We start from the raw sequence: 55,739 nt of genomic DNA, 5'->3' as shown, positions 1-55,739 counted from the left end.
GGCGGTGGTGGTCGCGGCATGGGTGAGTTGCTGGCGGCGATGCAGGCGCTTGGCCCAAGCGGGCTGTTCCTGTGTCTGCGCCGTAGCGGCGCCGGATGCGGCCTCGCCTGCGGCACCCTGACCGGATGCCGCGCCCGCGCCGCTATCGGCAGCAGCGCCATTCCAGCCAGCGCGGAAGGGAGCGGCCATGCGTTGCCCGGCAGCGGAAGCGCGGGATGCAGCGCCTCGCCCGGCTGCCTGCGCGCCGGTCTTGGCGACGTTGCCCAGGCCCGCCATTGCGCCTTTCGCACCACCACCTGCGGCGGCGGAGCCGGCCTGGAACGCCGATTTCGCACTACCAGCCGCCGACGTGGCGGCACGCGCACCAGCGCCGGCCAGCTTGGCGGCAGCCGGGGCCATGCGCGCGCCAGCGGCCACGGCACCGCCTACGCCCGTCGCAGCGGCGCCAATGGCGACGGCCGTGCCGGCAGCGCCGACAGCAGCACCGGCCATTGCGCCCGCGCCGAGTTGCGGCGCACCGGACACGAGGCCCGTGGCAATGCCGGGGCCGAAGATCCCCAGCGCCAGCAGCGTGAGTGAGGCCAGCATGATGACCAGCGCGTGGTCGATGGACGGCTCGGCGGGATGGACTTGGAACTGAGCGAACAAGCCCGAGCCGATACCGACGATCACGGCCAGCACCAGAACCTTGACGCCGGAGGCCACCACGTTGCCCAAGACCTTTTCGGCGAGGAACGCGGTCTTGTTCCAGAGCGCGAATGGCACCAGCACGAATCCGGCGAGCGTGGTCAGCTTGAACTCGATCAGCGTGATGAACAGCTGGATCGCCAGCACGAAGAAGCACAAGACCACGATCAGCCACGCGAGGAACATCACCACGATGGGGTCGAGGTTCACGAACACTTCGGGAAAGCCCGCCATCTCGCCGATCTGCTCCAGAATCGGCGCCCCGGCGTCGATGCCGGTTTTCGCCAGCCGGCCCGGCTGCAAGAAGTTCTCCATCGTGATGGCCGAGCCGGTGGCGGTGATGCCCAATCCCGCAAACGAGCGGAACACGATGCTGGCCAGCCAGTTGAAGTTATTGATGATGTAGGCGAAGGCACCGACGTAGAGCACCTTGCGCAGCAGCTTGGCGATCAAGTCCTCGCCCTGGCCGGTGGCATGGCTCATGGCCCAATACAGGCCGGCGATCGTCATGTCGATGACGATCAGCGTGGCCGTGAGGAACGCCACTTCGCCCCGCAGCAGCCCGAAACCCGAGTCGATGTAGGCGGCGAAGGTGTTGAGGAACTGGTCGATGATGGTCACGTCATTCATGGCGTGTCCTCCGGTTCGGCGGGATCGGCCGGCGCCACGCCATCGGCCGGCTCCTCGAAGCTCGGCGGGATCGGCGGCAGGTCGGCCAGCGTCTGGTACTCATCCGGCCCGGCCTGGCCGGAGAAGAAGCGCCGCCGGAAGGCTTCGGCGGCGGCACGGCAAGCGTCCTCGCCCGTGGCCTGCCGGTCGGCCGCGCATTGCGCGCGCAATGCCTTCAGCCGCACGGGATCGGCGGCCAAGGCATCGGCAAGGTGGTCAGCTGCTCGCCGCAAGCGGCCAGCAGCACGACACCAAGGGCGAGGACGCATCGCATGGCGGCCTCCCGTCAGTTGCCGTAGAAGTTCACGGACTGCGGCGTGTACGGCGTGCCGTCGCCGAGGAAGCGCCGCCGCACCTCGCGGGCGCGCTCCGTGGCTGCCGCCTGCCGCGCCAGCTCCAGCGATGCCGCCCGGTCTTGCGTGATCTGGAGCCGCTGCGACTGGATCGACTGCTTGGCCTGCAAGGCCAGCAATTGATTCATGGCCTGCATCGCCTGCAACGCACCTTCGGCCGACTGGCTCTTGACCACAAGATCGGCCAGCACGCTTTCGTCTTCGCCCAGGTTCTGCGACACCTGCGCCTGCATCTGCATGGTGGTCTGCAAGCCGTTGAGCGTGTTCCGCCAACGTTCCTGCGCGTCGCGGTACATCTGGTCGCCGCTGACGGTGGCGGCGTACTGCTCGGGATACAGGCGCGCGAACTCCCGATCCAGATTCGTCACGTCGTAGGCCAAGCCCCTGGCCTGGGCGATCAGCCGCTCGGTGGTCGCCAAATTGGCGCGCAACTGGCCGACCACGCTGGACGGCAGGCTGGCGAGGTTGCGCGCCTGGTTCATCAGCATCTGCGCTTCGTTCTGAAGCTGCTGGATCTGGTTGTTGATCTGCTCCAGCGTGCGGATCGCGGTCAGCGTGTTCTGCACGAGGTTGGTGGGATCGACCACGACCCATTGCGCATGGGCGGTGGCGGTGCAAAGCATGGCCGCGATGGCGGCCGCGACAAGGCGCTTCTTCATGGCAGGTTCTCCAGGGGTTGGTCAGCGAGCACCCGGCGCGAGGCCGGGGAACGAGGGCAGCAGGTCGGCCGCCCAATCGAGGCCGCGGTGGCGAAGCCAGGCACCCGCGAAACCGGGCACGCCGGCGTCCAGCAGCACGCGGTCAATGTCGCGCTGGTCTTGCGGCGTGGAAGCGCCCGCGAAGGCCAGCGCCGCCGGCCCCAGGTCGAGGTCGAACAGGCGGTTGCCGAGGCGGGATTGGTAGTAGTAGTCGCGCTTGGGCTGCGCGGTGGCGACGATTTCGATCTGCCGCCTGTTGAGGCCGAAGCCCTCGTAGATCGTGCGAATCTGCGGCTCGGTCGCCTGCGGGTTGGGCAAGAAAATCCGACTCGCGCAGCTTTCGATGATCGCGGGTGCGATGCTCGAATCCTTGATGTCGGCAAGGCTCTGCGTGGCGAATATGACGCTGACGTTCTTCTTGCGCAGTGTCTTGAGCCACTGGCGGATACGCGCGGCAAACACCGGGTCATCGAGGAACAGCCATGCTTCGTCGAGGATCAGCAGCGTGGGCGCCCCGTCGAAGCGTTCATCAAAACGCGCAAAGAGGTAATGCAGCACGGCCATGACGGCGGCCTTGCTGTGCATCAGCTCCTCCATCTCGAAGCACTGCACGTCGGCCGTGCCCAGCCGGTCGTGGTCGGCGTCCAGCAGCTTGCCGTGGGCACCGCCGAGCACATAAGGCGACAGCGCCTGCCGCAGCGTGTTCGATTGCAACAGCACGGAAAGCCCCGTCATCGTGCGCTGCTCCACCGGCGCCCCGGCGAGACTTCCCAGCGCCGACCAGATAGCCGCCTTCTCGTCGGGGCCGACCGCCACGCCTTCGTGCAGCAAGCGGCCTTCGATCCATTCGGCGGCCCAGGTGCGGTAGCCCTCGCGGTCGATGCGTGCCAGTGGCTGGAAGGCGATTTCGCCATCCGTGCCCAGGTCGTAGTGCTCGCCGCCCAGGCCCAGGATCGTGGCCCGCATCGAGCGGCCCATGTCGAAGGCGAAGATGCGCGAACCGCGATAGCGGCGGAATTGCATCGCCAGCGTGGCGAGCAGAACCGACTTGCCCATGCCGGTCGGGCCTGCGACCAGCGTGTGGCCCACGTCGCCGATGTGCGTCACCAGCCGGAACGGCGTCGCGCCATCGGTGCGCGTGACGATCAGCGGCGGGCCGTCGAGGTGGTCGTTCTTCTCCGGCCCCGCCCATACCGCCGACACCGGCATCATGTGGGCCAGATTCAGTGTCGAGACGATGGGCTGGCGCACGTTGGCGTAGGCGTTGCCCGGAATGGACGACAGCCACGCATCCACGGCGTTGAGCGCTTCGGGAATGGTCACGAAGCCCCGGCCCTGGATGACGCGCTCCACCATGCGCAGCTTCTCGTCCGCCACGGCGGCGTCCTCGTCCATGACGGTGACGGTCGCCGTCAGGTAGCCGAAGGCGACTTGATCGCTGCCCAACTCCTGCAAGGCAGCGTCCGCATCGGCGGCCTTGTTGTTGGCGTCGGTATCGACCAGCGGGCTTTCCTGCTGGAAGATCGCTTCGCGCAGCAGCGCGATGACGTTCTTGCGCTTGGCGAACCACTGGCGGCGCAGGCGGGAAAGTTCTTTCTCCGCCTCGGCTTTGTCGAGGCAGAGAAAGCGCGTGCTCCAGCGGTACGCAAAGCCAAGGCGGTTGAGGTCATCCAGAATCCCCGGCCAGGTCGAGGTCGGGAAACCTCGCACCGACACCACGCGCAGGTGCTGGTTGCCCAGCATGGGCGCCAGGCCACCGACCAGCGGCGAGTCGGTCAGCAGCGCGTCGATGTGGAACGGCACTTCGGGCACGCCCACGCGATAGCGCCGCGTCGAGATGGTCGCGTGCAGGTAGGTCAGCGTCTGGCTGTCATCGAGCCAGGCGATCTCCGGCATCACGCCGTCGAGCAGGTCAAAGACGCGATCCGTTTCCGCGACGAAGGCTTGCAGCCGCCCGCGCCAGTCCACGCCGGTCGTCGGCGTGTTCTCGTAGAGCATCGTGGCTGCACGGGCGCGGGATTCTTCCGGCGGCAGGTAAAGCAGCGTCAGGTGATAGCCGCTCTCGAAGTGATTGCCCGATTCCTCGAAGGCGGCCCGGCGTTCTTCCTCCACCAGCCACGAAAGCGGCTCGGGAAACTCCGAGCGCGGATAGTCGGCGGCGGCGCGGCGCTCGGCCTCGATGAACAGCGCCCAGCCCGATCCCATGCGACGCAGCGCGTTGTTCAACCGCGCCGACGTGGCGATTAGCTCGCCTTGCGTCGCGCTGTCGAGGTCAGGCCCGCGAAACCGGGCCGTGCGCTGGAAACTGCCGTCCTTGTTCAAGACGACGCCCGGTGCGACCAGCCCGGCCCAGGGCAGCCAGTCGGCAAGCAAGGCCGGGCGCTGGCGGTATTCGGCGAGGTTCAGCATCGCGGCGTCCTCCCCTCACACGTCCAGCAGCGGGCGGTGCTTGATGTGCCGGGCGAAGACCTGCATGAACTGCGGATCGACGCGCGCACCCCACACCGCCAGCGAATGGCCGACGATCCAGAGCACCACGCCGGGAATCCACAGTTGCAGGCCCAGGCCGACAGCGGCGGCCAGCGTGCCGTTGGCGATCGCCACGGTGCGCGGCGCACCGCCCAGCAGAATCGGCTCGGTCAGCGAGCGATGCAGCGGCACCTCGAAGCCGTCCGCGAAGGTGTCCGGGGCACTCATACGACGGCCCCGCCGGAGAAGCTGAAGAACGACAGGAAGAAGCTCGACGCCGCGAAGGCGATGGACAGACCGAACACGATCTGGATCAGCTTGCGGAATCCGCCGGACGTGTCACCGAACGCGAGCGCGAGGCCCGTGGCGATGATGATGATGACCGCGACGATGCGCGCCACCGGCCCCTGGATGGATTCGAGGATGGATTGCAGCGGGCCTTCCCACGGCATCGAGGAACCGGCGGCCTGCGCGGTTCCGGCCAGGAACAGCAGCAGCGCGGCCAGCAACAGCCCTTGCCCCGCAGGGCGGGCCAGGCAGCGCAGCTGCGCAAGACGCAAAGCCGGATTTGCAGAAAAACGGAAAGCAGGAATGGTCATCTGCGTCATGGCAGTTCTCCAAGTGAGTCAGGGGATGGGGATGTCGCCGCAGCGGGTGCGGCATCGGGACGTGGCGGCAGCTCGGGAAACGGCGTTTCCAGCGCATCCGCCAGTTGGTAGCCCGCGCCATCGAAGCCGACGACGCGGGCGATGCTCTCGATGCGGCGCTTGCGTCCGCGCCCGGCGATGTGGATGACCACGTTGACCGCTTCCGCGATCAGCGCACGGGGCGGGTTCTCCGCCACTTCGAGAATCAGTTGCTCCAGGCGCAGCAGCGCGCCCAGCGCGGAGCCGGCGTGGATGGTGGCGATGCCGCCGGGGTGGCCCGTGCCCCATACCTTGATGAGATCCAGCGCCTCGGCACCACGCACTTCGCCAACGATCACGCGATCCGGGCGCAGGCGCATGGAAGAGCGCACCAGCTCGGTCATCGACACCACGCCCTGGCGCGTGCGCAGCGGTACGTGATCGCGCGCCGCGCATTGCAGCTCCACCGTGTCTTCAAGCACCAGCACGCGGTCACCGGTAGCGGCAATCTCGGCGAGCAAGGCATTGGCGAGCGTGGTCTTGCCCGTGCTGGTGCCGCCTGCGATCAGGATGTTCTGGCGCTCGCGCACGGCGCGCACCAGCAGGCCCGCCTGCGCGGCGGTCATCATTCCGTCCTCGATGTAGCGCGACAGTGGGATCACGCCAAAGGCGCGCTTGCGCAAGGCGAAGGCCGGCCCCGGCGCGGCGGGCGGCAGGATGCCCTCGAAGCGTTCGCCCGTCTCGGGCAGCTCTGCCGTCAACAACGGCTGGCCCCGATGAACTTCCGTGCCAACGTGAGCTGCAACGAGGCGGATGATGCGTTCGCCATCGGCCTCGGACAGTTCCACGCCCATCGGCGCGCGGCCCGTGGACAGACGATCCACCCAGAGCGTGCGATCGGGGTTGAGCATGATTTCCACCACGTCCGGGTCTTCGAGCGCGGCAGCGATCAGCGGCCCCATGGCCGTGCGCAGCATCTGGATGCGGCGATCCAGCGAGGTGGCCGTGAAGGAGGAAGGAACGGCGCTCATAAGGCACGCTCCTGGGCATCCGCGACGGCCGCAGCGCCCTCCGGTCGCGTCGGATCGGTGTGCAGTTCCTCCACCACATCCCGCACCAGGCTGCGCCCGCGCAGCAAATGGCGACCGAGCTGCTCGACGAACTGCTCGAAGCGGGCCTTGCCCTGGGCGCGAGCGGCATCCTGATGGGCCTCGGGCACGGGTGTGCTCACCGTGAGGAAATAGCGGATGAACAGCGCCAATGTTTCGATGGCAATGTTCTGGTCGCGCTCCAGGCGCTCGGCGTGGCGCGACAGGCGGTCCAGCCGCTTGGCAATTGCCGCCTCGCGCTGGTCGGCCGCATCGGGCGACAGCCAGGAGGCCAGGGCCGCCGCGACGATGCTGGACTTGGACACGCCCTTCTTGGCGGCCAGTTCATCGAGCCGCTTGCTGTGCTCCGGCTGGATGAACACATTGAGGCGGTGTTGGGTCATAGGTCGATTCCGTCGTCAGGGTCGAGGGAAGCCAGCCGGGCCGTGCGCTGCAGGGCCGGATCGAGCTGGCGAGGAAGGGGATGCGGCATGTCGTCGTCATCGAGCAGCCCGAGGTCGGCTGCGGGCGCAACCAGGTCGGGGTCGTAGGTGACGGCTTCGGAAAGTTCGGGCTGGCGGCGTGGGCCGCTGTCGTCGGCCGAACCCAGGTTCTCCAGCCCATCGGCGGCGTCGGCCGTCGGTGCGACCGGCATGGCGGGAATCGCCAGCCCGCTCCAGTCGTCGGCGCGTTCCGGTGGCACATCGGCATAGCGCCCCTGCATGGACAGGGTTGCAAGCACCGGCGGCGGAAGCACGCGCCGCTTGAAATTGCTGTCCGCGTAGTAGCGCAGCTTCTTGGCCTTGATGGGCGCCACGCTGGACACCATCACCACGGCCTCGTCGGGCGGAAGCTGCATTACCTCGCCCGGCGTGAGCAGCGGACGTGCCGTCTCCTGGCGCGACACCATCAGATGCCCGAGCCATGGCGCGAGCCGGTGGCCGGCGTAGTTGCGCTGCGCGCGCAGCTCGGTCGCGGTGCCCAGCGTTTCGGAGATGCGCTTGGCGGTGCGCTCGTCGTTGGTGGCGAACGTCACCCGGACATGGCAGTTGTCCAGGATCGAATGGTTCTGGCCGTAGGCTTTGTCAATCTGGTTGAGCGACTGGGCGATGAGGAAGCTGCGGATACCGTAGCCGGCCATGAAGGCCAGGGCCGTCTCGAAGAAGTCGAGCCGTCCGAGCGCGGGGAACTCGTCGAGCATCAATAGCAGCTTGTGGCGGCGCGCGATGCCGTCGCTGCCGTCGAGCGATTCCGTCAGCCGTCGCCCGATCTGGTTGAGGATCAGGCGAATGAGCGGTTTCGTCCGCGAAATGTCCGAAGGCGGCACCACCAGGTACAGCGACACCGGATGCTCGGCCGCGATCAGGTCGGCAATGCGCCAGTCGCAGCGCGAGGTGACTTCGGCCACCGTGGGGTCGCGGTACAGGCCGAGGAATGACATGGCGGTGCTCAACACGCCGGAACGCTCGTTGTCCGATTTGTTCAGGACTTCGCGCGCTGCCGATGCCACCACCAGATGCGGCCCACCACCGATGTGCGGCGTGGTCATCATCCGATGCAGGGTCAGCTCGAAGGGACAGGCCGGGTCGCTGAGGAAGTTGGCGACTCCGCGCAGCGTCTTGTCTTCGCCTGCGTAGAGCACGTGCAGGATGGCCCCAACCAGCAGCGCATGCGAGGTCTTCTCCCAATGGTTGCGCCGCTCCAGTGCTCCTTCGGGATCGACCAGAATGTCTGCGATGTTCTGCACGTCGCGCACTTCGTGCGCGCCGCGCCTCACCTCCAGCAGTGGGTTGTAGGCCGACGACTTCGCATCGGTCGGGTTGAACAGCAGGCAATGCGAGAAGCGCGAGCGCCAGCCGGCGGTGATGCTCCAGTTCTCGCCCTTGATGTCGTGAATGACGGCCGATGCAGGCCAGCTCAACAAGGTGGGAACCACCAGGCCCACGCCTTTGCCCGAGCGGGTGGGCGCGAATGTCAGGACGTGTTCCGGGCCTTCATGGCGCAGGTACTGCTGGCGATGCAGGCCGAGGAACACGCCCGCAGGCTGGTCAAGGCCCGCCTTGTGGATGTCCTCCGCATTGGCCCAGCGGGCCGAGCCGTAGGTCGTGACCAGCTTGGACTGGCGCGAGCGCCAGATCGACATGCCGATGGCAACTACCATCGCGATCAGGCCGCTGCCTGCGGCAATGGCACCGCCCGCGTCGAAGATATGCGGCGCGTAGGCGTCGAAGAAGAACCACCACTCGAACAGGCCCCAGGGGTGGTAGACCGGCGTACCGAAGAAGTCGAACCACGGCGAGCCCAGGCGTAGCTGGTAGCCCAGGGCCGCTGCTGTCCATTGCGTGGCGCTCCATACGCCAGCGATCACGATGCCGAAGACGACGGCAATCTGACCGAACAGCACGTTCGTTCCTTGCATTGGTCAACCTCCCACTACGGCACAGGAACGTGCCGTAGTGCCGAGGATCAAGGCGAGCGTGCAGGCCGGTCAAAGACCGTTATGGCGGGGATTCAGGCCAAAAGAGCCAGACTTCTTGCGGTGGCGAAGACAATAAAAATGCCGCATGCGCGAGCGCGCTGCGGCGTGATGAGGTAACTGCGAGAACTTTGTCGCGGCGCCGCGACGGAAGGTTACCTTATTGGGACTTCTGCTCCGGCCGGTCACCAAAGAAGCGGCGATTCGCGGCCTCGGCGGCACGTCGGCAGAGTTCTTCGCCGGCCTTCGCGCGCTCTTCCTTGCACAGGCGCTGGACTTCCTTGAGACGCTCAGGATGGGCCACGAGGAAGTCCACGGTTTCCGTCGGTTGGGATGGCCCACAGGAGGCTGTCAGTGCAGCGGCCATCAGCAGCGACAGGAATCGGGGCATGGCTTGGGTCCTTTCAGCAGGTGGATCAGGAGTCCTCGGCGGCGCTGGAGCCATCCGCCGAATCAATGGAGTCCACTCGTGCGATGAACCGAGCCAGCATTTCGGAGGGCTCCACGTCACGGTGCAGCAGATACGTGGCCAGCATCTGCGACTTGCCCGCCAAGCGCCGGGCCACAACACCTGGCCCACGGCCGGATGCAATGTGCGCGGCGCCCGCCAAACCAAGTGCCAATCCGGCGGAGACTAAGGTCATCATCACCTCATAGGACGCCACGCGCTGGGCGATCAGTGGCTGTTGCTCGTAGCGCTGCAAAACGCGATCAACTTGGCGTGCATGGCCTTCGCATATCGCCGGATCGCATAGCGCCAGCGGATAGCGCAGCACTTCTTCCAACGGAACGTGCTTGTGGGCCAGCACAGGATGGCGAGCTGGGACCGCCACCATCAGCTCGTCTTCCCACGCAGGCCTGACCACAATGCCGTCGCCCACCTCTTCGGCCATCGAAAAGCCGACGTCATACAGGTCATCGTGCAGACCCTTGATCTGTTGGTCCAACGGCATCTCAAATAACCGAATGTCAATCTCTGGATCTTCCTCTCGGCACCGTGCCAGCAGCGTCGGCATTCGCGAGGGCGTGATGCCATCGGACAAAGCGATGCGCAACTGTCCCTGAAACCCACTGGCGGCGGACTTGACGCCGTCACACGCCTGTTTCAGAGCTTCGAAGATTCGCGGCACCCGCTCCAGGAATGCCATTCCGGCAAAGGTCAGGCGGGTGCTTCGCGTGGTTCGCGTGAACAGTTGCGCCCCGAGCTCTTCCTCTATCTCCTTGATGGTGCGCGACAAAGGGGACTGATCGATGTGCAGCTTTTCCGCTGCGCGGCCAAAGTGAAGTTCTTCGGCCACCGCTATAAAGCAACGCAAATGCCGAAGCTCCATGGTGTATCTCATCCAAGTTAAAAGGCCTTGACGAGTTCCGGCACAGCCGCGAACAGGTCCGCCTCCAGCCCGTAGTCGGCCACGCTGAAGATCGGCGCCTCCGGGTCCTTGTTGATCGCCACGATCACCTTGGAGTCCTTCATGCCCGCCAGGTGCTGGATCGCCCCCGAGATGCCCGCCGCCACGTACAGCTGCGGCGCCACGATCTTGCCGGTCTGGCCCACCTGCAGGTCATTGGGCGCGTAGCCCGCATCCACCGCCGCGCGGCTCGCGCCGATGGCCGCGCCCAGCTTGTCGGCCAGCGGGGTGATGACTTCGTCGAATTTTTCCTTGCTGCCCAGCGCACGGCCGCCGGAGACGATGATCTTGGCCGCCGTCAGTTCGGGCCGGTCGCTCTTGGCGATTTCGCTGCCCACGTAGCTGCTCTTGCCGGTGTCTGCCGCTGCGGTTGCCGTTTCCACTGCTGCGTTGCCTCCGGTCGCCGCTGTGGCGTCGAAGCCGGTGGTGCGCACGGTGATGACTTTGGTGGCGTCGCTGCTTTGCACGGTGGCGATGGCATTGCCGGCGTAGATGGGGCGTTCGAAGGTGTCGGCGCTCACCACCTTGGTGATGTCGCTGATCTGGGCGACGTCGAGCTTGGCGGCCACGCGGGGGGCCACGTTCTTGCCGCCGGCCGTGGCCGGGAACAGGATGTGGCTATAGTTGCCGGCGATGGCCAGCACCTGGGCGGCCACGTTCTCGGCCAGGCCGTGGGCCAAGCCTGCGGCGTCGGCGTGGATGACCTTGGCGACACCGGCGATCTGGGCGGCGGCTTGTGCGGCAGCGCCGGCATTGTGGCCGGCCACCAGCACGTGCACGTCGCCACCGCAAGCGGCTGCAGCCGTCACGGTGTTCAGGGTTGCGCCCTTGATGGATGCGTTGTCGTGTTCAGCAATAACGAGTACCGACATTTAGATCACCTTCGCTTCGTTCTTGAGTTTTTCGACCAGGGCGGCCACGTCAGCCACCTTCACGCCGGCGCCGCGCTTGGCGGGTTCGGTCACCTTCAGGGTCTTCAGGCGCGGGGCGACTTGAACGCCGAGGTCTTCGGGCTTGATGGTGTCCAGCGGCTTTTTCTTGGCCTTCATGATGTTGGGCAAGGTGACGTAGCGCGGTTCGTTCAGACGCAGGTCGGCGGTGATGACCGCGGGCAGCGTGAGGCTAAGGGTTTCCAGGCCGCCGTCCACTTCGCGGGTCACGGCTGCCTTGTCGCTGGCGAGCTCGACCTTGGAGGCGAAGGTGGCTTGCGGCAGACCGGCCAGCGCCGCCAGCATCTGGCCGGTCTGGTTGCAGTCGTCGTCGATGGCCTGCTTGCCCAGGATCACGAGGCCGGGCTGTTCCTTGTCGATCAGGGCCTTAAGCAGCTTAGCCACGGCCAGCGGCTGCAGTTCTTCATTGGTCTCGACTAGGATGCCGCGGTCGGCACCGATGGCCATGGCGGTGCGCAGCGTCTCCTGGCATTGAGACACGCCGCACGAGACGGCGACGATCTCCGTTGCCGCGCCTTTCTCCCTGAGCCGCACAGCCTCTTCGACGGCAATCTCGTCGAAGGGGTTCATGCTCATCTTGACATTGGCGATGTCCACGCCGCTGCCATCGCTCTTGACGCGGACCTTGACGTTGTAGTCAACCACCCGCTTGACGGGAACCAGGATTTTCATGGGAGGGTTTCCTTTCAGGATCATTCAGAGTTGATCGTCCGCCAGGGCCAGCGTGCTGGCGGCGCCGCCCGTGACGATGTCGCGCAGCATCGGCGCCTGCACCAGGACATGCGCCGCGTAATGGCTGGCTGTGGCGCGCTTGGTACCGAGAAAGCCCGCATCGCCCGCGCCCGCCGCGAGTTGCGCGGTAGCGGCTTCGGCCATGCGCGCCGACAGCCAGCCGCCGATCACGGTGCCCGCCAGCCGCAGGAAGGGCACGGCGCCCGCCGCGCACTGCGCGGGTTGACCGTCGTGGGCCAGCAGCCAGTCGACCGCTTCGTCCAGCGCCTGGGCAGCGGCTGCCAACGCGCGGCCGATCTGCGCCAGCACTGCATCGGGCGATTCGACCAACCGGCGCGCATCGCCGTCGATGCGGCCCAGCAGCGCCTTCAGCGTGCGCCCGCCCTCGCGTGCCAGCTTGCGGCCGATCAGGTCGTTGGCCTGGATGCCCGTGGTGCCTTCGTAGATGGTCGTGATGCGCGCGTCGCGCATGTGCTGGGAGGCGCCGGTTTCCTCGACGTAGCCCATGCCGCCATGCACCTGCACGCCGTCGGACGTGATGCCCTGCGCGCTGTCGGTACACCAGCCTTTGACCACCGGTATCAGCAGGCCGACCAGGGCCTGCGCCTGCGCGCGCTCCTGCGCATCGGCGTGGCCCGCGGCGCGGTCCATCTGACCGGCGCAGAAGTAGGCCAGCGCGCGCATGGCCTCGGTGCGGGCCTTCATGTCCATCAGCATGCGCCGCACGTCCGGGTGGCCTGCGATGGCGGTGCTGCCGCTGATCAGCGGCTTGCCCTGCACCCGCTCCAGCGCATAGGCGCGTGCGCGCTGGTAGGCGCGCTCGGAAATGCCCACGCCTTCCAGGCCAACGTTCAGCCGCGCGTGGTTCATCATGGTGAACATGCAGGCCAGCCCCTGGTGCGGCTCGCCGACCAGGTAGCCGATAGCGCCGCCGCTGTCGCCAAAACTCATCGACGCCGTGGGGCTGCCGTGGATGCCCATCTTGTGCTCAATCGACGTGCAGGCCAAGTCGTTGCGTTCGCCCAGGGTGCCATCGTCGTTGACCAGGTACTTCGGGCACAGGAACAGCGAGATGCCTTTCACCCCCGGTGGCGCATCGGGTAGGCGCGCCAGCACCAGGTGCACGATGTTCTCGGCCATGTCGTGCTCGCCCCAGGTGATGAAGATCTTGTTGCCGCTGACGTGGTAGTGGTCGCCCTCGTGTACGGCACGGCTGCGCAGCGCGGCCAGGTCAGAGCCGGCCTGGGGCTCGGTGAGGTTCATGGTGCCCGTCCAGCGGCCCTCGACCATGGGTGCCAGGAAGCGGCGCTGGAGTGCGTCGCTGCCATGGTGCGCAATGGCCTCCACCGCGCCCAGCGTGAGCATCTGGCACAGGCTGAACGCGAGGTTGGACGACTTCCACATCTCCAGCACGGCGGTGGAGACCAGCGTGGGCAGGCCCTGGCCGCCCCATTCGGTGGCAGCGGGCATGCCGTTCCAGCCGTTCTCGCAGAAGCTGGCCCAGGCTTCGCGAAAGCCGTCGGCGGGCGTGACCCGACCATCGTGCCAGCGCGCGCCCTGCACGTCGCCGGGGCGGTTGAGCGGATCCAGCACGCCAGCGGCGTAATTAGCCGCCTCCTGCAGGATGGCCTCGACCAGGTCGGGCGTGGTTTCTTCATGGTCGGGCTGGGCGCAGATCGCGTCCAGGCCGCCGACCTCTTTCATGGCGAACAGCATTTCGCGCAGGGGGGCTATGTAGACAGACACAGCGAATTTCCTTGATGGCTACGATCAGGCGTTTTGCGGCGTCTGTTGCGACGGGCGCAACTCGCGTGCAGCCTCTTGCGGGCCCACCGACGCCGGGCCGCCATGCCTGATGAACGCCAGGGCGATCGAGCCGATGATTCCGAAAGCCCCGATCACCAGGAAGTTCTGCTCCAGCGGCAGCTCAAGCGCAACGATCTGGCCGATTAGCAGCGGCGCCGCGATCGCGCCCAGGCGCCCCACGCCGGAGGCCATGCCGATGCCGGTCGAGCGGATGGACATCGGGTAAAACTGCCCGCAGTAGGCATAGGCCACCAATTGCGCGCCGGTGGTGCAGGCGCCGACCGCGCCGATGATCAGATAACGCAGCTCGGTCGAGGTCTGGAACGTCATCAGGTACAGCAGCACGCCGCCCAGCGCATACATCCCCACCAGCACCCACTTGATGTTGAACTTGTCGGCGAGCCACCCGCCTCCCACGGCACCGATGATGGCGCCAACGTTCAGCGCGATCACGAAGCTGAGGGCAGACCCCAGGCTGTAGCCAGCCATAGCCATCAGCTTGGTCAGCCAGCTGCTGAGCGCATAGACCATGAACAGGCCCGAGAAGAAGGCGATCCAGAACAGCACCGTGCTCGGGCCTCGCCCGTCCTGGAACAGCCGGGAGACCGGCGCACCCGCCACGCGGTCGGCGGTGGGCACGACGAACTGGGCGTCCGCCGGGTGCTTGACTCCCGGCTGGAGATTACGGGCCACTTCGGCCAGTTCGCCGTTGCGGCTGCGCGAGATCAGGTAGGTCATTGATTCCGGCACCAGCTTCAAGATGAACGGAATCAGCAGGACCGGCACACCCGCTGCGATGAAAACGACCTGCCAGCCGTACTCGCCGATCAGCTGCTTGCCGAGCACCGCGGCCAGGATGCCGCCCAGTGCGTAGCCCGAAGTCATCAGCGCCGTCATCAGGCTGCGGATCTTCTTGGGCGAGTACTCGACCATCTGTGCCACGATGACCGGCAGCACACCGCCAATCCCCAGGCCCGCGATGAAGCGCACCACGCTGAAGCTGATGGGATCCTTGGTGAATCCGGCGGCCGCGGTGAACACGCTGAACAGCATGACGCCAATGGAGAGGGCCCAGCGCCGACCAATCCGGTCGGACAGCGTGCCCAGAACCATGGCGCCGAACATCATGCCGAACAGGGCCGAACTGGCCATGAAACCGGCAGTCGATGCGTTCACGCCCATCTGCTGCATGATGGACGGCAGGGCGATGCCCACCACGGCGATGTCATAGCCGTCGATGATGAGAATCAACAGGCACCACAGAAGCACCTTGGCATGAAAGCGGTTGAAGCGAGCGTCGTCGGCGAGCTTCTGCATGTCGATTTGGCACACGTGTTTGTCTCCTTTGGGTTAGGCTCTGGATCGTGGGGCGGCGGTCATCGCCGCTCCGCTACATGTCGTCCAGCGCACACAAGGAATCCTAGGTGCCGGTGCTGCGAGCCGCGATGACGAAGCGCCCCGATCGAATGACAAACGGCCCCTTTCTGAGAGCACTGTTCAAGTGCGCCAAGAGGTCAGGCGTCAAGCTGAATATGGTCGCCCGTGCGGCTGATATTCCAGCACGAAGGGCGCTTCTGCCTGCTGGGAACACCCCGGCAGTGTTGGGTGCCCAGGGGCTCACGCCCCATCGTCGGCGCACGCCTCAACGCCAGACCCTGTACGCCTTCGCCGCCGTCAGCACGCACGATGGCGTGATTGACTCTCTGGTGCTGCCCTGGGCCAACGCTGAGACGATGCAGGTGTTCCTGGCCGAGATGGCGCGACGCCATGCCGTCGAGTTCATCATGATGGTCATGGATCAGGCGGGTTGGCACATCGCGGGTCACTTGGATGTGCCACAGAATATGCGCCTAGAGTTTCTGCCAGCCTTGAGCTGAACCCGGTCGAGCATCTGTGGAAGGTGCCGTGCCAGGATTGGTTTGCCAACACGGTGTTCAAAGAACTGGAGGCCGTACACGACGCGCTGGTGCAAGGACTCATTGCTCTCGAAACACATCAGCAAAGAACCCAGTCAATGACAGGCTTGATTGGGTTACTTCTATATCCTTGAGGGCAAATTAGTGCATCAGGCGAGCCGATAGCGCATTGCACCGTCTTCGTCTTCTGCAGACACGATTTCCCCACGCTGGTCGAGATAGTTTAGGTGGGCGAGCGTCTCTCCGGTCGCGAGGTTGAGGTGCATTTGCTCCGCAACAATGGACGAACGGTACAGGGCGCGAACCAGGTCGATGACCCTCAGAGGCTGCACAAGTTGTTGCCTGACGCGGTCGGTGCCTCTGACGGTGCTCGCACGCAGTTGCTCCAACCGTAGGTGCAGGCCATGGAAAGGTTCGTTGTGGGCAGGCAGAATCAGGGCGCTCCCAGGTACGCGTTGCATCAACCGGTCGATGGAATCGAGCCAGCCCTGCAGAGGATTCGCATGCGGCTCGGTGGCGTACACGGAGGTATTGGAACTGATCCTGGGAAGAACCTGATCCCCCGATATCAGCAAATCCAGTTCGCGCGAGTAGAAGCACGCGTGCTCGGGGGAATGTCCTGTGCCGACGATGACTTCCCATTCCTGGTCCCCGATCCGCAACATCTGGCCATCCGTGAGCCGCACAAAGCTGTCAGGCAATGGATGGATCATCTTACCGAAGTCACCGAACCGGGTGCGGTACTCATCCACCTCGGTGTCGCTCCATCCGGCCCTCCGATAGAAGCGAACGCCATCGACTGGCGCTTCCCGCCCCGTATCGGCAAGCATCACCCGACAGCTCAAATACTCGTCTCGTGTCATCCAAAGCGCGCATTCGAAGCGACGTGTCAACCATCCCGCCATGCCCACATGATCCGGGTGCATGTGCGTCGCTATCACACGGGAGATGGGACGGCCGGCTAGCGGCCCCTGCGGAGCGAGCAAGGCGAGCCACGCGTTCCTGACGTCCACGCTGCGAATGCCCGTGTCCACGACCGCCCAACCAGGACCGTCGCTCAATGCCCAGAGGTTGATGTGATCCAGGGAAAACGGCAGCAGCATGCGCAGCCACAGCACACCAGGCTTGATTTCCGTGGCTTGGCCAGGGAGTGGGAGATCCGAGAACGGATACGAGAGTGCCGGGGCTGCGTCGGTCATGATGCTTGATTTACATTCTGGCAGTGCCGCTCCAAATGGCACACAGCCATCACTCCTATGCAGTGCGAGTTCAGTTTTAGCTTAGGAAGCTTAGAAGTCAGCCTCAACGGGTGGCAATGACGAATGACCTCGATAGGCTGACGGAAAACATCTGCTTCCTGGCGCAGCCTGTCGCTGCGCTGCCGTCGGTGCAACTGCCTCAAGGGCTGCAAACAGTCTCTTGAGCGCACGAGAGCCTCGCTCGATGTGGGCCAAGGCCCGGCAGCTATGAAGGCGCCGATCTTCTCGGTGGTCGGCTACAGCCTCGTGGCCGTGCCGGAATTGGTCGAATGCCTCTATGTAGGGTGCTGCCCGCTGCGCGAGCGGGCGCGGTAGGCTCCCGGCGCGCTGCCGGTCCAGACCTTGAAGGCGCGCTGGAAGGCGGTGCTGTCGGTGAAGCCCAGGTCGGCGGCGATGGCGATGAGCGAGGCTTCGCTGCTGGTCAGGCGCACGATCGCCATGTCGCGCCGCAGTTGGTCCTTCAGTGCCTGGAAGGAAGTGTCCTCGGTGGCCAGGTGCCGCTGCAACGCGCTCACCGACATGTGCAGGCGCTGCGCGGTGACGGCCAGGTCGGGCCATTCGGGGCTGGCCCGCTGCAGCACCATGCGGACCCGCGCGCTGGCGCTGCGCTCGTTCAGGTGCGGACCCACCACGTTGCCCGGCGTGGCGCGCAGGAAGGACTGCAGCGCGTCCCGATCGCGCCGCACCGGCTGTTTGAAGGCGTCGGCGTCGAACCAGGCGGCCGTGCGCGGCTGCCCGAAGCACAGCGTACCGGAAAAGATGCGCCCGTAGCTCATCGCATGGAGCGGCTGCGCAAAATTGAAGTCGAATCGCTGCGGCACCAGCCGGCCGCCGTGCAGCCACAGCAGCAAGCGCCAGAACACGCGCAGCAGATGTGCGTGAAGGAATTCGGCATGTGCGCCCGCGCCGCCGCGCATCTCCAGCGCGAAGCCCCCCAGCGCGCCCTCGGTCACGGGCACCAGCGCCACGTCGTCCTGCAGCAGGGCGAAGGATTCGCTCAGGCGACGCAGGGCGTATGACAACGAATGGGCAGTGAACGCGCTGCGCACCATTAGCGCGAAGCTGCCCGGGCGCATGGGCCGCCCATGCAGGTAGCCCAGGCACTCGTCGTTCAGGCTGTCCTTGACGGCGATAAACAGCGCGTTGAACTGCTCCACGGTTACGCGCGAATCCTCCAGATCCAGTAGCGATTCGCTGATGCCTGCGCGCCCCAGCACGCCCTCCAGCCATTCTTGCGTGGCCAGCCCCTTGCCGCGCGCGCCGTCCAGCAGGCCATGCACGGCGAAGATAGGAGCAGTAAAGACGGGTTGCAGCATGGCGTGTGATCGAAGGGGTCAACGCCGGTCGCACGGGCCGAACGAAGTTATTTGTCAGTTGATTGAGGCAATCCGCCATCGCCCTTGCAGGGGCCAATTATTACGATTGTCGCATCCCCCAAAGCACTTCGGCAGTGGCGCTGTGCGGAACGCCCGGCGCGGGGTCAGAAGCCAACATACAAGGAGACACGCTCATGCTGCCACAGCTGTATCGCCACGCCTGGATGGACGGCGAGATCGACGCCTTTCGCGAGCAGGTGCGCCGCTACGTTGCCGCCGAATTTACTCCCCGGCTCGACGAATGGCGCCGCCAGGGCTACATCCCGCGCGAGGTCTGGCGTCCGTTCGGCGAGATGAGCTTTCTGCTGCCCGAGATGCCCGAGACCTATGGTGGTGCCGGCGCCAGCCTCGCCTACCAGCTGGTGGTGCAGGACGAACTGGCCAAGGCCGAGATGCCGGTCAATATCGCGGTGCACACCATCGCGTCGCATTACATCCTGGACTTCGGCACCGAAGCGCAAAAGCAGCGCTGGCTGCCCAAGGTGACGAACGGCGAGATGCTGGCCGCAATCGCGATGACCGAGCCGGGCTGCGGCTCGGATCTGAAGGCCATCTCCACGCGGGCCCGGCGCGACGGCGACCACTACGTGATCGACGGCGCCAAGACCTTCATCACCAACGGCTTCACCGGAAACCTGCTGATCGTCGCGGCGCGCACCAGTGGCGCGGGCAGCAAAGGGGTGTCGCTGTTCGTATTGGAGACCGAGAACCTGCCAGGCTTTCGTGTGGGCCGCCTGCTTGAAAAGATCGGCATGCAGGCCTCGGACACGGCGGAGCTTTTCTTCGACAGCGTGCGCGTTCCAGCCGACCAACTGCTGGGGGGCGTTGAAGGCCAAGGCTTTGGGCAACTAATGGGCGCGTTGCCCTACGAGCGCATGGTCATTGCAGTGCCGGCGGCGGCCGTCATCGACCGGGCGTTGGAGCTCACCATCGAATACACGAAGCAGCGCAAGATATTCGGCGCGCCTCTGTTCGACATGCAGACAACGCGCCAAAAGCTGGCCGAGATGGCGACCATCGCGCATGTGGTGCGCAGCTTCGTCAACGACTGTACCCAGCGACTGCTGGACGGCACACTCGACAACGAGGCCGCCTACATGGCCAAGTGGTGGTGCACCGAACAGCAGTGCCGCGTGGTGGACGAGTGTCTCCAATTGTTCGGCGGCTACGGCTACATGGCCGAGTACCCGATCGCGCGGATGTATGCCGCTTCGCGAGTGCAGAAGATCTACGGCGGTGCCAACGAGGTCCTGAAAGACCTGGTTTCGAGGAAGCTGTGAACATGCCGCACACGTCGCACACGCTGCAGTTGCCGCTGCACGGCGTCCGTGTGGTGGAGTTTGAGGGCATCGGTCCAGGCCCTCTGGCCGCCAGGATGCTGGTCGACATGGGCGCCGAGGTGATCGCGCTGGCACGGGCCGAGCAGGCTGCTGGGGCGCAGCGGCTGGGCGGGACGGTGGAGAACCCGCTGCACCGCGGTAAGAAGGTCGAGGTCATCGACCTGAAGTCGCCAGGTGGCAAGGCGCGCGCACTGGAGCTGATTGCCCAGGCCGACGCCCTAATCGAAGGCTTTCGCCCAGGGGTGATGGAGCGGCTGGGCTTTGGCCCCGCAGATTGCGCGGCGCGCAATCCCCGACTGGTCTATGGCCGGATGACGGGCTGGGGCCAGGACGGGCCGCTTGCCCAGGCCGCGGGCCACGACCTGAACTACGTCGCGCTGACGGGCCTGCTGTCGCTGTCGGCGCACAGGGGGCAGGCGCCCATCGTGCCGCCCTCGGTACTCGGGGACGGTGCCGGGGCGCTAGGCATGGCTTTTGGCATCGCCTGCGCGCTGGTCGATGCACGGGCCACCGGCCGTGGCCGGGTTGTGGACGCAGCCATCGTGGACATCGTGGCCATGCTGGGCACGCTGGTGCACTGGATTCGCGCCAACGGGCAGATCGACGGCGCACAGCCGAGCCCGTTCCACGATTCGCCGTTCTATGACGTGTACGTCTGCGCCGACGGTGGCTTCATCAGCCTCGGCGCGATCGAGCCGCCGTTCTACGCATTGCTGTTGTCCAAGTTGGGCCTGGCGGACGTGAACCCTGCAGACCAGTACGACACGGCGGCGTGGCCGGCGTTGAAGGAGCGCATCGCGGCCCTCATCCGCACCCAGCCCCAGGCGCACTGGTGCGCGCTGCTTGAAGGCAGCGACGCCTGCTTTGCACCCGTTCTCAGCCTGGCCGAGGCAGTGCGGCATCCGCACAACGCGGTACGGGGCATCTACCAGACCACCTCTTTCGGCGCCATCGAAGCGGCCCCGGCCCCACGGTTCCAGGCACTCAACGCAACCACCACCCAGGAGACAAAGAAATGACTGCTACCACCCACATCGTCCGCGGCTGCCCGTCCACCACGGGCAACGACCGCCAGCTCAACACCACGACGCTGATCCGGCACGCCGCGCGCACCCATGGGGACCAGGAGATCGTCTACCGCACACCCGATGGCGGCTGGGATCGCTACACCTATGCCGACTGCTACGCGCGCGTCTGCCGCAGCGCCAATGCGCTGCGCGCGCTCGGTGTCGAGCCCGGCGACCGGGTCGGCATCCTGGACTGGAACAGCCGACGTCACTTCGAGCTGTACTGGTCTATTCCCGGCCTGGGTGCTGTCATGTTGCAGATGAATCTGCGCCTGGGCCCAGAGGACCTGGGCTACGTGGTCGACCACAGCAAGGTGTCCTACGTTTGCGTGGACGAGTCATTACTACCCATTGCCGAATCCGTCGCAGCGAATTCGCCCCAGATCAAGGGCTGGATTGTCATGACCGACAAGCCGCTGGACCAGATCAAGACCACGCTGAAACCGCTGCTGCACTACGAAGACCTGCTGGCCGCCGCCGACACCCAGATCGACTGGCCCGAGATCGACGAAACCTCGGCCTACAGCGCCTGCTACACCACCGGCACCACGGGCAGGCCCAAGGGCGTGTACTACTCGCACCGCGGCATCTACATGCATTCCACGGGCATGGCCACCAATCTGGGCATGACGCTGGACGACTGTGTGATGCTCATCACCCCCATGTTCCACGGGCAATGCTGGGGCTTGCCGCAGGCCGCCACGCTGCTGGGCGACAAGATCGTGCTGCCGGGCCGCTATGTCGCCGAGGACACCAAGCCCCTGGTTGACGCCATGATCGCCGAGGGCGTGACGGTCGCCAACGGCGCACCGGCCATCTTCCAGCCCATGCTGCAGTACATCGAGACGATGCCGGTCAAGCCGGACTTCAGCCGCATGCGCATGCTGTCCGGCGCCTCCGAGCCGCCGCTGTCGATGATGATCGGTTTCTACAAACTCACCGGTGCCGAGGTGGTGCATGGCTACGGCGCCACCGAAGCCACGACGCTGGTGACGATGAACCGCCTCAAGTCCACGCTCAAGAAGCGCCTGACCGAGGAAGAGCGCTGGAACCTGAAGCGCAAGCAAGGTCTGGTGCTGACCGGGGTGGACATCCGCATCGTCGATGCCGACGACAAGGACTTGCCGCATGACGGAAAGTCGGCAGGCGAGATCTGCGTGCGCGGCCCCTGGATCACGGCCAGCTACCACGACATGCCCGACTCCGCAGACCGCTTCCTGGAAGGCGGCTGGTGGCGCTCGGGCGATGTCGGCACGGTGGACGAGAACGGCTACCTCAAGGTCACCGACCGCATCAAGGACGTGATCAAGAGCGGCGGCGAATGGATTTCTTCCATCGACATGGAAAACCTGCTCATGGGTCACCCCGCCGTGCGCGACGCCGCAGTTGTCGGCGTTCCGCATCCGAAGTGGCAGGAGAGGCCGCTGGCCCTGGTGGTGCTGAAGCCTGGCCAGCAGGCGACCCAGGAACAACTGCAGGAACACCTGACCAGCGCCTTCGCCAAGTGGCAGTTGCCGGATCAGGTCCTGTTCGTCGAGGCCATCCCCAAGACCAGCGTCGGCAAGCTCGACAAGAAGCGTATACGCGCCGAGCACGCGGATCGCTACGCCGAGTGACGCCGGCTTTTTTATCCAGGAGAACAACATGAAAGACCATGAACCCGTCATCGTCGGTGCGCTGCGCACCCCCGTGGGCAAGCGCGGCGGGCGCCTGCAGAAATGGCATCCCGTCGATTTGTTGGGCGAGACGCTGCGCCAACTGGTCGAGCACTCCGGCATCAACCCGGCCGATCTGGACGATGTGATCGTCGGCTGCGTGCTGCAGTGGGACCAGCAGCACGGCAACCTGGGCCGGCATGCCGTGCTGGCGGCGGGGCTGCCCGAATCCGTTCCGGCGGTGACGGTCGACCGGCAATGCGGCTCCGGCCAGCAGGCGGTGAGCTTTGCTGTGCACGGTATTCAAGCGGGTGCCTACCAGTTGGTCATCGGCGCCGGGGTGGAGTCGATGTCGCAGGCGCCCATGCCGCCGTCATTCAAGCCTGGTGCGCCGCTTGGCGCGCAATACAGCCCGAGCGAACTGGCGCGCTACCAGGACAACCCGCTGATACCGCAGGGCGCTTCCTCGGAGTTGATGAACAAGCGCTTTGGCCTCACGCGCGAGGCCCTGGATGCCTTCGCCGTGCGTAGCCATCGGCGGGCCACCGAGGCCTCGCAGGCTGGCCGCGTCAAGGATCAACTGGTGCGGCTGACCGAGGATCCGGCCGATCCGGACAGCCCGGTCGTCGCCGCCGACGAGGGCGTGCGCGCGGACCCCAACCCCGAGAAGATGGCCACGCTGAAAGCCGTGTTTGCCGCCGACGGCGCCACCACGGCCGCCAACTCATCGCAGATCAGCGACGGCGCCGCCGCGCTGCTGATCGCCAGCCGTGCCTACGCCAAGCAACACGGCCTGAAGCCGCGTGCGCGCTTCGTCAGCACCGCCGTGGCCGCCGCCGACCCGGTGATCCAGTTCACCGCTGTGCTCGACGCCACCCGCAAGGCACTGAAGGAATCGGGTCTGACCCTCGACGATATCGATCTGTTCGAAGTCAACGAGGCCTTCGGAGGCGTGCCGCTGATGTTTCAGCAGGAGTTCGGCATCCTGGACGACCGCCTCAACGTCAACGGCGGCTCGATAGCCATCGGCCATCCGCTGGGCTCTACCGGCGCGCGCATGCTCACTGACCTGCTGTGCGAGCTGGAGCGCCGGGGCGGCCGCTATGGCCTGCAGACGATTTGCGAGGCCTCGGGCACGGCCAACGCCACCATCATCGAGCGGCTTGGATGAGCGGGGCCACCATGAGCGAAGCCAGCGAAGTGCTCGTCAGCCGCGATGGCGCCATCGCCACCTTGACCATCAACCGCCCGCGCGCGAAGAACAGCTTGAACCGCGCGGTATTCGATGGCCTGCGTGCGCAGCTTGTGCAACTGCGCGACGACGATACCGTGCGCGCGGTCATCATCACCGGCGCCGAGGGCGTGTTCTGCGCCGGGGCCGACATCACGGCCTTCGATGCGCTGCGCGCCGAGCCGCTGCTGGGCGATCGTGCGGCGGCAGGCGGCCACTTTTGGTCGGAACTGGAGCGCTTCCCCAAGCCCGTCATCGCAGCGGTGGAAAAGCTCGCGCTGGGCGGCGGCACAGAATTAGCGCTGGCCTGCGACATCGCGATCGCTGGCGAGTCCGCCAATTTCGGTGTGCCGGAAGTCAAGCTGGGCGCCATTCCGGGTGCCGGGGGCACGCAGCGCCTGATCCACGCTATCGGCAAGTCCAAGGCCATGGCCCTGCTGCTGACCGGCGATTTCATCGACGCCCGCATGGCTTGCGATGCAGGCATGGTCGCCGAAGTGACGGCTGATGGCCAGGCCCTGCCGACGGCGTTGGCGATGGCCAACCGGATTGCAGCCAATTCGCCGCTGGCCGTGGCGCTGGCGAAAGATGCGGCACTGGCCAGCTTTGAAACTCCGCTCGCGCAAGGCCTGGAGCATGAGAAGCGCAATTTCCTCGTCGCTTTGCGTTCGGCCGACAACCTGGAAGGGCAAGCGGCATTCCTAGGCAAGCGCACACCCAACTTTACCGGCCAATAGCGCCTGTTTCTCACCCATCGAGGAAAAACCATGCAACTGAACTCCGACATCTCTGCCGTCATCACCGGGGGCGCTTCCGGCCTGGGAGCCGCCACGGCCCGGCGTTTGGCCAGCCATGGCGTCAAAGTCGCCATCTTCGACATGAACGAAACCGTCGGCCAGGCGTTGGCTAGCGAACTCGGCGGCGTTTACTGCAATGTGGACGTGATGTCCGAGGAGCAGGTGGACGCCGCCTTCGCCAAGGCCCGCGCGGCCATTGGGCAGGAACGCATTCTGGTCAACTGCGCCGGCACTGCCGATGCCGTCAAGACTGTCAGCCGCGACAAGAAAACCGGCGAAATCCGCCCATGCGCGGCAGATCGTTTCAATCGCATCATTCAGATCAACCTGGTGGGCACCTTCCGCTGCATCGCCAAGTCAGCTGCGGGCATGTTGACGCTCGCGCCGCTGGCCGATGGCGACCGCGGCGCCATCGTCAACACCGCTTCGGCCGCCGCGCAGGACGGCCAGGTCGGCCAGGCCAGCTATGCGGCCAGCAAGGCAGCCATCGTGGGCATGACCCTGCCAATCGCGCGCGACATGATGGACGAAGGGATCCGGATCAACACCATCATGCCGGGGATCTTCGGTACACCGTTGCTGCTGGGCCTGCCGGACAACGTCAAACAGGCGCTGGCGGCCAGCGTGCCCTTTCCCAAGCGTTTAGGCGACCCCGATGAATTCGCGCAGGCCGTCGAGTTTCTCGTTACTTGCGGCTACATGAATGCCGAGTCCATTCGTGTGGATGGTGCCATTCGCATGGCGCCGCGCTGACGCTGAAATTTTGATCAATCAGGGAACGTCAGCATGCCTGGAAATCCGGTAATTCTCGAAAAGAATGGTGCCGTCGCGACCATAACACTCAACTCGCCAAAAAAAATGAATGCGTTGAGCACGTCGGTCGTAAACGTGCTCGCTGGTGTCATTGCAGATGTCGAACGCGATGGCTCGATTCGAGCTTTACTGCTGCGCGGTGAGGGCCGGATGTTCAGTTGCGGAGGTGACATCGAAGAAATGGTGGCCGCGGGCGATGCGTTGTCTACTTTGGTCGATGACGAACTGAGAGTGGCCGAAAGCATGATTCCTCAATTCGCCAGCCTGCCGTTCCCGGTAGTCTGCGCTGTACAAGGCGCGGTAGCCGGAGGCGGTCTCGGGCTTGCCTTGGTCTCTGACTACCTGATTGCCGCAAGTGGGACGAAGTTTGTGGCGGCCCATACCGGCCTCGGATACGCGGGGGATTTCGGCATCAGCTGGCTACTTCCACGCGCAGTGGGTGGACGACGCGCACGAGACATGATCTTGACCAATCGCGTAGTCAGTTCGGACGAGGCCTTGGCCTGGGGATTGGTCGAGAAAGTGGTTCCTGGCGAGAGCCTGCTGGACGAAGCGCGGCGTATGGCGGTGCAATTTTCGGTCGGACCAACGCAAGGTTATGCGGGCGCCAAGCGCCTGCAACTCGCTGCCTTCGAGAGTGATCTGGCGACCTCATTGAGGCTGGAGGCGGCCGAAATGAATCGAGCCTCGAAAACCACAGATTCGCTGGAAGCGGTCCGCGCGTTCGTCGCAAAGCAAGTCCCGCAGTTTGCCGGACGCTGAACGGCTGTAGACGCATCCGGTCGGTGGGTGCTTAATTGCTGCTGGCGTCAGGTAACGGATAAACCCTGCTGCCGTCGGATTTGCCAGGATACGGTGCCACCATGTACCTGCGCAGAAATCAGCATGCCGAGTCGTTGTTCGATGACAGGCGTCCATGGCACCAAGCTGAACCCCATACCATCATCGAGCATGGCAAAGCGGCCACTGGCGAGCATGAGGCTGCGTCGGTAGATGCCGGTCACGCGCTGGCCATCGGCCGCCAGACGGTGTTTCAGCCCGGTTTCGGTGGCAATATCCTTGGCAGCCCGAATCACATCCCGATCGCGTAGTGTCGCCAATAGATTGCGCGCGAGGATTACGCGCTGCCCGCGCCGCTCTGCCAGCCCCTGTTCGGCCAGGAATTCGGCGCGCTGCTGCATCGCCTGGTTGACCTCGCTGCCAAAGCCCAGGTTGCCCAGGCCCGAGCCGCCGCCGATCAACTGCTGGTCGAGCCAGGTGGCTCCGATCACGCGGGCCTGCCGCTCGATGGGCAGGTGCGATTTCAGCTCCACCGCCACGCCGCCCAGGCGCTGCGCATCGTAGCGACGGCCCTGCTCGGGCAGGTCGCCCGGCACCTTCCATAGCCCCTCGGCCACCCGTTCCACGATACCGGCACGGCGCAAGGCTTCCAGCCGGCGGACGTGGGACGCGACCACTTCCTGCGGATCGCGGCCGGGCAGGGCCTGACCCTGCGCGATGGCAAGGTGGTGGTCGGTGCGGTACAGGCCATCGCTCGCCAACGCGGCGATGTTCTTGTCGGCCGCGCGCACGTCAGCCGATCTCCTTGCCTCCACCACAGCGCCGGTCGGATAGTTCGCCAGCTCGTCGCGGGCGTTGAGCGCAACGTAGTGGGCCATGCCGTCCACGCCGTCGATGACCAGATAGCCCCGGTCGTGCAGTTCGTCGGCCAGCCCCTTCGCGGCCACGCGGCCGAGGATGGTTCGGCCATCGTCCCCAGGCTCGAACACCGCCAGTTCGCGCGGCTCGCCGCGCATGGCCCGCTGCATGGTGCGGATGATGTCGCCGCGCTCGCCCAGGGCGCGCAGGGTCTTTTCCGCATCGTTGTGGACGGTCCACGTGCCGGGCTGGGCCTCGTCGGCCAGGCCCAGGCGCTGCAAACGCTGCAACCTGCCGATCAGCAGCAGACGCTGGCGTTGCAGTCGGGGTTCGTTGAGCCGTTCGACATGCACCATGCCATCGTCGCCGGCCTCGCGCTTCAAGGTGCGATCCAGGCTCGTCCACCGCTCCTGATCCACCTCGCGCCGCAAGGTCTGCTGGATCTCCAGCTCGGTGCGCGGCCCCAGCCATTCGGTCGCCAGTTCGGCGGCGCGATGGCGGAACCCATCGGCGATGTAGTCGCCCGCGATGATGAGGTCTTTGCCGGTGTCGTCGCGCCCGCGCACGACGATGTGCGTGTGCGGGTTGTCGGTATTCCAGTGGTTGACCGCCACCCAATCGAGGCCCGTGCCCAGGTCGGCCTCCATGCGGCCCATGAGGTGCCGCGTGTAGGTGCGCAGGTCTTCGAGTTCCGGGCCATCCTCGGGTGAGAGGATGAAGCGGAAATGGTGTCGGTCGTCGGCGCAGCGTTCCTTGAAAGCGTCGAGGTCGGCGGCATCGGTCTGCGGCCCGTAGGCTTGGCCCGGCTCGCCATCGCGGCCCACGCCGTCGCGCTCGATGTAGCGCAGGTGCTTGGCGAGCGACTGCGGGCTGGCCTGGCGCTGGTTGACCAGCAGCGTCTTGATGGTCACGCGCCGCGACATGGGCGTCAGCTTCGCTCCGGCGAAGCGCGCGGCCGTGTGGCCGCGCCCCAGGCGCGAGCCGGGCCGCTGGCCGTTGCCCCTCCCGGAGCCGCTGGCAGCGCCAGGACGGCGCACCGACGACTTGCCGCTACTGGCCTTGCCTGCCTGCTTGAGCACCTTGGAAACGAAGCTCTGGCCCCGGTTCTTCGGTGCGCTGGGGCGGATGCGGAAATCATCGTCGCGGCGGTCGGTCATGGCTGCGCTCCCTGCAAGCTCTGGCGTGTCCGGTCGTGTGAAGCACGCGGACAGCCCTGCATTGGCGCGGGCCTCGCGCCCCAAGCGGCACGGCGGCGAAGCCGCTCCGTGCCGCGCCACCCCATGTGCAGACTGGCTTTCGACGCGGCCCGGTGCCGCGTCCTTTTGTCTTGCCTTCCGCCTTTGCCCCCGCGCCGGCGAACGCGGCGACGGCCATAGGCCGGGCGCGTTCGAGGCAAGACGCCTGCACGTTGGACGGCTGCGCCGAAGGCAGCGCGAAGTGCGGTGCGAATGCACCCGCACTGCACGCGCGACGACACGGCGACGGCCAGCAGAGCGACACGCCCGATGGCACGACAAGATGCACGGCAACGTGCAGCGAGTCGGCGGCCATCATGGGCGGGATTCCAGCCAGACTGGATGCGCGACCCCGATCACGGCGGATGCGCTGACCGGCCCGAAATACCGGCTGTCGAACGACGCCGGGTTGGTCACACTCAAGAGGAACAGTTCGCCGGATTCGAGGCGGCGGCATTGCTGCCAGGATGGCAGCGGCCGGCCCCAGCGGTCGGCAGGCAGCACGGCGGCCGAAGGCACGCCGTCGATGCGGACGACGCGGCCAGTGCTGCACACCTCCTGCGGCGCGACGGCGCCCACGCGCTTGAGCAGCGGCACGCGCGCCGGCAGGTAGCCGCGCTGCGCGGCCAGCGCGGCGGCGTCTGGCGGCAGCGTGGTCAGGACGATGCTGCCCACGGACAAGGGACGTGGCGGCGAGTCGGTGCCGTGGCCTTGCGGATCGACGCGATACCAGCCGACCGCCACGCTGTCGGACGGGTTGTAGATCAGGCGCGGCAGCGGATGCACGAAGGACGCCCAGGCGAGCGCAGCGAGGCCGCAGGCGGACAGGCCCGCCAACACGAGGCGAGCGCGCAGGCGCGAGCGAGGATGCGGCGGGATGCCGGTTGCGCTGGCAACGGCGGATGGAAGCGTCATGGCAGCGTCCTCCCGGTTAGCCAGGCAGCGTGCCGCTCGGCGGTGTATTCGGGCAGCGGCAGGCGTGCAGCGAGCCGGTTGGCGAGCGTGCGCCAGTACGCGGGCGAGACAGCGGCGGGCGCGATGCCCAGCGCCTCGATGGCGTCGATGCACTCCAGCACCGCGCGCACCTGGTTCTCCCCTTCGGCGTGGAGCAGCAAGCGCGCCCCCGGCTGCACGCCGGGGATGCGCTGCGCTGCATCCAGCGGCGTGCAAGCCTGCATCACCATGAGCTGCCAACGCACAGTGCCGTAGTCGTTGGCCTGCCAGCGGATACGGCACAACATGGCGCCCGGCAGGAACACCGCGCAACGGCGCCAGCGGTCGAGCTGGTGCGTGCGCGCAGGTTCGCCGAAGCGCAGGTAGAGCTTGAAGCGTGGTTCGATGTAGGCCAGCGCCACGCGCGTCAGCGGCGCGCTGGCAGGCTGGCCGGCAAGTGCAGCCGTAGCCGCGCCAGCGGCAGGCGAAGCGGATGCAGTCATGGTGCGTTCTCCCTGCGGTGCTCTGGAAACTCCCGCTCCAACAGGCCACGCAGCAGGTCGGCCACGGTCACGCCTTGCGTGAAGGCCGACACCTTGATGCGTGCCCGCATCGCGGGCGTGATGTCGAGAGTCAGACGGGCGGTGTAGAGGTCGCCCTTGCCCAGCGCATCGGTGTCGCCCTGGCGAATCCACGCCTCGGCGTGCGGATTCGCGGGCGGACGCGCGCCGATGCCGACGCGCTTTGCCGTGCGCTTGCTGTTCGATGGCGGCTTCGCGGTCATGTCGGCCACCGCAGCAATTCGTCCACCAGCGCAGTGATTTCGCGTGCGGCGGCGCTGTCGGGTGCCGTCTCGCGTGCAAGCCGGCCAGCGGCCACGCTATCGGCGAACACGATGCGCTGATGCACTTCCGCGCGCAGCGCAGGAAGCGGCTGGTCGGCGAGTGCCTGGCGTGCTTCGCGCCCGATCACGGTGGTACTGACGCGCCGATTGATGACGAAGGCCGCGCGCAGCGCAGGCCGAAATACCTGCGCCTCGCGGATCACCGCCACCATCTCGGCGCTGGCCCACAAGTCGTAGGGGCTGGGCTGCACCGGGATCAGCACGCGCTCGGCCGCCAGCAGCGCGGAGCGCGCCAAGGCGGCGATGCGCGGCGGGCCGTCGATGATGACGTGATCGGCCCGCCTGGCGAGTTCCGGCGCCTCTTGGTGCAGCGTTTCGCGTGCGAGGCCCACGGCGCTGAACAGCCGTGGCAAGCCTTGCTGGCTTCTGCGCTGCGTCCAGTCCAGCGATGAGCCCTGCGGGTCAGCGTCCAGCAGGACGACGTGCTGGCCGCGCATCGCCAACTCGCCGGCGATGTGCGTGGCGAGCGTGGTCTTGCCGACGCCGCCTTTCTGGTTGAGCAGTGCGACGATCATGGCCTGGCCCTCCATGCTGGAAAGCCGGGCTTTTGCTGCTGCGTTTGTGGCCGCGGGGTGGTTGTCCACCGCAGCGGCGTTTCCCTACTAAAAGTTAGAGAAACTAAGTTAGGGAAGTTAGAGGACGCGCAAGCCCAGTGCTGGCGCGGGTTTGCGGCCGATCGGCACGCCTGATAGCACGATAGTCCCACGCCTGATAGCACGATACCCCGCACGCCTGATAGCACGACACCATTCACAGGCTTTCCCGGAGTTATCCCCGTGCCGTCTGCGGCACGGGCCGGAACGTCAGCAGTTCCATGCCGTTGTCGGGCATCCGCTCGATGCCCAGGACGTAACCGGGCAGCGACTGCCGCGCGACGAGCGCGCGCAGATCGCAGGCGAAGTCGTAGGGCTTCGCGGTGCTGCCGGACTTCTGGTGCAGATAGCGAAAGTCGAACTGCCAGCCGTATGCCTGCTTGCCGCCGTGCTTGCGCACCAGGCGGTACAGCCACCGCTCGATGCCGCCGGTGAGCCGGAAATACGCCGGGTCGATGGTCAGCACCAGCGCAGCGTCGAGCACGCCGGCAAAGAACCAGTCCGGCAGGATCAGCTCGATGCCCAGCGGCGTGCCGCTGGCATCGGCCAGTTCCTTCCATTCGTTGATCCACGAAAAGCGGTGCAGGCGCCGGCCTGTTGTCTCGCGGATGGACGTGGCCACCGTGGTCGATTGCAGGCGATCCAGCGCGGCCTTGAGGCGCTGGTAGTCGCGCAGCGACTTGCCGCGTCCGATGAAGCGCAGGATCTCGTAGGGCGTCGCGCGCATCAGCCGCGACGGGCGCAGGCCCGCGTCCTTCGCTTCCACGATCTGCGAGGCCGCCCATATCAGCACGTCCGCATCCCAAATCGTGGCGATGCCGTGCTCCTGCGTGCCCTCTACGCGGATCGTCACGTTGCCCGCGCGGAAGTCGATGGGTTTGACCCGCTTGGACTTGCCGAGCGAGAAGAACGGATAGGCCATCAAGTCCTGGCTGTCGCGCGGCGCCATGTCGCCGGGCAAGGCGCGGAACAGGTCGAGCTGTTCGCGCTCCTGCAACGACCGCTGCCGGAACGGCAGCGCGGAGCTGGACATGGTGATGGCCTGCCGCGCGCCGCCGATCAGCGCGCACGGCTGTCGGCCGAGTGGTGCTCGGCGTACTCGGGATCGGAAGTCGTCTCGAAGCTGCGGTCGGCGGCCCAGGCATCGAGGTCGGCCACGGCGTACATGACGCGCCGGCCGAACTTGCGAAAGCGCGGACCACCACCGATCACGCGCTGCTTTTCCAGCGTGCGCGGCGACAGCCGCAGGTACTCGGCGGCTTCGTCGTTGGTGAGATAGCGTTGGGGCTGCGCGGCAGCGGTCGAGACAGTGGCGGCAGGCCGCAAAGGAGCGGGACGCATGGTGTGAACCTCCATAGCTTTCAAAGCTCCGGCCACACAGCGCAACCGGATGGAGGCAGTCTCAGAAAACCAAGCTGTCCTGCTCAGGGCCGTTTTGCGTCGTCCTCAAAACGACCCTTCTCAAGCGGCGGAAGCTGTGCTAGGCGGCGATAGCCGCCGCGCATCAGCGCATCGCCGCGCCGTACCAAGCGGCGTACCTTGGAGCGCAGGCCGCCGTCGCTGTACCAATCGGCTGCGGCATCGCCGCCGAACAAGCCTTCGGCCACCTCGCGCAAGGACGCACCCGCTAGGGTTGCGTCGAGCGCCTGCAAGGTGTGTAGCTCAAGCAGCGCGGCGGGTGCCGGCCTGGGCTTCGCAGAAGCCAGGGCCGCGCCGAGCGCACGGTTGCGCGCAGGTGCGGCGGCGCCGCCGCGGCGGGCATAGGCGACAGCCATCCCGTCTTCCAGGCCGGGCGCCAGCGCGAAGCGCAGGCAATGACCTGGGCTGTGCGCCATCAGCGCCAGCCCTTTGCCGTCATGGAGCAGTTGCTTGTGCCCGGCAATGCGCCAAAACGTGAACGCGGGAGCATACTGCGGCGGATCGGCGTCGGGATAGAGCTGCACCACGGCCACATGGCCGGGCAACCAGGCTGGATGAGCGTCGCGCGCATCCAACGCCGGATCTTCCAGCAGGCGCAAGCCCCAGCGATGCGCCGCCTGCTGCGCGGCTTTCGGCCGGCGATGATGGCGCAGCCAGTCGAGCCGGTAATCGGGGTTTCTGCGCAGATATTCCCAGGCCGTCCCAAGGTCGTCCAAGTGCAGCACGTACAGATACGCGGCAGTCGGATACCAGTGCTCGGCGCTGCGATCGACCATGACGCAACCTCCCTGCGAACAGGACTGGCCGCGACAGAAGAACTACGTGCTACATCGGTGTCATCAGAACGAAATGGGTTAAGGGAATAGTTGGGCTGTCAAGTCCGACTGGCTCCGATGCGTTGCGGTATTCGTCTCAATGCTGCGGCGGCAGCGTCCCTCCCGTGGGACGCCGTACAGGCCAGCCTGCCGCAGTCCGCGTCAGGCATCATGTCCGTTTGGATCAGACTGGCGCGGCTACGCCGCAAGAATCTCGATTGAGACCTGCCCGGTATGACACCAGACTGAAAAAGTCACAGTAGGCTGTGTTCAGTCCGGGATAGCCCCGTCGCGCTCGGCCAGCCGGGTGTATTCCGACAGCGTGCGCGTGGGCCGGAAGTAGCGGTCGCGCATCACGGGCTGCTGATGCGGCCCGACGATGCCAGCCAGCTCGGACAGCTTGACGGTTCCTTGCGCCGGCATTCCGATTCCCAGGTCGATGAGGCCCCAGGCGGTGTCGCCATCGGCGGGATCGAGTGCGGCCAGCAGCCAGGTCACATGCGCGTCCGGCGTGAACAGCCGCACCACGGGCACCGGGTCGATGGCCTGGCCAGCGGCACGAGCCTCGCCGTTGGCGAGCAGTTGCGCGCGCTCCGGGACGGTGGCGAGTGGCTGGGGCATGGTTGGCAATCCCACAAATCCAATGATGCACGGATGCGGTTTCACGCCCAAGCGCAGAACCGCCAAACCGGATTTACGCCTTCGTGTGCAAGCACGGATGCGCTTGCGTGGCTTTGCTGGAACCAGCAAATGCGGATTTCCGTAAAGGCACGAAAACGTAGAACACCAAATGAACACTATAGATTGTAGCCCTATAGGGCGCAATGGGCTGTCATCTTGGTTTTTCGAGGGAAACCATAGGTGGCGGCTGGGAACTCATTGGCGAAGGCGTTGAAGACAGTCAGGAAGGCGCGTGGCTTGAGCCAGGAAGCCTTCTCTGACGTGTCCAGCCGCACCTATATGAGCACCCTCGAACGCGACCTGAAAAGCCCGACCCTGCATAAGCTGGCCGAGCTGTGCGAGGTGATGGAGATCCACCCGCTCACGCTGCTGACGCTGGCCTACGCGGGCGACAGCCCGCACAAGGCCGACGAGCTGCTGGCGCAGGTGCGCCGGGAGCTGGAGGCGGTGCTGAAGGAGCGCGGCGCGGCGAAGCCGCGCGCGTGACGTGGTGATGTGCTGCGAACAGCAGCACAGCGCCCCGCCGCGATGGGCGGGGCGCTGCGGCGGTCACGCCGCCTGGGGCTTGCTGCGCGACCAGATCAGGTCGTGCGTACCGTCCTCGCCTTCGATCAGGCGGGCATAGACCGGAGCCGGGAACGAAGGATCGTCGAGGGTCACGGACTTGTATTCCCGCCCGGCCTCGCTGGTCTTGTTCCACGCCGCGCCGATGTCGTGGCCGGCGGCCTGGAGGCGGAAGTCGGGGGCGTTCTCGCTGCTGCCCTTGTCGTTGGGAACCAGCTTGACCTTGACGTTGAGCGTCAGGGTGCGCAGCGTGCCGGTGAAGCCGTCTTTGTCTGCGGTGAAGGTGCCGATGTTGGCCATGATGATTTCTCCTTTCGGTTGAACAAGGTTCGCGCCCATCGCGTCCTTGTTGTGATCCGGCCGGCGGGGGACGGGCTGGCTGCACCGCTTGCGGTCGAAACGCAGTGGAGAGCCGGGAGGCGAAAAGAATTTGCTGCGCGAGGAAGCCGCGCAGCGGCGGGGAAATTGTTTTCGCCGGACGGTTGCAGCCATGAAGCCCGAGGCGCAGCCGCGCCCCCGCCAGGATTCACAACGAGACAAGGACGCCTTGGGCCGAACCGCTCCGAAAGGAGATGGGGCCGACTCGGCATCCCCGCCCGAAGGCTTCTCCGGCTCGCCCGCTGACGCGGGCCAGGTCAACCCCGCAACGACAGGCGAGAACGCCCCCGCCATACCTTGCGGCGCCGGTCTTGAGGCGTGGCGTGGAAGCTCCATAGCGATACCGGGCGGGTTGTCCGTGAACCGTCCTTCGTGACGTGATGGGCAGGAACCGCCAGCGTTGAGGACGGCACGCACCTGCACAACCTGCCGCAGCAAGCGCCAGCGTGTTCGCCAGCGTCCCGTCCATCGCGGCGGGACGTTGGGCGGGCCGATCCGGCGCAGCCGGTTCGGCAGCATCGAGGGGCGCCAAGCATCGCGCGGCGGGGATAGCTCGCAGGGCTTTCCCCTGGAGGCAAGCGAAGCGCGCAGCGCCGCAGGCGCGAAGGCGTGAGGGATTGAAGCCGAATGGCCGTGACGGCAAAGACGGCACGGGGCGTAGCCCGAAAGCCCGGCGGCGCTATGCGCCGACACGCCCAGGCCGTTCCAGATTTCTAAGCAGGAAACGCGGACATGCCTCTGATGAAATGGGCGCGGCCCTACGCTGCGAGGTATGCACGCGGCAAGCCGAAAACCGCTGGTGATTCCCGCGCACGGCGGGCGCTACGGCTTGCAGACCCATACGGGCCTGCCATTACCGGGCGGGAAGCCCGGTCACGTCAACGCCGCCGTCTGAGCTGCCGCGAGGGCGGCGGCGTGCCGATTCGGCTGGTGGCCTTGAACACCGGGCGCGGCCACTGCCGCGCCCGGATTTTTGCGGTGCTGATCGCGGTTATTCCTTCGTCTCGATGAGCCACCACACGGCAGGCGGCAAGGCGCGGCCCGTGATGGGGTGAATGTCGGTGAGGTCGGCGCAGGCCGTCCAGCCCGAGGGCGGGCGGTAGCCGCGCACGTCGCCATCGCCGTTCCAACGGCGGGCGCGTACCGTGCCAGCGGCGTAGATCGCCGCCATGCGCGGGCGGCTAATGGTGGTGCGGGTCATGGGGGCTTCTCCTTCCAGCGAAGCGCCCCGGTCGAGGCCGGGGCGCTTGCCTTCGGCGCGGGTCAAGCGGCCAGCGCCTCGGCGGGTTCATCCGCCATTGCCTCGGCATCCTCCGTGGCGTCCTGCTCCGAGCCTTCTTCCTGCGCGGCATCCTGCGGGCCAGCGGCCTTGAAGATGGCGGGCATCCAGCCCGAGCCATCGGCCAGGCTTGCGGCCTTGGGCGCGTCGGCGTCCTCGTGCTCGTCGTTGGCGGATTCGCCTTCGGTGCTGTCGAAACCGCGCCGCAGCTTTTCCAGCGTGCGCAGCGCCTTGGCCTCGGCTTCGCGCAGCAGGCCGCGATGAATGGCGGCTTCGCCGTTGCGGTCGATGGTGACGATGGCACCGGCCACCTCGCGCACTTCGGGGGTGTAGCCCTGTAAGGCGTCCTCCGCGTCTTGCAGTTCCCCGACCACCTGATCGCGCCGCTGTTCCAGCTTCTCGGCTTTGGCTTCGTCCTCGGCGTCGCAGGCTTCTTCCAGTTCGCCGTCGATCTTTTCGAGGCGGGTTTCCAGCGAGGCGATGCGGCGGGCCTCACGGGTGGTCGGCTCGCGACGATGGCGCGGGGCGTTCTGGAACGCCTGCCGTTCCTCGTAGGCCAGATGCGGCACGGCCTCCACCCATGCCCACCCCTCGGCGCGCACGTCCTCGGCCAGCGTTGCCAGCTTGTCGCGCACCAGCGTTTCCAGCACTGCGGTATCGGTGAGGTAGGTTCCGGCATCGCCTTCCGCGAACAGGTCACGGCGGATGCCGCCGCCTGCCTGCCGGTAGGTGTCCAGCCCGACGAAGCGCACCAGCGCGTGCGTGGCGTCGATTTCGCGCTCGGTCAGGCGCTCGCGCAGCTTGGACGGGCTGCGCTGCCATTCCGGCGCACCATAGAACGCGGCTTCCTGCGCGGCGTGGTCGTCGGTGATGGTCAAGGCCATCAACTGTTCCAGCGTGACGGTTCCGGCGCGATAGTCGGCCATCAGGCGCGGCGCGATGTGGGCCAGCTTCAAGCGGCGCTGCACCACCAGCGGGGACACGCCGAAGTCGGCGGCAATGTCCTCGATGGGCCGGCCTTCCTTGACCAGCGCGGCGAACGCCTCGAACTGGTCGGCGGGGTGCATCTGCTCGCGCATCAGGTTTTCCGCGAGGCTGACGGTGCGGGCCGAAGCATCGGGCACCAGCAGGCACGGCACTTCGTAGTCGGCGGGGATGCGCTTCTTCTTCGCCAGCAGCTTCAAGGCGGTCAGGCGGCGATCACCGGCCACCACTTCGTAAGCCTCGCCATCGGCGGAAAGGATGACGATCAGGTTTTGCAGCAGGCCGATGCGGGCAATGCTCGCGGCCAGTTCGGGGATGGACAGGCGCGGCATCTTGCGGGCGTTGCGCTTGGAGCGGCGCGGCAGCAACTGCGACAGCGGAACCAGAATCAGGTTCTTGGACGGGTCGGCCATTTCCAGCGGTGCGGCGGTTTCGATGGCGGCGATTTCGGTTTTGAGTACGGCGTTCATGGTGATAACTCCTTGCGGTTAGGGATGCAGCAGCGAGAGAAGCGGCAAGGGCTGCTGCCTGCCCCTGCCGCGTGGGGATTCAGGCTTTCAACTGGCGCAGGCCATCGGCCAGCAGCCACAGGGCGCGATTCAGGCGCACGCTTTGGTCGATGCCCTGCACGGGCCGGGTGGTCTGGCGGCGGCCATTCGCGGCGCGGGCGGACAAGCCGCCTTTGGTCAAGTTCTCCTGCGTGCGGTTGAACACGCTCCACAGGTCGCGGCGGTCATCGTCGTGGCGGCGCGGCATCAGGATTTGCGATTCCGTGATGGGCGCGGGCTTGTCCTCGTCGTACTTCAACGCCAGCGCAGCGCGGGCGAACACTTCCGATTCCCCGGCGTCGAGCGTGATGGCGCGCATGGCATCGCGGGATTCCTGCGCCCGGTCGAAGCCGTGCAGGACTTCGTAAGCGCCTTCGATGACGTGCCCGGCTACGTCGCCCTTGTGCGGCACGCGCACGTCGGCCACGGTGTCGCCGCAGACAAGGCCATTGCTGCAAACGAAGCGGAACATCCCGGCCAGCATCTGATAGCTACTGGTGCCGTCATGGGAGTTCAGCAGGATGATTTCGTTGGCCTCGCGGCCGTTGATCTGGCTGGCGTGGCGCAGCCGGATCATGTGCTTGGTGTAGTCGCGGCGGTCGTCGTGGCGCACGCGGGTTTGCGTCACCATGAAAGGCTCGAAGCCTTCCCCGCGCAGTTCTTGCAGCACGGTCGCGGTGGGGATGTAGCTGTACCGCTCGGAGCGGCTTTCGTGTGGTGCCTCCGCGAAGATGGACGGGGCCACTGCCCGGATTTGGTCATCGGACAAGGGACGTTCCGAACGCAGCACCGGGGAACGGGAAGCGAAGCGGGATGCGAGTTGCATGGCATTTCTCCTGACAAAGAAAAAAGGGTTTGCTGTTCACCGCACACCGGATTCCTAGATTCGGAGCCCAGCCTTTCGGCTGTTTGGTGCGGTCGGCACGAGGAACCCGGTTGGCCCTGTTGCCACCGTCTTTCCTGAGTTCATCGCCCGCGACGGTCAGGAGCGCGCGGACGGGGGCCGTCAAGGAGGCAAGCGCAGGGYTGGTGCGGCCCGCAGCGMAGCGAGGACACGGCCCKGCGCGCCTTGACGGCGCACGGGCGCGGGCTACAGTCGCGGACAAGGTGATGAAGTCAGGGGAGACGGCTGGACATGGCAACGGCCCCTCAACACGCCGATCGCACGGCAAGCGAAGCGCGCAGGCCCGGATCTAGGAATCCGGGCCGGAGGCGTCAGCCGAGCGGAGCGAGGGAACGATGGAAGCCCGAATGGGGCGAGACGCCGCAGGCGGCTCGATGCGCTACGCGCACGACAGCGCGACCGGCCATGTTTCTTGGCCGGGGACGTCCGGACTTCAAGGCTCGATGCACAAGCTCATGCGCCAGTCATCGGGAAACAGGTTCGACAGCGACTGCCGTGGTCTGGCCGATCCGGCGCAGCCGGTTCGGCGGTCTTTGAGGGGCGCCAAGCATTGCGCGGCGGGGATAGCCCGCAGGGCTTTCCCCTGGAGGCAAGCGAAGCGCGCAGCGCCCCGGAAGGCGCGCGAAGGCATCACGCCGAGTCGTCAGGGCGCAGGCTGGATTCCGCAGCCGGCATCCACGGCGATGACGAGTCCAGCAGGTAGCGCGCACCGCGCGCGTACAGACCCGACAGCCCGGTGGGCCGGTAGAACCCGGTGACGCGGTGCCGGAACTGTGCGCCGTATTCGTTGGTGTAGATCACCGCGTCGCCGATCTTGAAGCGCAAGGGTTGTCCGTTCTCCGGTGCGAACGGCTTGAGCGCATCGTGCTGCGCCGTGATTTCGATGATGTAGTCGTGGTGGCTGCTCATGGCATTGAGGAGCGCCTTGCGGCGCTCCCAGGGCCGGGTCAGACAACGATTCGTCCGGCCAGCCGCGCATCGCGCGCGTAGGCGCTCAATCGCTTCTCGGCCCGGAAAGACAGGTCGCGCTCGATCGGCAGGCCCAGCCCGCCGCGCACCGTCGCCAGCTCGCCCAGGCTGACCCAGCCGATTTCCGGTGCCCCCAGGCCCAGGTCGCATAGACCAAAGGCGTGGTCGTGGTCGTCGGGATCAATCTCGGTCAGCAGCCAGGTCGCGCCGGCGTCCGGCGTGAACAGCTTGACCACGGGCGCCGGATCGAAGTCCGCGTTTTCCAAGGATTCGCGGCCGTTGGCCAGCAGCACGATGCGCTGCTCGTCAGTGATGAGTGCGTTGTTCATGGTGAACTCCTGAAAGGTTGCCGGGCGGAATTGCCCGACCCTTCCGGGGCACGGCGCAGCGCAAGCAGTCAGGGGTCAACGACGGCCGCCAGGACGCAAGCGCCATCGGCGCGCAGCCCTTGACGGCGAGAACGCCGTGGCACGATGAAGGGGACAGCAAGACGGCCTCCCTCGCACCTCCACGCACGGGGTTTTTGGCAAGCGAAGCGCGCAGGCCCGAATAGCAATCCGGGCCGGAGGCATCAGCGATGTGAAAGGCGGGCAGTTCTTAAATGCGCGCCCAGTCCCGGTGCAGATCGTCAACGATCATGGGATGACGATGCCCGCCTCGGTCTGCATGTTCGCGCAAGTGAGGATGATCTGGCGGTAGATCAGGGTGATCGTGGGCGATGTCGGAAGAATCACTAGCGGGCCAGAGCCACAGCGCCAGTCCCACTCCGACAAGACCAATCAGCGACATGATGATGAAGGTCGATTGCAGCCCAAAGGCAGCGCCGAAGCGACCGGCCAAGGGATAGCAAATGAGCCAACACGCATGGGACAGGGCGAATTGCGCGGCAAAGACCGCGGGGCGATCCTCGGGATGAGCGGAGCGGCGCAACAGCCGGCCGGAAGGTGTTTGCGCCACGCTGTAGCCGAAGCCGACCACCAACCAGATCACCACCAGAATGGCATAGGTCGGAATCATTGCCCCGGCTGCCGTTCCCACAACCAGCATCGCCGCTCCCGCAATCATGACAGGTCGATCAGCAATCTTGTCGAGCAGGCGAGGCAGCGCGAAGGCCGCAACCATCGACCCGCCTCCGAAGGCCGCCAGCGCCCACGCTACCTCGGATTCGCCCAGCCCGAAGCGTGCCTTCACGATGACCACCGTGTTCACGATCACCATTGACCCCGCTGCTGCCACAGCGAGGCTGATCGCCAGCAGACCCCGAAGGCGCGGCGTGGCGAGGTAAATGCGCGTGCCCCGCGTAGTGCGATCCCATATGCCACGACGCGGGCCGGGAACGGTTGTGGGAAGCCTCACGCTGACCACAAGCGCGGCTGACACGAGGAAGCCGAGAACCGTTCCGGCAAACAGGTTGTGGAAGCTGATGACCGTCAGTAGCGCGGCGGCCAGCATCGGGGAGATCAGGCTTTCCAAATCGTAGGCCAGCCGGGAAAGCGACAGTGCTTTCGTGTACTCGTCTTCGTCGGGAAGGATGTCCGGGATAGTGGCTTGAAAGGTCGGCGTGAAGCCTGCGGACGCCGCCTGCAAGACGAAGATCAGCAGATAGATTTGCCAGATTTCGCTGACAAAGGGCAAGCAGAGCGCAACGGATGCTCGTACTAGGTCAAGGGCAACGAGCAACGACCGTCGCGGCAGCCGGTCGGCGAACGCCTGCGCGACCGGGGCGACTCCGACATAGGCCAGCATCTTGATTGCGAGTGCCGTCCCGAGTACCGCGCCGGCATTCGCCCCGGCCAGATCGTAGGCAAGCAGGCCAAGGGCCACCGTCATCAGGCCGGTGCCGACAAGCGCAATCACCTGAGCGGCGAACAGGTGACGATAGGTACGGTTCTTCAGGACGGAGAGCATCGGCGGGCCTCAGAGCAGTTTGGTCAGTGCCTTCATTTCGGTCAAAACGGAGTCTTCGTCATGGGCCAGGCAATGGTCGATGTGGTCGTGGATCAGGACGCGCTTTGCGGCCGTCACCGCGCTTTCCACCGCCGCGAGCTGGCGGGCGATGTCGAGACAGGATTCGCCACTTTCGATCATCCCTATGACGTGCCGAAGATGACCATCGGCGCGTTTCAGCCGCTTCACGAGATCGGGATGGGTTGAGTGCTTGTGTGTCGCGTTCATGTGGCAATTGTATCCCCCCTGGGGGGATATGAAAAAGTGCGCCGCCCGCGAAGGAGCGACGCACCGAAGGCCGCACGACGCAATCAGCCCGCCGCCGGCGCTGTCATCGACTGCAACTGCTCGATCACGCCAGGCTCAACGAACACGCAAGCCTGCTCGTCCGCGATCGGCACGTTGAACACCTGCGCGAACACCGTGCGCCGCAGATGGGCCAGCCGGCCCGTCCGGTATGCCTGCTCGGGCTTCATGCGCCCGCCAGCCTGCGAGCCGCTGCGCTGCGGATCGCATTCGATCAGCGCGACAAAGCCATCGTCGGCCAGCTTCTGATGCTCGGGGCACAGGCCCCAGCCGGTCGCCGTGTGGCGCTCCATGCTCGCGCGCAGGCGCTTGTCCAGCAGGATCGCGCCGGTGTCGAACGCCGTGCCGCAGACCAGGCAAACGTGCTGTTCGAGGGAAACGTGTGATTTGTCGTTCATGACGGTTCTCCGGTTGCAAGGGCGGAATTGCCCGGAACCGTCGCCCTCACGGCGCAGCGCAGCAGTCAGGGGTCGCAGACGGCCGCCAGGACGCAAGCGCGCAAGGCGCGCGCAGCCCTTGCACGGCGAGAACGCCGTGATACGGTGAAGGGACACAGCAAGACCGCCCCCTCACACCACCCCACGCACGCGGGTTTTTGGCAAGCGACGACAGCGCGACGGCGGCACGCCGGGACGCTCGACTGCTTGAGACAGGACTACTCGTTGTCGGTCTTGCGCTGCTCGATCTGCAACTGCGCCCGTTGCGTTGCTTGTTGCAGCCGCTCCACTAGCACGCCCCTCGGCGGCAAGGCGGTCAGGTACTCGGCGACGTGGATGCCCGACTTGTCCAACTCCAGCAATTCGATCTGCTCGCGCTTCTTGCCGGTGCAAAGGATGATCCCCAGAGGCGAGGCTTCCTCCGGCTCCCGTTCGTGCTTGTCCAGCCAGCGAAGATAAAGCTCCATCTGTCCCTTGAAAGCTGCCTTGAACTCGCCGACCTTCAACTCCACTGCCACCAGCCGCCGCAGCTTGCGGTTGTAAAACAGCAGGTCGAGGTGGAAATCCTCGCCGTCGATCTGGATGCGCTTCTGCCGGGCCACGAAGCTGAAACCCGCGCCCAGCTCCAACAAGAACGACTCCATTTCGCGGATGATCGCCGCCTCCAAGTCGCCTTCTTGCCAAGTGTCCCGCAGCCCCAGGAAGTCGAGGATGTAGGGGTCGCGCATGATCAGGGCGGGCGACATGCGCTGCGCATCGCGCATCTTCGCCAACTCCTGTGCGATCGTCTCGCCCGGCTTTTGAGACAGCGCCGTGCGCTCGTACAACATCGAGTCGATGCGCTCGCGCAGCGTCCGCACGCTCCAGCGTTCGGCGCTCGCCATCTGTGCGTAGTAGTCCCGCTGGAGCGGGTCTTTCAGCGGGATCAGGGCGATGAAGTGCGTCCAGCTCAATTCTCGTATCAGTGATACGAGAATCTGCTCGTCGGGGAAGGTGGCCGCGAACTGCACCATGCGGCGCAGGTTCTGCTCGGCAAAGCTGCCGCCGTACTCCTTCACCAACTGCGCCGCCAGGGTGGGCAGGACTTCCTTGCCATAAGCGCCCCGGCGCCCGTCCAAGACCTGCGTGCGGATGCGCTGGCCGATGCGCCAATAGAGCATCGTCAGCTCGCTATTCACCGTCGAGGCGGCGCGCTTGCGCGCCGCCTCGATCAGTGCCCGAATGTCGCCCAGCAGCGCCGAAGGCGCTGCGGACGATGCTGCGGATGACCGGCGCGTGTTCATGCCGCCGCCTCCGCAAGCTGGCGCGCGCCCGTGATGGCCTGGCGCCGGCTGGCCACCAGTTCGGCCGCATCGCGCACCGGCTTGTCCTCGGTGTGGACGTAGTGCATGAACATCGCTACGGTCTTGTGGCCCGTCAGCTTCATGCCCACTTTGGTCGGCACGCCCGAATTGGCAATGTCGGTCGTCGAGCGATGGCGGATGCCGTGCGTGCCGACGTGCGGGACGCCGGCGGCCTTGAGCACCCGGCACCAGCCGCCATAGTGCTCGCCAAAGGTCAGGTGCTTGGCCGGGTCGTTCGGCGATGGCAGGACGTAGGGGCAGCCCTCCCGGCGCGGCGCCGTCGAAAGCAGCCGATAGGCTTCCTCGCTCATGGGCTTGGAAATGCCGCCGACCTTGCTGTCGGGCCACACCACGCGCCGGTTCTCGAAGTCCAGCCAGCTCCATTCGAGCGGGCAGATTTCGGAGCGCCGGGCGGCGAACTCGAATTGCAGCCGGATCGCCAGCGGGATGACGTAGTTCTCCAGCCCCTCCGCCTCCAGCTTCTCCAACTGGCGGAAGATCCGCACCATTTCCTCGTCCACGATGAGCCGGGTTTCCTTGCCCGGCGGGTACATGGGGACGTGGCGGCACGGGTTCGTGCCGTCCGGGCGGTAGCCCCACACTTCGGCCAGGTTGAACATCTTGCGCAGCACGCCGAAGGTCTTGTTCGCCTCGGTCGGCTTGTAGGCCAGTTTCTCCATCAGCCCGGCAATGTCGGGCCGCTTCACGTCATGCACCTTCTTGCGGCCCAGCAGCGGGATGATGTTGCGGTCTATGACGCCCTGATAGCCGTCCTGCGTGCTGGGCTTGTTGCGCTTCTTGGAGTAGTCCTCCATGAACTTCTTGCACAACTCGGCCATCGTGGGCGCCTTGCGCGCCTCGGCCTTGGCGCCGCCGGGGTCGCCGCCCCGGCGAACCTCGGCCAGCCAGTCCTGTGCCTTGACTCGTGCCTGTTCGACGGTCAGCTCCCCGTACAGCCCCAGCGAGGGCTTGCGGGGCTGGCCGGAGTTCGTGCGGTACTGGAGCATGAACACCCGGCGGCCGGTCGGGGTAATCTTGCACAGGAAGCCGGGCACCACGGTATCCCGCAGTTCAACATCCTTGGCCTGGGGTTGGGCCGACTCCACGGCGGTCTTAGTGAGCTTGATCTTTGCCATGATGACTCCTCGGAACAACCCGGATTCCAGGAGCCAGATAGGAGCGGCGCGAGGGAAAACCGGGTCAAGTTTCAGAAAGCACCGGCATATGATGGACGCGCGTAAGTTATTGATAAACCTGCTGTATCTAGCTACGGCGCAGTCCAGCGAACTACCGGGCTGGAGTCATCGTGAAACAAAAAACCCGCTGGTTTCCAGCGGGTTTTTTGTTGGAAGAAGCAGAACTTACTTCAGGCTCAGAACCCAGGCCGCCAGCTTCTTGGCATCGGCTTCGCTCACCTGCGTGTTGGCGGGCATGGGGATTGCGCCCCACACGCCGGAACCGCCCTTGACGATCTTGGTGGCCAATGCATCGACTGCCTTGGCGTCGCCGGCGTACTTCTTGGCCACGTCCTTGTACGCCGGGCCCACCAGCTTCTTGTCCACCGCGTGGCAGGCCATGCAGTTCTTGCTTTTGGCCAAAGCCTCGTCGGCGAATGCGGGAGCCGCCAGTGTGGTCATGGCGGCCATAATCAGGAGAGCGCGTTTCATGGGGGTTGTCCTTGTGAGTGAATGCTGATGCCAGCACGGTCTGGATTTTAACGATGCACGGCCATGGTGAAACGATCGCTTACAGATTCTTGCCCCACTTTGTCGGACCTTTACTGGAGCGTGTGATGTATTTGCTGATCCTGGGCGTGATCCTGATGCTGATGAAGTACCTCGAAGTGGGCTTCGTGGTCGACCTCTCATGGTGGTGGGTGTTGACGCCCTTTGCCCTGGCCGTGGTCTGGTGGGCCTGGGCGGACGCCACCGGCTACACCAAGCGCCGCGAGATGGACAAGATGGACAAGAAAAAGCAGGACCGCATCGACAAACAGCGCGAGAACCTTGGCATGAAGACCAAGCGTCGCTCGCGCTGAACCCTCGTCAGTAGTTGTCCAACACGGCGCCCTTGCTGGCGCTGGACGCGTTGAACGCGAACTTGGCCTGCACGCCGCGCGTGTAACGCGGTGCCGGTGCCGTCCACGCGGCACGGCGCTTCTCGATCTCCGCCTCGGGCACGTTGAGCTCCAGCAGCAACTGGTGGGCGTCGATGGTGATGCTGTCGCCCTCCTGCACGAACGCGATCGTGCCGCCGGCTGCGGCCTCGGGCGCCACGTGGCCCACCACCATGCCCCAGGTGCCGCCCGAAAAACGGCCGTCGGTGATCAAGCCCACGCTCTCACCCAGGCCCGCGCCGATCAGCGCACCCGTGGGCGCCAGCATCTCGGGCATGCCGGGGCCGCCCTTGGGGCCGAGGTAACGCAGCACCATCACGTCGCCCGCCTTGATCTTGCCGTCCAGGATGGATTGCAGCGCCGACTGCTCGTCGTCGAACACGCGCGCCGGGCCGGTCATCACCGGGTTTTTCAGGCCGGTGATCTTGGCCACCGCGCCTTCGGGGCTGAGGTTGCCTTTGAGGATGGCCAGGTGGCCGTGTTCGTACATGGGCTTGTCGATCGGGCGGATCACGTCCTGGTCGGCGCGCGGTGCATCGGGCACGTCCTTGAGCACCTCGGCAATCGTCTGGCCACTGATGGTCAGGCAGTCACCGTGCAGCAGGCCGGCGTTGAGCAGCACCTTCATGACCTGCGGGATGCCGCCGGCGCGGTGCAGGTCGACCGCGAGGTATTTGCCGCTGGGTTTCAGGTCGCACAACACGGGTGTCTTCTGGCGCACGCGCTCGAAATCGTCGATGGTCCACTCCACTTCGGCCGCATGCGCGATCGCCAGGAAGTGCAGCACCGCGTTGGTGGACCCACCGGTGGCCATGATCACCGCCACGGCGTTTTCGATCGCCTTCTTGGTCACGATGTCGCGCGGCTTGATGTCCTTCTTGATGGCCTCGATCAGCACCTTGGCCGACTCCTTGGCCGAGTTCATCTTCTCGTCGTGCGGGTTGGCCATGGTGCTGGAGTAGGGCAGTGAGATGCCCAGCGCCTCAAAAGCCGAGGACATGGTGTTGGCCGTGTACATGCCGCCACAGGAGCCGGTGCCGGGGATGGCGCGCATCTCGATCTCGCGCAGGTCTTCGTCGCTCAGGTTGCCGGCCGCGTTCTGGCCCACGGCTTCAAAGACGCTGACGATGTTGAGATCTTGTCCCTTCCAGTGGCCTGGCAGGATGGTGCCGCCGTACACATAGATGGCGGGAACGTTGGCGCGCAGCATGCCCATCAGCCCGCCGGGCATGTTCTTGTCGCAGCCGCCGACCACCACCACGCCGTCCATCCACTGGCCGCCCACACAGGTCTCGATGCAGTCGGAGATCACCTCGCGGCTGACCAGCGAGTACTTCATGCCCTCGGTGCCCATGGCCATGCCGTCGGAGATGGTGGGCGTGCCGAACACCTGGGCGTTGCCGCCCGCTTCCTCGATGCCGGCGATGGCCGCGTCGGCCAGCTTCTGCAGGCCCGAGTTGCAGGGCGTGATGGTGCTGTGGCCGTTGGCCACACCCACCATGGGTTTGACGAAGTCGCCTTCCTCGTAGCCCATGGCGTAGTACATGGAGCGGTTGGGCGCACGCGACTTGCCTTGTGTGATGTTTGCGCTGCGGCTGTTGATGGGCTTGATCGGGATGGTTTTGCTGTCGGCCATGGTCTTGTCTCGTGGGGTGGGGAAAAGAGCGCCAAGTATGCGGCAGCGCCTGGGCGCTTTCCAATCGCTTCGAAGGCCAGGTTTGATACGCTTAGCATATGAATGACCCATCCAGATCCCTGCGCATTGAATTGCGCCAGTGGCGTCAGTTCGTGGCGCTGGCCGAAGAACTGCATTTCGGCCGGGCCGCCGTGCGCCTGCACATGACCCAGCCGCCGCTGACCCAGGCCATCGCCGGACTGGAGGCCGCGCTGGGCGTGCGCCTGTTCGAGCGCACCCAGCGCAGCGTGCGGATCACGCCGGCCGGTGCGGCCCTGCTGCCCGAGGTGCGCGAGCTGCTGGCCCGTGCGCAGGCCCTGCCGGAACTGGCCCGCGCGGCTGCCGCAGGCGAACTGGGCCGGTTGCGGTTGGCCTTTGTGTCCACGGTGGGTTTCGAGCTGCTGCCGCGCTGGGTGCGGGCGTTCCGCGAGCAATGGCCTCAGGTGGCGCTGGAGCTGATCGAGGCCACGGGTGATGTGCAGCTGGAACTGCTGGCGCGCGGCGAGGTGGACGCCGGCTTTGTGCTGCACTCGCCCGGCTTTGCCGCCCCGGGCCTGGTGCAGTCATTGATCGCCACGGAGCCGCTGGTGGTGGCCCTTCCCGAAGCCCACGCCCTGGCGGCAGAGGAGCGACCCGCGCTGAAAAGCCTGCTGGCCGAGCCGCTGGTGATCTTCCCCCGGCGCATCCTGCCGTCGCTGTTCGACGCGATCTTTGTGCTCTACAACGCGGCTGGTTGCGTGCCACGAGTGGCGCAGGAGGCCATCCAGATGCAGACCATCGTGAACCTGGTGTCCGCCGGGCTGGGCGTGGCCTGGGTGCCGCAGAGCGTGCGGCAGTTCCAGCGGCCTGGGGTGGTGTACCGCGCAGTGGCCTGGCCGCGGGGCAGGGCCGTGCCGGCGTGTGAGACCAGCCTGGTCTGGCGCGCCGATGCGGTGAGCCCGGCACTGGCGCATTTCATCCAGTTTGCCCAAGATCAGGATGCAAGTCCTGCGACCTCGGCGCGAAACAAGCCAAGGGCACAATAGCTCGATGCTCCAACACCCCCAAATCGACCCCGTTGCCCTGCAGATCGGCCCGCTGGCCATCCACTGGTACGGCCTCACCTACCTCGCGGCGTTTGGCCTCTTCATGTGGCTGGCCAACCTGCGCCTGCGCCACCAGCCCTTTGCCGGCGTCACCAACCCGCCGTGGACGCGGCGCGATGTGGAGGACATCCTGTTCCTCGGCGTGCTCGGCGTGGTGGCCGGCGGGCGCATCGGCTACTGCCTGTTCTACAAGCCGGCGTACTACCTGGCCAACCCGCTGGAGATCTTTGCGATCTGGCAGGGCGGCATGAGCTTTCATGGCGGGCTGATCGGCGTGATGCTGGCCATGGTCTGGTACGCGCGCAGCCGCCAACGCCCGTTCATGGAGGTGATGGACTTCGTGGCGCCCTGCGTGCCGACCGGTCTGGCCGCCGGGCGCGTGGGCAACTTCATCAACGGCGAACTCTGGGGCCGCGTGGCCGACCCCTCGCTGCCCTGGGGCATGGTGTTTCCCGGCGCGGGCGATGCGCCACGCCATCCTTCGCAGGTCTACCAGTTCCTGCTAGAGGGCTTGTTGCTCTTCGTGCTGCTGTGGCTCTATGCCCGCAAGCCACGTGCGCGCGGTCAGGTGTCGGCGGTGTTCCTCATGGGTTATGGCGTGTTCCGTTTCATCGCGGAGTTCTTCCGCGAGCCCGACGCCCACCTGGGCCTGCTCTCCCTGGGCATGAGCATGGGCCAGTGGCTGTGTGTGCCCATGGTCCTGGCCGGTGCGTTCATGTGGTGGTGGTTCGGCCGGCGCAGCTAGGGTCGCTGCCCCCACGCTCCACCGCTTCGCGGGTCGCTGCCCCCCGAGGGGGCTGATCCGCCTTGGGGGCGGCCCGGCGGCGGATCTGTTCACCCTTCGTTGCCAGCAAGGGTAAATCCCCGGTACAGAAGGCCAGGGATTTTTTATGATGATGCGTAATTACAGGTGATTACGGACGGACCCAAGACAATGCGACTGGTGCTCAACTCCCTGCACGACGAAGTGGCCGCGAAGCTGCGCGAGCGCATTTTTGACGGTGTGCTGGCACCTGGCAGCTTCATCGACGAGCTGGGTCTCTGCGGCGAATGGTCGATCTCGCGCACGCCGCTGCGCGAGGCGCTCAAGGTGCTGGCCGCAGAAGGCCTGGTGCGCCACGAGCCGCGCCGGGGTTGTTTCGTCAACCAGATCACCGAGCGCGACCTTGACGAGATCTTTCCCGTCATTGCCCTGCTTGAGGGCCGTTGCGCATTCGAGGCCGCGAGCAACGCCACCGACGCCGATCTGGTGACGCTGGAGCAGATGCACGACCGCCTGAACCGCTGTGCCAAGGCGCGTCGCATCAACGATTACTACCAGGCCAACTTCGCCATCCACGAAGCCATCATCACGCTGGCCAACAACCGGTGGCTGGCACAGGTGATCGGTGACCTGCGCAAGATCGTCAAGCTCGCGCGCCTGCAGCAGTTGCACGCGCCGGGTCGGTTGGACCAGAGCCTGTCCGAGCACATGGCGGTGTTTGCCGCGCTCAAGGCGCGCGATGCCGAAGGCGCCGAGGCCGCCATGCGCACCCACCTCACGCGCCAGCGCGTGGCCCTGCGCGAACTTGCGCGCAGCAACACTTCGAGGATCACGGCATGAACACCGCTGAATGGTTGGAAAGAGGCGCCTCCATGCTGCGTCCCGGAACCAAGGCGGGCGTGCGATCAACCCAGGAACGCCTGAAGGGTACGCTGCGCCACGACGACGAGGCGATGTCGCCGCGCCAGTTGCGCCACCTGCTCGACCAGCTCAAGGGCATTGTCGATCCGCTGCTGAGCGAGGTTGAGGGCGGGCGCCGCGCCCAAGACCTGATGGCCTGGTACACCAAGGCCACGCCGCCGCAGCGCCGCGACCTCTGGCTGCTCATGAGCGAGCAGTTCGTGGCCGACGCCGAGCAGATCAAGGCGGCGCAGACCCAGTTTGCGGCCGCGGTGGGCACGCCAGACGAGGCCGCTGCCGAGGTGCTGTATCGCCGGGCCACGGTGTCGCCGCGCCGTCGCATATTGCAGCGCTTCAGCGCGCACCCCGATGGCATCCGTTTCCTGGTCGATCTGCGCGCCGAGATGCAGTCTCACCTCAAGGGCGACAAGCGCTTGCTCGCGCTCGATGTGGAGATGGAATACATGTTCTCCACCTGGTTCGACGTGGGTTTTCTGGAGCTGCGCCGCATCAGCTGGGATTCGCCAGCCTCGCTGGTGGAAAAGCTCATCAAGTACGAGGCCGTGCACGACATCCGCAGCTGGGCCGATGTGAAGAACCGGCTCGACGGCGACCGTCGCTGCTACGGCTTCTTCCACCCGCGCCTGCCCGAAGAACCGTTGATCTTCGTGGAGGTGGCGCTCATGAACGAGATCGCCGCCAGCATCACGCCGCTGCTGGACGAAGAGGCGGCACCGGTCGACATTGCCAAGGCCAACACGGCCATTTTCTATTCGATCAGCAACACCCAGAACGGGCTGCGCGGCGTGAGCTTTGGTGACTCGCTCATCAAGCGCGTGGTCGAGACGCTGCACCAGGAGTTTCCCAAGCTCAAGGTGTTCGTGACGCTCTCGCCCATACCGGGTTTGCGCGCCTGGCTGAACAAGAATGCGCCGGCCGAACTGCTCAAGAGCTGGGAGAACCTGGAAGACCTTTCCGAGGCATCGCCCGAGCGCAAGGCCCTGCTGGGCTGGGCCGCGCGCTACCTGGGCAATGAAATGCAGGGCGGCAAGCCGCTGGACCCGGTGGCGCGTTTCCACCTGGGCAACGGTGCCCGTGTGGAACGCCTGAACTGGGCCGGTGACCCGTCGAACAAGGGCGTCAAACAATCGTATGGATTGATGGTCAATTACCTCTACGACCTCAAACGCCTGGAGAAACACCGCGCCTGGCTGGCGCAGGGAAAGATCCCGATAGCCGCAGCGATCGAAGACCTGTACCTTTGACGCTGCATTTTCATAACCACAGGAGACAAAAGACATGACCGACCACTTCAACCGCCGAGACATCTTGCGCACGGCTGTTGCCGGCGCCGCCGTTTACAGCACCGGGGCATACGCCCAGGCCACCTGGCCCACCAAGCCGGTGACCATGATCGTGCCGTTCCCCGCCGGTGGCGGCACCGATGCGTTTGCCCGCCCCATGGCCGCGCAGTTCACGCGGCTCTCGGGCAAGAGCCTGGTGATCGACAACCGTGGCGGCGCTGGCGGCACGCTGGGCGCGGGCATCGCGGCCAAGGCCGTGCCCGATGGCTACACACTGTTCATGGGCGCGGTGCACCACACCATTGCCCCGAGCATGTACCCCAAGCTGGACTACAACATCGAGACCGACCTGATTCCCCTGATCCTCGTGGCCAGCGTGCCGCAGGTGCTGGTGGTCAACCCCAAGAACATTTCCGGCGCGGGCTTCAAGGAGTTCATGGCGCAGGTCAAGGCCAACCCCGGCAAGCTCAACTACGGTTCGGCCGGTGGCGGCACCTCGCACCACCTCGCGGGTGAGCTGTTCAAGCAACAGTCCAACACCTTCATCACCCACATTCCGTACCGCGGCGCAGGCCCGGCGCTCAACGACCTCATTGCCGGCCAGGTGGACATGATGTTCGACGGCCTGGGTTCGTCGGCCGGCCACATCAAGGGCGGTCGCATCAAGGCTTTGATGGTGTCGGGCAACAAGCGCAACGCGGCATTCCCCGACGTGCCCTGTGCTGCCGAACTCGGGATGCCCGACTACAACGTGACCACCTGGTACGGCGTGTGGGCGCCCAAGGGCACGCCCGCCGATGCGCAGGCGCGCGCGATCGAGGAGATCCGCAAGGCGGTGAGCACCGACGAAGCCAAGGCGGTCTGGGCCAACCAGGGCGCCGAGTTCGCCAACGTCAGTGGCCCGCAGTTCGACGCCTTCGTCAAGAGCGAGATCCGCAAGTGGGCGCAGGTGGTCAAGGCCTCTGGCGCCAAGCTCGACTGAGCCCGAGCATGTCGGGCCGGGTTCACCTCGCCATCGAACACACGCTGGCGCGGGTGACGCTTTCGCATCCGGGCAAGTTCAATGCCATGTCGCGTGCGATGTGGCGTGAGTTGAAAACGGTGTTCGTCGAACTCCAGGCGCGTACCGACGTGCGCTGCGTGATCGTCGTGGGCGAGAGCGGCCATTTCTGCGCCGGTGGCGACATTGCCGAGTACCCCGGCTTTCGCTTCGTGGAAGCTGCCTTGCGCGACTTCCACGAAGACGATGTGTGGGGCGGCCTGGGCGCCATGCTGGCGTGTGACGTGCCGCTGCTGGCGCAGATCGAGGGCAACTGCATGGGCGCCGGTGTGGAGATCGCGAGCTGCTGCGACATCCGCGTGGCGGCCAGTGGCGCGCGCTTTGGGGCACCCATCGCCAAGCTGGGCTTTCCGATGGCGCCGCGCGAGGCCGCGCTGGTGGCCCGCGAGGCCGGCATCGCCACCGCACGCGAAATGCTGCTGGAAGCCACGGTGTTCGACGCTGCCGAGATGAAGGCGCGTGGCTTCCTCAACACCGTGCTGCCCGACGGCACGCTCACGCCCGCCGTGCTGGCGCGCGCTCAGCGCATCAGCGCGCTGTCGCCGCAGGCCGCGCGCCTGAACAAGCAAGCCTTGCGAGCCACGCAAGGCTCGACGGCGGCCGAAGGCGAGGGTGCCTACCGGTACGCCGACAGCGCCGAACACCGCGAAGGCATTGCAGCATTCATTGCCAAGCGCTCGCCGGTTTTTTGACGGGCTTTCTGATTTTTTTGTCACACCACCTTGCTGACCAGAACATGGACAACCTCAACCTCTTTGCCGCCCTGCGCGCGGCCTTTCCGCAGGACCTGGACCGCGTGGCGATCGAGACCGACGACGGTCTGAACTACTCCTGGCGCGACCTCGACCGCGCCTCGGCCATGGTGGCCAACCTGCTGGATTCGCTGGCGCTGCCGCCCGAGTCGCGCGTGGCCGTGCAGGTGGAGAAGTCGGTCGAGGCGCTGGTGCTGTACCTGGCCACGCTGCGCGCGGGCCATGTGTTCCTGCCGCTCAACACCGCCTACCAGAGCGCGGAGATCGAGTACTTCGTCGGCAACGCCGAGCCCGCGGTGGTGGTGTGCAGCCCGGGCCAGTTCGGCTGGGTCAGCAAGATCGCCTTCACCGCCGGCACGCGCCACGTGTTCACCCTGGGCGACGACCGCACCGGCAGCCTGCTGGAGCGCGCGTCCCACATGAGCGACCGGCACACGCCCGCCGTGCGCCGGGACGACGACCTCGCCGCCATCCTCTACACCAGCGGCACCACCGGGCGCAGCAAAGGCGCCATGCTCACGCACGGCAACCTGCGCAGCAACGCCGAGGTACTCAAGACCTACTGGGGCTGGCGCCCCGACGACGTCTTGATCCACGCACTGCCCATCTTCCACGTGCACGGTCTGTTCGTGGCCATGCACGGTGCGCTGATCAACGGCAACAAGATGTTCTGGATGTCCAAGTTCGACCCCAAGCTGGCTATCGCCAAGTTCTCCGAGGCCACCGTGTTCATGGGCGTGCCCACGCTCTACACCCGCATGCTGGCCGAGCCCACGCTGTCCAAAGAGCAGGCAGCTCACATGCGTCTTTTCATCTCGGGTTCGGCGCCGCTGTTGATCGAGACCTTCAACGAATGGAAAGACCGCACGGGCCACACCATCCTGGAGCGCTACGGCATGAGCGAGACCGCCATGCTGACCTCCAACCCCTGCAGCGCCGACGCACGTTACGGTGGCGCCTCCGAGCGGCGCGGCGGCACCGTGGGCTTCCCGTTGCCGGGCGTGGAGCTGCGCGTGATGGGCGACGATGGCCAGGTGGCGCAACCCGGGGAGATCGGCGGCATCCAGGTGCGTGGCCCCAACATCTTCAAGGGCTACTGGCGCATGCCCGAGAAGACCGCCGAGGAGTTCACCGCCGACGGCTTCTTCAAGACCGGTGACGTGGGCCGCGTCGACGAGCGTGGTTACGTGAACATCGTCGGCCGCAGCAAGGACCTGATCATTTCCGGCGGCTACAACGTCTACCCGGCCGAGATCGAGGGCTACATCAACGAGATGCCCGGTGTGGTCGAGAGCGCGGTGATCGGTGTACCGCACCCTGACTTTGGCGAGGTGGGTGTGGCCTTGCTGATCGCCAAGCCGGGTGTGCAGGTGGATGCGGCCCAGGTGCTGGCTTCACTCAAGTCGCGGCTGGCCAACTTCAAGATTCCCAAGCGCTGTTTTGTGGTGGGGGAGTTGCCGAGGAACACCATGGGGAAGGTGCAGAAGAACTTGTTGCGCGAGGAGCACAAGGGTTTGTTTGCCTGAGCTTGTGACGGAACATATCAAAGTCGAAACTAGCCTCTATTGAAAAGAAAAGAAAAAAACGCGTGTCAAATCTAGCTCGCAAAGTTGGGACAGCGGACCATTGAATCTTCGGGATTTTTTCTCGTCCGGTTGCGTCTTTTTTCAGGATTTGAGCCTTCCGAACGCCGCTCATCCAGCCTCGCTCGACCGCTGTTGGGCTGTGAAGGTGGCGAACATGAGTAGACCCAGCATCCGCTTTTTAGGCTAAAGCTCTTTTTGATGTTGATGACGTCTACGAACTTTAGGGCCGCAATCAGCCAACGTGCTGCAGGTCTTCCGTGTGGAGGAGGGCATGAACCGAGTGATGCGGGCCCTGACACCTCACCGCTCGATGGCGTCGGGCTAGGATTTGACTTTCAGCAACCTCTCACCGAATGGGCCATCCACACTCTGAGAGCAGGGGACACGCAGCTCACCCGGGAGAGCATTGGTTGAGCGCAATGAATCGCATTGAGGCTACGCTGCCTGGTGAGGGAGGTAGGCCCGTGTCCACGGAAATACTTCCCGATGGAGGGCGCCGACACACCATGGCCGACGGCCTGGCTTCCTCGTAAGCCTGGCCCAACTTTCAACTCGATTGCCTCTCAGGCTTGCCTGGTGAGACGTACTCCCGACGCATCGCCATCTTCGGGTTCGCAGAGCGCAAGGACCTGTTGGAGGCCTGGTGCTTTGTGTACAACGCGTTGCGCACGTATTCCTTCTCCAAGGTCGTCAGCCTTGAGGAGTTGGCCACAGGCAAGAGGTATTCGGGTGAGGAAATGAGAAAGGCGATGAGCGGGGAGCTGTAGGCCCAAGTACAGCGCTTGGTTCTTCCCAGTGCGCAGGGGTGAATCTATCGGATGCTGCTGTCGGCGCAAGGATTTAGGGCACAACGACTGGTCCGAGCTTAGGTGCGGCACAGTGCACTCGGCCAAGGGCGAAGGAATTCCTGCGGTGATGTCGTGACGCGGGCCCGTGACCTGCTGGTGGTGGGGACTCCACACAAACACCCCCACAGAAACTCTTTTAAAACTAACTGCGCACGGATTTCTGGAGTCTGCCCCCACCAAGCTGGCCGCCACTGTGGAATCGATCCTTGTGAACGCCTGAAGGCATTGCTTCTTGCTCTCAGACGCTGGGAGCTGAGTGAACCGCCCCGTATTTTGAGGAGGCTCTTTTCTCTGAGAGGATTGAGCCATGAAGAAGTCGAACCACTTTTCACCTGAGGTCCGCGAACGCGCCGTTC

At 65.7% G+C, this 55,739-nt stretch carries 53 protein-coding genes and 3 pseudogenes (1 of these 56 running past the window's edge); 17 read left to right on the top strand and 39 right to left on the bottom strand.

All coding sequences use genetic code 11. From position 1 onward, the window contains the following. The 15 genes and pseudogenes from trbL to ASE11_RS18670 form a co-directional block, all read right to left on the bottom strand. Window positions 1-1,317 carry the 5' portion of a P-type conjugative transfer protein TrbL gene (trbL, locus tag ASE11_RS18740; protein WP_031636886.1) on the bottom strand. It extends 69 nt beyond the left edge of the window, so 1,317 of the gene's 1,386 nt are visible here — the first part of the coding sequence; the start codon lies at window positions 1,315-1,317; its stop codon lies off the left edge, out of view. Continuing rightward, window positions 1,314-1,630, bottom strand: a pseudogene (locus tag ASE11_RS18735) (hypothetical protein). The gene trbL and the pseudogene ASE11_RS18735 overlap by 4 nt, the downstream one beginning before the upstream one ends. Before the next feature lie 12 nt (window positions 1,631-1,642). After that, window positions 1,643-2,368 carry a P-type conjugative transfer protein TrbJ gene (gene trbJ, locus ASE11_RS18730; RefSeq protein ID WP_031636889.1) on the bottom strand — a complete coding sequence of 242 codons (726 nt, stop codon included), beginning with the start codon at window positions 2,366-2,368 and terminating at the stop codon, window positions 1,643-1,645. Continuing rightward, window positions 2,365-4,816: pseudogene (gene trbE / locus ASE11_RS18725) on the bottom strand (conjugal transfer protein TrbE). The gene trbJ and the pseudogene trbE overlap by 4 nt, the downstream one beginning before the upstream one ends. 15 nt (window positions 4,817-4,831) lie before the next feature. Next, window positions 4,832-5,104, bottom strand: coding sequence for a VirB3 family type IV secretion system protein (locus tag ASE11_RS18720; protein WP_003103993.1), 273 nt, complete (start codon window positions 5,102-5,104; stop codon window positions 4,832-4,834). Further along, the gene (locus tag ASE11_RS18715; RefSeq protein WP_031636907.1) at window positions 5,101-5,484 is read right to left on the bottom strand and encodes a TrbC/VirB2 family protein; all 384 of its coding nucleotides are present in this window, start codon (window positions 5,482-5,484) and stop codon (window positions 5,101-5,103) included. Before ASE11_RS18715 ends, ASE11_RS18720 begins: the two co-directional genes overlap by 4 nt. Continuing rightward, the gene (gene trbB / locus ASE11_RS18710) at window positions 5,481-6,533 is read right to left on the bottom strand and encodes a P-type conjugative transfer ATPase TrbB (RefSeq protein ID WP_056275103.1); all 1,053 of its coding nucleotides are present in this window, start codon (window positions 6,531-6,533) and stop codon (window positions 5,481-5,483) included. The genes ASE11_RS18715 and trbB overlap by 4 nt, the downstream gene beginning before the upstream one ends. Beyond that, a complete protein-coding gene (locus ASE11_RS18705; RefSeq protein ID WP_012436232.1) occupies window positions 6,530-6,994 on the bottom strand; it encodes a CopG family transcriptional regulator in 465 nt (154 codons plus the stop codon). Before ASE11_RS18705 ends, trbB begins: the two co-directional genes overlap by 4 nt. Then, window positions 6,991-9,009 carry a conjugal transfer protein TraG gene (locus ASE11_RS18700; RefSeq protein ID WP_012436231.1) on the bottom strand — a complete coding sequence of 673 codons (2,019 nt, stop codon included), beginning with the start codon at window positions 9,007-9,009 and terminating at the stop codon, window positions 6,991-6,993. The genes ASE11_RS18705 and ASE11_RS18700 overlap by 4 nt, the downstream gene beginning before the upstream one ends. A 217-nt stretch (window positions 9,010-9,226) precedes the next feature. Then, the gene (locus tag ASE11_RS18695; protein WP_012436230.1) at window positions 9,227-9,457 is read right to left on the bottom strand and encodes an EexN family lipoprotein; all 231 of its coding nucleotides are present in this window, start codon (window positions 9,455-9,457) and stop codon (window positions 9,227-9,229) included. A gap of 25 nt (window positions 9,458-9,482) precedes the next feature. Beyond that, a complete protein-coding gene (locus ASE11_RS18690; RefSeq protein ID WP_012436229.1) occupies window positions 9,483-10,397 on the bottom strand; it encodes a LysR family transcriptional regulator in 915 nt (304 codons plus the stop codon). Window positions 10,398-10,414: 17 nt separating this feature from the next. Beyond that, entirely contained in the window at window positions 10,415-11,347 is a 933-nt protein-coding gene (locus ASE11_RS18685) for an electron transfer flavoprotein subunit alpha/FixB family protein (protein WP_012436228.1), read from the bottom strand. Then, the gene (locus ASE11_RS18680; protein ID WP_012436227.1) at window positions 11,348-12,097 is read right to left on the bottom strand and encodes an electron transfer flavoprotein subunit beta/FixA family protein; all 750 of its coding nucleotides are present in this window, start codon (window positions 12,095-12,097) and stop codon (window positions 11,348-11,350) included. 24 nt (window positions 12,098-12,121) lie between these two features. Further along, window positions 12,122-13,903, bottom strand: coding sequence for an acyl-CoA dehydrogenase (locus ASE11_RS18675; RefSeq protein ID WP_012436226.1), 1,782 nt, complete (start codon window positions 13,901-13,903; stop codon window positions 12,122-12,124). Window positions 13,904-13,927: 24 nt separating this feature from the next. After that, window positions 13,928-15,295 (bottom strand): MFS transporter, encoded by a 1,368-nt coding sequence (locus tag ASE11_RS18670; protein WP_012436225.1) that lies wholly within the window; start codon window positions 15,293-15,295, stop codon window positions 13,928-13,930. 92 nt (window positions 15,296-15,387) lie between these two features. On the opposite strand from ASE11_RS18670, the gene ASE11_RS18665 reads away from it, so the two are divergent. After that, on the top strand, window positions 15,388-15,840 hold the full coding sequence (locus ASE11_RS18665; RefSeq protein ID WP_015014596.1) for a transposase: 453 nt from the start codon (window positions 15,388-15,390) through the stop codon (window positions 15,838-15,840). Between the two features lie 188 nt (window positions 15,841-16,028). On the opposite strand, the gene ASE11_RS18660 is transcribed toward ASE11_RS18665, so the two are convergent. Together ASE11_RS18660 and ASE11_RS18655 are read right to left on the bottom strand one after the other, a co-directional pair. Then, a complete protein-coding gene (locus ASE11_RS18660) occupies window positions 16,029-17,078 on the bottom strand; it encodes an MBL fold metallo-hydrolase (RefSeq protein WP_015014597.1) in 1,050 nt (349 codons plus the stop codon). A 335-nt stretch (window positions 17,079-17,413) separates the two neighbouring features. After that, a complete protein-coding gene (locus ASE11_RS18655) occupies window positions 17,414-18,454 on the bottom strand; it encodes an AraC family transcriptional regulator (protein WP_015014598.1) in 1,041 nt (346 codons plus the stop codon). Between the two features lie 194 nt (window positions 18,455-18,648). Between ASE11_RS18655 and ASE11_RS18650 the strand changes: the two genes are divergently transcribed. The 7 genes from ASE11_RS18650 to ASE11_RS18620 are packed head-to-tail and all read left to right on the top strand — an operon-like array spanning window position 18,649 to window position 26,179. Then, window positions 18,649-19,794, top strand: a complete 1,146-nt coding sequence (locus ASE11_RS18650) for an acyl-CoA dehydrogenase family protein (protein ID WP_015014599.1) — start codon at window positions 18,649-18,651, stop codon at window positions 19,792-19,794. A gap of 2 nt (window positions 19,795-19,796) precedes the next feature. Then, entirely contained in the window at window positions 19,797-20,873 is a 1,077-nt protein-coding gene (locus ASE11_RS18645) for a CaiB/BaiF CoA transferase family protein (RefSeq protein ID WP_015014600.1), read from the top strand. Then, entirely contained in the window at window positions 20,870-22,537 is a 1,668-nt protein-coding gene (locus ASE11_RS18640; protein ID WP_015014601.1) for a long-chain fatty acid--CoA ligase, read from the top strand. The genes ASE11_RS18645 and ASE11_RS18640 overlap by 4 nt, the downstream gene beginning before the upstream one ends. Before the next feature lie 28 nt (window positions 22,538-22,565). Next, window positions 22,566-23,747 (top strand): thiolase family protein, encoded by a 1,182-nt coding sequence (locus ASE11_RS18635; RefSeq protein WP_015014602.1) that lies wholly within the window; start codon window positions 22,566-22,568, stop codon window positions 23,745-23,747. Beyond that, complete coding sequence (locus ASE11_RS18630; RefSeq protein ID WP_043565471.1) at window positions 23,744-24,544, top strand: enoyl-CoA hydratase/isomerase family protein; 801 nt, start codon at window positions 23,744-23,746, stop codon at window positions 24,542-24,544. The genes ASE11_RS18635 and ASE11_RS18630 overlap by 4 nt, the downstream gene beginning before the upstream one ends. 30 nt (window positions 24,545-24,574) lie before the next feature. Next, window positions 24,575-25,357 carry an SDR family NAD(P)-dependent oxidoreductase gene (locus ASE11_RS18625; protein ID WP_015014604.1) on the top strand — a complete coding sequence of 261 codons (783 nt, stop codon included), beginning with the start codon at window positions 24,575-24,577 and terminating at the stop codon, window positions 25,355-25,357. A 33-nt stretch (window positions 25,358-25,390) separates the two neighbouring features. Next, the gene (locus ASE11_RS18620) at window positions 25,391-26,179 is read left to right on the top strand and encodes an enoyl-CoA hydratase/isomerase family protein (protein WP_015014605.1); all 789 of its coding nucleotides are present in this window, start codon (window positions 25,391-25,393) and stop codon (window positions 26,177-26,179) included. 47 nt (window positions 26,180-26,226) lie between these two features. Here the strand turns inward: ASE11_RS18620 and ASE11_RS18615 are convergent, their stop codons facing one another. From ASE11_RS18615 to ASE11_RS18575, 9 genes are all read right to left on the bottom strand, one after another. Next, entirely contained in the window at window positions 26,227-28,212 is a 1,986-nt protein-coding gene (locus ASE11_RS18615; RefSeq protein ID WP_056275101.1) for a relaxase/mobilization nuclease domain-containing protein, read from the bottom strand. A 393-nt stretch (window positions 28,213-28,605) separates the two neighbouring features. Next, window positions 28,606-29,205, bottom strand: a complete 600-nt coding sequence (locus ASE11_RS18610) for a S26 family signal peptidase (protein ID WP_023114176.1) — start codon at window positions 29,203-29,205, stop codon at window positions 28,606-28,608. Next, the gene (locus tag ASE11_RS18605) at window positions 29,202-29,726 is read right to left on the bottom strand and encodes a DUF2840 domain-containing protein (protein ID WP_023103957.1); all 525 of its coding nucleotides are present in this window, start codon (window positions 29,724-29,726) and stop codon (window positions 29,202-29,204) included. Before ASE11_RS18605 ends, ASE11_RS18610 begins: the two co-directional genes overlap by 4 nt. Further along, window positions 29,723-30,007: a hypothetical protein gene (locus tag ASE11_RS18600; RefSeq protein WP_056276327.1), complete on the bottom strand. Its 285-nt coding sequence runs from the start codon at window positions 30,005-30,007 to the stop codon at window positions 29,723-29,725. Before ASE11_RS18600 ends, ASE11_RS18605 begins: the two co-directional genes overlap by 4 nt. Then, window positions 30,004-30,642 (bottom strand): ParA family partition ATPase, encoded by a 639-nt coding sequence (gene parA, locus ASE11_RS18595; RefSeq protein WP_031636931.1) that lies wholly within the window; start codon window positions 30,640-30,642, stop codon window positions 30,004-30,006. Before parA ends, ASE11_RS18600 begins: the two co-directional genes overlap by 4 nt. Before the next feature lie 253 nt (window positions 30,643-30,895). Further along, on the bottom strand, window positions 30,896-31,753 hold the full coding sequence (locus tag ASE11_RS18590; protein WP_023103960.1) for a replication initiator protein A: 858 nt from the start codon (window positions 31,751-31,753) through the stop codon (window positions 30,896-30,898). Between the two features lie 26 nt (window positions 31,754-31,779). Continuing rightward, entirely contained in the window at window positions 31,780-32,061 is a 282-nt protein-coding gene (locus ASE11_RS18585) for a helix-turn-helix transcriptional regulator (protein WP_003107109.1), read from the bottom strand. A gap of 83 nt (window positions 32,062-32,144) precedes the next feature. Continuing rightward, the gene (locus tag ASE11_RS18580; RefSeq protein WP_033878703.1) at window positions 32,145-32,915 is read right to left on the bottom strand and encodes a DUF2285 domain-containing protein; all 771 of its coding nucleotides are present in this window, start codon (window positions 32,913-32,915) and stop codon (window positions 32,145-32,147) included. A gap of 309 nt (window positions 32,916-33,224) precedes the next feature. Then, complete coding sequence (locus tag ASE11_RS18575; RefSeq protein ID WP_023103962.1) at window positions 33,225-33,575, bottom strand: DUF2958 domain-containing protein; 351 nt, start codon at window positions 33,573-33,575, stop codon at window positions 33,225-33,227. Between the two features lie 240 nt (window positions 33,576-33,815). Between ASE11_RS18575 and ASE11_RS18570 the strand changes: the two genes are divergently transcribed. Beyond that, entirely contained in the window at window positions 33,816-34,121 is a 306-nt protein-coding gene (locus ASE11_RS18570; protein WP_023103963.1) for a helix-turn-helix domain-containing protein, read from the top strand. A 63-nt stretch (window positions 34,122-34,184) separates the two neighbouring features. Here ASE11_RS18570 and ASE11_RS18565 read toward each other — a convergent pair whose 3' ends face one another. The 12 genes and pseudogenes from ASE11_RS18565 to ASE11_RS18510 form a co-directional block, all read right to left on the bottom strand. Next, window positions 34,185-34,499 carry a DUF736 domain-containing protein gene (locus tag ASE11_RS18565; protein WP_023103964.1) on the bottom strand — a complete coding sequence of 105 codons (315 nt, stop codon included), beginning with the start codon at window positions 34,497-34,499 and terminating at the stop codon, window positions 34,185-34,187. A gap of 1,069 nt (window positions 34,500-35,568) precedes the next feature. Next, window positions 35,569-35,778, bottom strand: coding sequence for a hypothetical protein (locus ASE11_RS18560; RefSeq protein ID WP_031636935.1), 210 nt, complete (start codon window positions 35,776-35,778; stop codon window positions 35,569-35,571). Between the two features lie 197 nt (window positions 35,779-35,975). Continuing rightward, window positions 35,976-37,310 (bottom strand): annotated as a pseudogene (locus tag ASE11_RS18555) (ParB/RepB/Spo0J family partition protein); the annotation flags it as partial. A 79-nt stretch (window positions 37,311-37,389) separates the two neighbouring features. Beyond that, a complete protein-coding gene (locus tag ASE11_RS18550) occupies window positions 37,390-38,214 on the bottom strand; it encodes a DUF932 domain-containing protein (protein WP_019396530.1) in 825 nt (274 codons plus the stop codon). A gap of 708 nt (window positions 38,215-38,922) precedes the next feature. Continuing rightward, complete coding sequence (locus ASE11_RS18545) at window positions 38,923-39,201, bottom strand: hypothetical protein (RefSeq protein WP_031637040.1); 279 nt, start codon at window positions 39,199-39,201, stop codon at window positions 38,923-38,925. A gap of 38 nt (window positions 39,202-39,239) precedes the next feature. Beyond that, window positions 39,240-39,590: a DUF2958 domain-containing protein gene (locus ASE11_RS18540; RefSeq protein WP_031637043.1), complete on the bottom strand. Its 351-nt coding sequence runs from the start codon at window positions 39,588-39,590 to the stop codon at window positions 39,240-39,242. 268 nt (window positions 39,591-39,858) lie between these two features. After that, window positions 39,859-41,169: an MFS transporter gene (locus ASE11_RS18535; protein ID WP_031637045.1), complete on the bottom strand. Its 1,311-nt coding sequence runs from the start codon at window positions 41,167-41,169 to the stop codon at window positions 39,859-39,861. A gap of 9 nt (window positions 41,170-41,178) precedes the next feature. Further along, window positions 41,179-41,436, bottom strand: a complete 258-nt coding sequence (locus ASE11_RS18530) for a metal-sensing transcriptional repressor (RefSeq protein WP_003111693.1) — start codon at window positions 41,434-41,436, stop codon at window positions 41,179-41,181. A gap of 83 nt (window positions 41,437-41,519) precedes the next feature. Then, window positions 41,520-41,912, bottom strand: coding sequence for a hypothetical protein (locus tag ASE11_RS18525; RefSeq protein ID WP_031637048.1), 393 nt, complete (start codon window positions 41,910-41,912; stop codon window positions 41,520-41,522). 257 nt (window positions 41,913-42,169) lie between these two features. Continuing rightward, window positions 42,170-43,234 (bottom strand): PDDEXK nuclease domain-containing protein, encoded by a 1,065-nt coding sequence (locus tag ASE11_RS18520; RefSeq protein WP_031637050.1) that lies wholly within the window; start codon window positions 43,232-43,234, stop codon window positions 42,170-42,172. Continuing rightward, window positions 43,231-44,430, bottom strand: coding sequence for a tyrosine-type recombinase/integrase (locus ASE11_RS18515; protein ID WP_023114164.1), 1,200 nt, complete (start codon window positions 44,428-44,430; stop codon window positions 43,231-43,233). The genes ASE11_RS18520 and ASE11_RS18515 overlap by 4 nt, the downstream gene beginning before the upstream one ends. A gap of 225 nt (window positions 44,431-44,655) precedes the next feature. Continuing rightward, on the bottom strand, window positions 44,656-44,961 hold the full coding sequence (locus ASE11_RS18510; protein ID WP_056275100.1) for a c-type cytochrome: 306 nt from the start codon (window positions 44,959-44,961) through the stop codon (window positions 44,656-44,658). Between the two features lie 125 nt (window positions 44,962-45,086). Between ASE11_RS18510 and ASE11_RS18505 the strand changes: the two genes are divergently transcribed. Then, window positions 45,087-45,332 carry a TIGR04438 family Trp-rich protein gene (locus ASE11_RS18505; RefSeq protein WP_056275098.1) on the top strand — a complete coding sequence of 82 codons (246 nt, stop codon included), beginning with the start codon at window positions 45,087-45,089 and terminating at the stop codon, window positions 45,330-45,332. A gap of 7 nt (window positions 45,333-45,339) precedes the next feature. Here the strand turns inward: ASE11_RS18505 and ilvD are convergent, their stop codons facing one another. Continuing rightward, window positions 45,340-47,046 carry a dihydroxy-acid dehydratase gene (ilvD, locus tag ASE11_RS18500; protein WP_056275096.1) on the bottom strand — a complete coding sequence of 569 codons (1,707 nt, stop codon included), beginning with the start codon at window positions 47,044-47,046 and terminating at the stop codon, window positions 45,340-45,342. 98 nt (window positions 47,047-47,144) lie between these two features. On the opposite strand from ilvD, the gene ASE11_RS18495 reads away from it, so the two are divergent. The 7 genes from ASE11_RS18495 to ASE11_RS18465 all read left to right on the top strand — a co-directional run bounded on the left by ASE11_RS18495 (window position 47,145) and on the right by ASE11_RS18465 (window position 54,475). Beyond that, window positions 47,145-48,110, top strand: coding sequence for a LysR family transcriptional regulator (locus ASE11_RS18495; RefSeq protein ID WP_056275094.1), 966 nt, complete (start codon window positions 47,145-47,147; stop codon window positions 48,108-48,110). A 4-nt stretch (window positions 48,111-48,114) separates the two neighbouring features. After that, window positions 48,115-48,915, top strand: a complete 801-nt coding sequence (lgt, locus tag ASE11_RS18490) for a prolipoprotein diacylglyceryl transferase (protein WP_056275092.1) — start codon at window positions 48,115-48,117, stop codon at window positions 48,913-48,915. A 189-nt stretch (window positions 48,916-49,104) separates the two neighbouring features. After that, on the top strand, window positions 49,105-49,773 hold the full coding sequence (locus tag ASE11_RS18485; protein ID WP_056275091.1) for a GntR family transcriptional regulator: 669 nt from the start codon (window positions 49,105-49,107) through the stop codon (window positions 49,771-49,773). Beyond that, window positions 49,770-51,098, top strand: a complete 1,329-nt coding sequence (locus tag ASE11_RS18480) for a malonyl-CoA decarboxylase (protein ID WP_056275089.1) — start codon at window positions 49,770-49,772, stop codon at window positions 51,096-51,098. The genes ASE11_RS18485 and ASE11_RS18480 overlap by 4 nt, the downstream gene beginning before the upstream one ends. A 34-nt stretch (window positions 51,099-51,132) precedes the next feature. Next, window positions 51,133-52,119, top strand: coding sequence for a Bug family tripartite tricarboxylate transporter substrate binding protein (locus tag ASE11_RS18475; protein WP_056275087.1), 987 nt, complete (start codon window positions 51,133-51,135; stop codon window positions 52,117-52,119). 8 nt (window positions 52,120-52,127) lie between these two features. After that, the gene (locus tag ASE11_RS18470; protein ID WP_056275085.1) at window positions 52,128-52,889 is read left to right on the top strand and encodes an enoyl-CoA hydratase/isomerase family protein; all 762 of its coding nucleotides are present in this window, start codon (window positions 52,128-52,130) and stop codon (window positions 52,887-52,889) included. Between the two features lie 44 nt (window positions 52,890-52,933). Further along, window positions 52,934-54,475 carry a malonate--CoA ligase gene (locus ASE11_RS18465; protein ID WP_056276325.1) on the top strand — a complete coding sequence of 514 codons (1,542 nt, stop codon included), beginning with the start codon at window positions 52,934-52,936 and terminating at the stop codon, window positions 54,473-54,475. The last annotated feature ends 1,264 nt before the right edge of the window (window positions 54,476-55,739 follow it).

Source organism: Hydrogenophaga sp. Root209 (assembly GCF_001428625.1).
In the GTDB taxonomy this organism is placed as follows: domain Bacteria; phylum Pseudomonadota; class Gammaproteobacteria; order Burkholderiales; family Burkholderiaceae_C; genus Hydrogenophaga.
Note: the sequence above shows the minus strand (reverse complement) of the source record. Positions and strands in the feature narration are given on the sequence as shown.

Excerpts from the sequence above, each read along its gene's own strand:
- ASE11_RS18540 (WP_031637043.1), bottom strand. The coding sequence starts at position 39,590 with ATGAACAACGCACTCATCACTGACGAGCAGCGCATCGTGCTGCTGGCC.
- trbJ (WP_031636889.1), bottom strand. The coding sequence starts at position 2,368 with ATGAAGAAGCGCCTTGTCGCGGCCGCCATCGCGGCCATGCTTTGCACC.
- ASE11_RS18695 (WP_012436230.1), bottom strand. The coding sequence starts at position 9,457 with ATGCCCCGATTCCTGTCGCTGCTGATGGCCGCTGCACTGACAGCCTCC.
- ASE11_RS18650 (WP_015014599.1), top strand. The coding sequence starts at position 18,649 with ATGCTGCCACAGCTGTATCGCCACGCCTGGATGGACGGCGAGATCGAC.
- ASE11_RS18525 (WP_031637048.1), bottom strand. The coding sequence starts at position 41,912 with ATGAACGACAAATCACACGTTTCCCTCGAACAGCACGTTTGCCTGGTC.
- ASE11_RS18625 (WP_015014604.1), top strand. The coding sequence starts at position 24,575 with ATGCAACTGAACTCCGACATCTCTGCCGTCATCACCGGGGGCGCTTCC.
- ASE11_RS18475 (WP_056275087.1), top strand. The coding sequence starts at position 51,133 with ATGACCGACCACTTCAACCGCCGAGACATCTTGCGCACGGCTGTTGCC.
- ASE11_RS18655 (WP_015014598.1), bottom strand. The coding sequence starts at position 18,454 with ATGCTGCAACCCGTCTTTACTGCTCCTATCTTCGCCGTGCATGGCCTG.
- ilvD (WP_056275096.1), bottom strand. The coding sequence starts at position 47,046 with ATGGCCGACAGCAAAACCATCCCGATCAAGCCCATCAACAGCCGCAGC.
- ASE11_RS18705 (WP_012436232.1), bottom strand. The coding sequence starts at position 6,994 with ATGACCCAACACCGCCTCAATGTGTTCATCCAGCCGGAGCACAGCAAG.
- ASE11_RS18480 (WP_056275089.1), top strand. The coding sequence starts at position 49,770 with ATGAACACCGCTGAATGGTTGGAAAGAGGCGCCTCCATGCTGCGTCCC.
- ASE11_RS18505 (WP_056275098.1), top strand. The coding sequence starts at position 45,087 with ATGTATTTGCTGATCCTGGGCGTGATCCTGATGCTGATGAAGTACCTC.
- ASE11_RS18680 (WP_012436227.1), bottom strand. The coding sequence starts at position 12,097 with ATGAAAATCCTGGTTCCCGTCAAGCGGGTGGTTGACTACAACGTCAAG.
- ASE11_RS18495 (WP_056275094.1), top strand. The coding sequence starts at position 47,145 with ATGAATGACCCATCCAGATCCCTGCGCATTGAATTGCGCCAGTGGCGT.
- ASE11_RS18700 (WP_012436231.1), bottom strand. The coding sequence starts at position 9,009 with ATGCAAGGAACGAACGTGCTGTTCGGTCAGATTGCCGTCGTCTTCGGC.
- ASE11_RS18575 (WP_023103962.1), bottom strand. The coding sequence starts at position 33,575 with ATGCCCCAGCCACTCGCCACCGTCCCGGAGCGCGCGCAACTGCTCGCC.
- ASE11_RS18615 (WP_056275101.1), bottom strand. The coding sequence starts at position 28,212 with ATGACCGACCGCCGCGACGATGATTTCCGCATCCGCCCCAGCGCACCG.
- parA (WP_031636931.1), bottom strand. The coding sequence starts at position 30,642 with ATGATCGTCGCACTGCTCAACCAGAAAGGCGGCGTCGGCAAGACCACG.
- ASE11_RS18720 (WP_003103993.1), bottom strand. The coding sequence starts at position 5,104 with ATGAGTGCCCCGGACACCTTCGCGGACGGCTTCGAGGTGCCGCTGCAT.
- ASE11_RS18515 (WP_023114164.1), bottom strand. The coding sequence starts at position 44,430 with ATGGCAAAGATCAAGCTCACTAAGACCGCCGTGGAGTCGGCCCAACCC.
- ASE11_RS18590 (WP_023103960.1), bottom strand. The coding sequence starts at position 31,753 with ATGTCCAGCTCCGCGCTGCCGTTCCGGCAGCGGTCGTTGCAGGAGCGC.
- ASE11_RS18565 (WP_023103964.1), bottom strand. The coding sequence starts at position 34,499 with ATGGCCAACATCGGCACCTTCACCGCAGACAAAGACGGCTTCACCGGC.
- ASE11_RS18510 (WP_056275100.1), bottom strand. The coding sequence starts at position 44,961 with ATGAAACGCGCTCTCCTGATTATGGCCGCCATGACCACACTGGCGGCT.
- ASE11_RS18660 (WP_015014597.1), bottom strand. The coding sequence starts at position 17,078 with ATGACCGACGCAGCCCCGGCACTCTCGTATCCGTTCTCGGATCTCCCA.
- ASE11_RS18465 (WP_056276325.1), top strand. The coding sequence starts at position 52,934 with ATGGACAACCTCAACCTCTTTGCCGCCCTGCGCGCGGCCTTTCCGCAG.
- ASE11_RS18585 (WP_003107109.1), bottom strand. The coding sequence starts at position 32,061 with ATGCGTCCCGCTCCTTTGCGGCCTGCCGCCACTGTCTCGACCGCTGCC.
- ASE11_RS18630 (WP_043565471.1), top strand. The coding sequence starts at position 23,744 with ATGAGCGGGGCCACCATGAGCGAAGCCAGCGAAGTGCTCGTCAGCCGC.
- trbB (WP_056275103.1), bottom strand. The coding sequence starts at position 6,533 with ATGAGCGCCGTTCCTTCCTCCTTCACGGCCACCTCGCTGGATCGCCGC.
- ASE11_RS18610 (WP_023114176.1), bottom strand. The coding sequence starts at position 29,205 with ATGACGCTTCCATCCGCCGTTGCCAGCGCAACCGGCATCCCGCCGCAT.
- ASE11_RS18535 (WP_031637045.1), bottom strand. The coding sequence starts at position 41,169 with ATGCTCTCCGTCCTGAAGAACCGTACCTATCGTCACCTGTTCGCCGCT.
- ASE11_RS18600 (WP_056276327.1), bottom strand. The coding sequence starts at position 30,007 with ATGACCGCGAAGCCGCCATCGAACAGCAAGCGCACGGCAAAGCGCGTC.
- ASE11_RS18520 (WP_031637050.1), bottom strand. The coding sequence starts at position 43,234 with ATGAACACGCGCCGGTCATCCGCAGCATCGTCCGCAGCGCCTTCGGCG.
- ASE11_RS18685 (WP_012436228.1), bottom strand. The coding sequence starts at position 11,347 with ATGTCGGTACTCGTTATTGCTGAACACGACAACGCATCCATCAAGGGC.
- ASE11_RS18605 (WP_023103957.1), bottom strand. The coding sequence starts at position 29,726 with ATGACTGCATCCGCTTCGCCTGCCGCTGGCGCGGCTACGGCTGCACTT.
- ASE11_RS18550 (WP_019396530.1), bottom strand. The coding sequence starts at position 38,214 with ATGCAACTCGCATCCCGCTTCGCTTCCCGTTCCCCGGTGCTGCGTTCG.
- ASE11_RS18690 (WP_012436229.1), bottom strand. The coding sequence starts at position 10,397 with ATGGAGCTTCGGCATTTGCGTTGCTTTATAGCGGTGGCCGAAGAACTT.
- ASE11_RS18545 (WP_031637040.1), bottom strand. The coding sequence starts at position 39,201 with ATGAGCAGCCACCACGACTACATCATCGAAATCACGGCGCAGCACGAT.
- ASE11_RS18580 (WP_033878703.1), bottom strand. The coding sequence starts at position 32,915 with ATGGTCGATCGCAGCGCCGAGCACTGGTATCCGACTGCCGCGTATCTG.
- ASE11_RS18530 (WP_003111693.1), bottom strand. The coding sequence starts at position 41,436 with ATGAACGCGACACACAAGCACTCAACCCATCCCGATCTCGTGAAGCGG.
- ASE11_RS18715 (WP_031636907.1), bottom strand. The coding sequence starts at position 5,484 with ATGACGCAGATGACCATTCCTGCTTTCCGTTTTTCTGCAAATCCGGCT.
- ASE11_RS18645 (WP_015014600.1), top strand. The coding sequence starts at position 19,797 with ATGCCGCACACGTCGCACACGCTGCAGTTGCCGCTGCACGGCGTCCGT.
- ASE11_RS18560 (WP_031636935.1), bottom strand. The coding sequence starts at position 35,778 with ATGACCCGCACCACCATTAGCCGCCCGCGCATGGCGGCGATCTACGCC.
- lgt (WP_056275092.1), top strand. The coding sequence starts at position 48,115 with ATGCTCCAACACCCCCAAATCGACCCCGTTGCCCTGCAGATCGGCCCG.
- ASE11_RS18485 (WP_056275091.1), top strand. The coding sequence starts at position 49,105 with ATGCGACTGGTGCTCAACTCCCTGCACGACGAAGTGGCCGCGAAGCTG.
- ASE11_RS18470 (WP_056275085.1), top strand. The coding sequence starts at position 52,128 with ATGTCGGGCCGGGTTCACCTCGCCATCGAACACACGCTGGCGCGGGTG.
- ASE11_RS18635 (WP_015014602.1), top strand. The coding sequence starts at position 22,566 with ATGAAAGACCATGAACCCGTCATCGTCGGTGCGCTGCGCACCCCCGTG.
- ASE11_RS18620 (WP_015014605.1), top strand. The coding sequence starts at position 25,391 with ATGCCTGGAAATCCGGTAATTCTCGAAAAGAATGGTGCCGTCGCGACC.
- ASE11_RS18640 (WP_015014601.1), top strand. The coding sequence starts at position 20,870 with ATGACTGCTACCACCCACATCGTCCGCGGCTGCCCGTCCACCACGGGC.